Origin of the sequence: Oceanimonas sp. AH20CE76 (assembly GCF_039654065.1) — a bacterium.
GTDB lineage: Bacteria > Pseudomonadota > Gammaproteobacteria > Enterobacterales > Aeromonadaceae > Oceanimonas > Oceanimonas smirnovii.
The window spans coordinates 2,019,355-2,074,070 of the sequence record NZ_CP155481.1 but is presented as its reverse complement, the minus strand read 5'-3'; the positions used below and the strand labels follow the sequence as shown (position 1 = coordinate 2,074,070).

Genomic DNA, 54,716 nt, shown 5'->3' with positions numbered 1-54,716 from the left:
CACCGGGTACCAGTACTTGATGCTCGTCGCCGTCTATGACCAGGGTTTCCAGCACCAGTTCGCCGCCATCATGCAATTGCGCCTTCAGCTGCAGCAAATGATCAATGGGCGAGCGTCTGTGATAAAGCACACCCATGGAAAAGACGGTGTCAAAGGCCCGTAGCTCGGGTAATTCCTCTATGCCCAGCGGTAACAGCTGAATGCCTTTGTGATTATTGGCGAAATGCTTGATAGCCTCAAACTGACAAAGAAACAGCTGCGACGGATCTATTCCCACCGCCATTTCTGCGCCTTCGCCCAGCATGCGCCACAGGTGATAGCCACTGCCGCAGCCCACATCCAGCACATAACGGTATTTCAGCGGGCTGATATGAGGTTTTAACCGCTCCCATTTCCAGTCGGAGCGCCATTCGGTATCAATATGAATACCGTGCACGTCAAACGGTCCTTTGCGCCAGGGATGAAATTGCCCCAGCAGGCTTGCTATCTTCTTTTGTTCGCCAGTTGAGATTTCACCGGGCTGGCCGATGGCGACCTTGTTTTTCAGCTCTATGTGCTGAGTGTGAATAGCGGGCAGCTTTGCCAGCGCCCGGCTCCAGCGGGCCAGGTCGCCATGATGATGGGCTTTTTGCCAGTCGTGCAGCTGGGCGGGCAGGGTGTGCAGCCAGTGGCTGAGCCGGCTTTTGGCGATTTGCTGATAAAAGTCGCTGAAGTCGATCATTTCACTGCCACCATGGAGCCGAAGTTAAAGCACTGAAACCACATGTCCACATGAGCAAAGCCGATTTTTTTAAGACGTTTTTTATGCAGGCCGGGGGAGTCGGGGCGCAGCACATTTTCCAGCGCGGTGCGCTTTTGGCTGATTTCCAGCTCGCTGTAACCATTGGCCCGTTTAAAGTCGTGGTGCAAATCAATCAGCAGCTCGTTAATGGTGTCGTCTTCACTGATGAATTTTTCGCTTAAAATAAGCACGCCACCCGGATTGAGGCCGTCATATATTTTTTTCAGCAGGGCCTCGCGCTGATCCGGTGCAATAAATTGCAGGGTAAAGTTAAGCACCACCACGGAGGCGTTTTCAATATTGATAGCGCAGATATCCGCTTCCTGCAGTTCAACGGCCACCTCGGAACGGAAGGCGGCCAGATGGTTGCGGGCCCGCTCTATCATGGCTGCGGAGTTATCTACCGCCACTATGCGACAGCCGGGCTGATTCAGGTTGCGGCGCATTTCCTGAGTGGCGGCTCCCAGTGAACAACCCAGGTCATAAAGTTGCGTATCAGGCCGGGCAAAGCGGGCCGTCATCATGCCGATGGCCGAGATGATATTGGAATAGCCGGGCACGGAGCGCTTAATCATGTCGGGAAACACGTCGGCAACCTGATGGTCAAAACAGAAGTCGCCCAGTCGTTCTATGGGGGCGGCAAAGATACTATCTTTTTCTTTCATGGTATGTGAATGCTGTGCTTGCTGACGGCCGTATTGCCGCGCTGAATGGTGACCATTGTAAAATAAGCGCAATGGCTTGTCTTGATGAGTGCCATTCGATGCGACAAATTCTTTTTGTGGTTAAAACAAACTTCCTTGCGCCTCGGGCTTCTGGCCGGGAAAGGCGGGCAGAGGAGCATTCAGCGCCTCGGCAATAGTGGCGGCAAGTAAAGGTGCTTGCATATTGTCGGCGGTATGCACAAATAAATAGACAGACTTGCCCTCATTCAGCCAGCCCTGCAGGCGGGGCAGCCAGGGCTGCCAGAAAGGCGTGTTGGCGGCCAGACTCGGATTACCGATAAAACGCACCACAGGGGCCTTGCCGGTGCTGATAATATGCACCGGCACTTTTGGCTTCTTTTGCTGGGCATCGGCCAGTGCCGGTGTGGTGGCGGGTACTGCAAATACCGGCCGGGAGTCCATGATAATACGGTTGGCGCTTTGCTCCAGCAGCAGCCGGTTAAGCCGGCGTTCGGCCTCGCCCTTGGCAAAAAACGCCGGATGGCGTACTTCCACGCCAATTTCAAATTCGTTTGGCAGGGCGTCCAGCAATTGTGCCAGACCATCGAGCTGTTCCGGCCCGCAGGCGGAGGGCAGCTGCAGCATCAGCTGGCCCAGCTTGTGATGCAGGGGCGTGAGCTGTTCGATAAAGGCCAGTGCGGGGGCGATATTGTCCGCCAGCCGGCCCTGATGGCTGACCGCAGACGGAAACTTGAAGGTAAAGCGAAAGTCCGGGCCTGTCATGGCCTCCCAGCGTTGCAGGCTGTGGGTGTCGGGCACGCCATAAAAGCTGGTGTTGCCTTCTACGGTGTTGAACACCTTCGCATAATCGGCCAGATGCTCGGTGCTTTTCAGCCCCCGGCTCAGCAGGTTACCCGGCCAGCCCGCATGAGACCACTGGCTCAGACCCAGATATAACGGCATATTTCTCCTGAAAACAAAGCTTTAAGCGATAAGCTGTCAGCTGTAAGTCGACCGGGGTAGCTGGCAGGTATGGCGCTGTGCTTGCTAATCCGGTCATCCTGCAGGCCAGCCGGATTTCAGGCAGACCTCTATTATCACAACCTGCTTCGGGCTGCTGACAGCTTAAAGCTGATCGCTTACAGCTACCGCGCAGCGGTTCGGGTTAAGCGGTTGGATCCCTGTTCGGGTTTCCGATTATACTAGCGCGCTGTTTACAGACAAATTCAAGTCTGCGGCGCTGCCGCAGCCAAAGCACATCATAGGAAGACTCCATGCGCACTCATTATTGCGGGCAGGTAGACGCCTCCCTGGTTGGCCAGAGCGTAACCCTCAGTGGCTGGGTTCATCGTCGTCGTGATCTGGGCGGGCTTATTTTTATCGATATGCGCGATCGGGAAGGCATCGTTCAGGTATTCTTCGATCCCGACAAGGCCGAAGCCTATGACAAGGCGTCTGAATTGCGGGCCGAGTTCTGTGTGCAGCTGACCGGTGTGGTGCGCGCGCGGCCCGAGTCCCAGGTGAACAAGGACATGGCCACCGGCGAGGTAGAAATCTTTGCCCACGAGCTCACCATCATCAACAAGGCAGCACCGCTGCCGCTGGACTTCAACCAGAACAACTCCGAAGAGCAGCGCCTCAAGTACCGCTATCTGGACCTGCGCCGCCCCGAGCAGGCGCGTTTTCTCAAGACCCGCGCTCAGGTCACCAGCCGGGTGCGCCGCTTTATGGACGAACACGGTTTCCTCGATATTGAAACCCCCATGCTCACCAAGGCCACGCCGGAAGGTGCCCGTGACTATCTGGTGCCGAGCCGGGTGCACAAGGGCTATTTCTACGCACTGCCCCAGTCGCCCCAGCTGTTCAAGCAGCTGCTGATGATGAGCGGCTTTGATCGTTACTATCAGATTGTTAAGTGCTTCCGCGATGAAGATCTGCGCGCCGACCGCCAGCCTGAATTTACTCAGATTGATGTGGAAACCTCATTTATGAGCGCTGAGCAGGTGCGTGAGATAATGGAACAACTGGTGCGCGAGCTGTGGCAGGACGTGGCCGGCGTGGATCTGGGCAGCTTCCCGGTGATGAGCTTTGCCGACGCCATGCGCCGTTATGGCTCCGACAAGCCGGATCTGCGCATTGCCATGGAGCTGATCGATGTGGCCGATCTGGTCAAAGACGTGGACTTCAAGGTGTTCTCCGGCCCCGCCAACGACGCCAAAGGCCGAGTAGCCGCCCTGCGTGTGCCCGGCGGCGCTGCGCTTTCCCGCAAGCAGATAGATGAATACGGCAAGTTTGTGGGCATTTACGGTGCCAAGGGCCTGGCCTGGCTCAAGGTGAACGAAGCCGCCAAGGGGCTGGAAGGCGTGCAGTCACCCATTGCCAAGTTCCTGAATGAAGACATAGTGGCGGAGCTTGTCAGCCGCACCGGTGCCACTGACGGCGATGCCATCTTCTTTGGTGCCGATTCTGCCAAGGTGGTGTGTGACGCCATGGGTGCCCTGCGCCTGAAGCTGGGCAAGGATCTGGGTCTGATCGAGCACAGCTGGAAACCGCTGTGGGTGGTGGACTTCCCCATGTTTGAGGAAGAAGACGACCGCCTCTATGCCATGCACCATCCCTTTACCGCCGCCAAGGACATGTCCGCCGAGGAGCTGGAAGCCAACCCGCTGGCCGCTGCCGCCAATGCCTACGACATGGTGATCAACGGTTATGAAGTGGGCGGTGGCTCTGTGCGTATTCACGACAACGCCATGCAGCAGACCGTATTCCGCCTGCTGGGCATCAATGCCGAGGAGCAGCAGGAGAAATTCGGCTTCCTGCTCGACGCGCTCAAGTACGGCACCCCGCCTCATGCCGGCCTGGCCTTTGGTCTGGACCGTCTGGTGATGCTGCTGACCGGCACCGACAATATTCGGGATGTGATTGCCTTTCCGAAGACCACCACGGCGTCCTGCCTGCTCACCGATGCGCCCAGTCTGGCCAATCCGGATGCGCTGGCAGAGCTGGCCATTCGCACCGAGCAGCCCGGGGCGGAGTAAGCCATGCATAAGCACCCGGAGTCGGTACTCGTTCTGATCCACACTCACGACAGTGTGCTGCTGCTGCAGCGCAAGGACAATCCGGATTTCTGGCAGTCGGTGACCGGCAGTCTTGAAGCCGGCGAGAGCCGCCTGCAGGCGGCGGTGCGCGAGCTGGAAGAGGAAACCGGCCTGGTGGCGGGCAAGGGTCTGCCACTGGTAGAGACTGGGCACCGGGTGCGGTTTGAGATTTACCCCCACTGGCGGCATCGTTACCGCCCGGGGGTAACCCATAACTGGGAATATGAATTTCGTTTATGCCTGCCCGAGCCGCAGCCCGTGCGGCTTACCGAGCATCTGGATCAGTGCTGGCTGCCTTTTGAGCAGGCACTGGCCAAGGCCGGCTCCTGGACCAACCGGGAGGCCATTGGCAGGCTGATAAACAATAGATAACAGGAGATTGAGTTTATGGCAGGTCACAGTAAATGGGCCAACATCAAGCACCGCAAGGCGGCACAGGACGCCAAACGCGGCAAGATCTTCACCAAGCTGATCCGTGAGCTGACTACCGCCGCCCGCGAAGGCGGCTCCGATGCCGCGTCCAACCCGCGGCTGCGCGCCGCCGTGGACAAGGCGCTGTCCAACAACATGACCCGGGACACCATAGACAGAGCCGTAAAACGCGGTGCCGGTGAGCTGGACGGTCAGCAGCTGGAAACCGTGGTGTATGAAGGTTATGGCCCGGGTGGCACCGCTGTGATGGTGGAGTGCATGACCGATAACCGCAACCGCACCGTATCGGAAGTGCGCCATGCCTTTTCAAAGAGCGGCGGCAACCTGGGCACCGACGGCTCCGTGGCTTATCTGTTCGAGAAAAAGGGCGTGATCAGCTACGCCGAGGCCGACGAAGAAACCGTGATGGAAGCGGCGCTGGAAGCCGGTGCCGACGATGTGGTGGTCAACGATGACGACTCCGTTGATGTGTATACCCAGTGGGAAGAGTTCGGCTCGGTCAAGGATGCGCTGGACGCCAGCGGATTGGAAGCCGATAACGCCGAAGTGACCATGATACCGTCCACCAAGGCGGAGCTGGATGAAGACACGGCCCCCAAACTGCTGCGCCTGATCGACATGCTGGAAGATCTGGACGACGTGCAGGAGGTCTATCACAACGGTGATATCTCCGACGAACTGGCTGAACAGCTCTGACGCCCTTCGGGCAGCTATAAGCTTTAAGCTGTCAGCTTTAAGTGGTGGGGCCTGCAGGCCCCCGTTTCAACGGGGCAATGGTGCCTTATATAACACGGTTTGCCCCAATAAATCGGGGCCTTGGCCGTTCAGCAGGTTGGTGATGAGCGAAGCGAATCCCAACGTGGGAACTGCCGGCGACATCGCCTTTGAACCTTAATAAATCATGCTCAGCCGACTCGATCAGCTTACCGCTGATAGCTTATGGCTTACAGCTGTTGAGAGCTGGTTTTTGATGTCCATTATTCTCGGAATTGACCCCGGCTCGCGCATTACCGGCTACGGTGTGGTGCGCCAGACCGGCAGTAAAATGGAGTACCTGGGCTCGGGCTGCATTCGCATGACCGACGAAGCCCTGGCACCCAGACTCAAGAAAATCTACGACGGGGTAAGCGAGATTATTTTGCAGTTTCGCCCCGATTTGTTTGCCATTGAGCAGGTATTTATGGCGCGCAACCCCGATTCGGCGCTCAAGCTGGGGCAGGCCCGGGGCGCGGCCATAGTGGCGGCGGCCAATGCCGGACTGGAGGTGGCGGAATATTCCGCCCGCCAGATCAAGCAGGCGGTAGTGGGGCAGGGCGGTGCCGGCAAGGATCAGGTGCAGCATATGGTGGTGCGCCTGCTCAGTCTGCCGGGCACGCCCCAGGCTGATGCCGCTGATGCCCTGGCGGTGGCCCTGTGCCACGGCCACACCCGTCAGAGCCTGATCAGCATGGCCGGTCAGGTGCGCGGCACTGCTCGAAAACGGCTTCGCTAAGGCGAAACCGCTTTCTCAAGCTATAAGCTGTCAGTTTTAAGCTATAAGCCGATCGAGTGGCTGTAGGTACTTCATCGTATCTGTGGTTTCGACGTTGCTTGTCGAATGGCGCTCATGCCAGCGCGGGAGTGACTAACTTCCAGACAATATTGCCCCACCAACACGGCTCAATATCGGCAGGCAACACCACTTACAGCTGACAGCTTATCGCTTACAGCTGGTTTCATGGATATTTATCCAGTTATTTATTATTCTTGGCCCAGTTTTGTCCTGATTAGCGGAGCGCCCTGTGATTGGTCGGTTAAAAGGTATTATCGTTGAAAAGCAGCCCCCGGAGATATTGCTGGATGTGAATGGCGTGGGCTATGAGGTGACTCTGCCCATGAGCTGCTTTTACGAGTTGCCCAATGTAGGCGAGGCGGCCACCGTACTCACTCATTTTGTGGTGCGGGAAGATGCCCAGCTGCTGTTTGGTTTTAATACCAAAACCGAGCGGGCGCTGTTCCGCGAGCTTATCAAGACCAACGGCGTAGGACCCAAGCTGGCGCTGGCCATTCTTTCGGGCATGACGGCGGATCAGTTTATTCATAACGTTGAACAGGGCGAGATAGCGGCGCTGGTCAAGCTGCCTGGCGTGGGCAAGAAAACCGCCGAACGGCTGATTGTGGAAATGCGCGACCGGCTCAAGGGCTTTGGCGGTTACGATCTGTTCAATCCGGCACCGGCATCACCGGGCATGGCCGGTGGCGGTGCCAAGGACGAGGCCCTGGCTGCCCTGCAGGCGCTGGGCTACAAGGCCGGTCAGGCCGAGCAGCTGATGAAAAAAATTGCCAAACCCGGTATGGACGCGGAGCAGCTGATCCGCGAAGCGCTCAAGAGCATGGGATAAACCATGATAGAAGCAGATCGTTTTATCAATCCGGCTCCCAGGCAGGAAGAGGAAGCCATTGACCGCGCCATACGGCCCAAGGCGCTGGCGGACTATCGTGGTCAGGATCATGTGCGCGGCCAGATGGAAATCTTTATCGAAGCCGCACGCCGGCGGGAAGAAGCGCTGGATCACCTGTTGATCTTCGGTCCGCCCGGCCTGGGCAAGACCACGCTTGCCAATATAGTGGCCAACGAGATGGGCGTGAGCATCAAAACCACGTCGGGGCCCGTGCTGGAAAAAGCCGGCGATCTGGCGGCCATGCTCACCAACCTTGAGCCCGGTGATGTGCTCTTTATTGATGAAATTCATCGCCTCAGTCCGGTGGTGGAAGAAATTCTCTATCCGGCAATGGAAGACTATCAGCTTGATATCATGATTGGTGAAGGCCCGGCTGCCCGCTCCATCAAGCTGGAGTTGCCGCCCTTTACCCTGGTGGGGGCCACCACCCGGGCCGGCTCGCTCACTTCACCGCTCAGGGATCGCTTTGGCATAGTGCAGCGGCTGGAGTTTTATCAGGTGGCTGATCTGGCCCACATTATCAGCCGCAGCGCCGGCAAGCTGGGTTTGACCATAGATGACGATGGTGCGCTGGAAATGGCCCGCCGGGCACGGGGCACGCCGCGTATTGCCAACCGCCTGCTGCGCCGGGTGCGCGACTTTGCCGAGGTAAAGGGCAGCGGTGCCATCGACGCCGCCATTGCCGCCCAGGCACTGGACATGCTGGATGTTGACAAGCAGGGCTTTGACTATATGGATCGCAAGCTGCTGATGGCGGTGCTCGACAAGTTTATGGGCGGCCCGGTGGGCCTCGATAACCTGGCCGCGGCCATTGGTGAAGAAAAGGAAACCATTGAAGACGTGATAGAGCCCTATCTCATTCAACAGGGTTTTTTGCAGCGGACTCCCCGGGGGCGTATGGCCACCCCCCGCGCTTACCTGCACTTCGGCTTCGATCTTCCCGACGCCTGACGCCAGCTGAAAGCTGGAAGTGGTTTTGGCTGCGAGCCCTGAGCCGTGCTTGTAAAGGGCTGTGTCGTTTGTCGGATGGATTCCGGGGCAAGCCCGGAGTCCATTTCACAGAAAACTCCGCATCTGCAGTTACAACACTTCACGCCCGAGCAACTCCACTTACAGCTGAAAGCTTACGGCTTCTAGCTCCCCGAAGGGGTTCGGGTCAATCAATGTCGTTCCCTGCAGCTCACTTCTTCTTTCACGGCACAGACTTGGTTATAGTAACTGTATCTTTTTGGCCGTATTTCCGGGATTTGCATGTCTCAAACGCCATTTCACTGGCCGGTGCGTATCTATTATGAAGATACCGATGCCGGCGGCATTGTTTATAACGCCAACTATCTGAAATTTATGGAAAGGGCCCGCACCGAGTGGTTGCGCCATCTGGGCATTGAGCAGGATGGCCTGCTCAATGAGGGGATTGCCTTTGTAGTGCGCCGGGTAGAAATGGATCTGCGCCGGGCGGCTCGGTTCAATGATGCACTAATGGTCACCGTCACGGTGAAAATGCTGAAACGTGCCTCTATTGTGTTTGAGCAGGAAATTCTGGATCATGCGGGCCTTTGTCTGGTTAGGGGCGAGGTGGTTATTGCCTGTGTGGATATCACCAAAATGAAGCCTTTTGCCATTCCTGAGTCACTGACGGGAGTATTATCCGGTGCACGCTGAAATTTCATTTATAGGCCTTTTCTGGCAGGCCAGTCTGCTGGTAAAACTGGTGATGCTGGGGCTGGTGGGCATGTCTGTGCTGAGCTGGGCACTGATCATCAACCGCCGCCGGGTGCTGAATGCCGCCCGGGCCGATGCTGACAAGTTTGAAGACAAGTTCTGGTCCGGCGCTGATCTCAGCCGGCTCTATCATGAGTCCAATGCCCGGCGCGACAGCCTGGCGGGCATGGAGCAGATTTTTCACTCCGGCTTTCGTGAATTTGTTCGCCTGCAAAAGCAGGGCCGGCCACAGGACACCATTATCGAAGGCACTTACCGTACCATGCGGGTAGCACTGTCCCGGGAAGTGGACCGGCTGGAAGCCAATTTGTCTGTGCTGGCTACTATTGGCTCCATCAGTCCCTATATCGGTCTTTTTGGCACCGTTTGGGGCATCATGAATGCCTTTATTGCTCTGTCGGAAATAAAGCAGGCCACTCTGGCCATGGTGGCACCGGGTATTGCCGAGGCGCTGATCGCCACCGCCATGGGGTTGTTTGCTGCCATACCGGCGGTGATTGCCTTTAACCGCTTCAGCTATCAGGTAGAGCGGCAGGAAAACCACCTGGCCAACTTTATGGATGAGTTTTCCACTATTCTCAACCGGCAAGTGACCACAGGACAGCAGTAATGCAGAGTTATCAGCGCAAGCGACGCAAACGCGTGGCCGAGATTAACGTGGTGCCCTATATCGACGTGATGCTGGTGCTGCTGATCATCTTTATGGCCACGGCCCCGGTGATCACCCAGGGTGTGAAAGTGGACCTGCCCCAGGCCGAAGCGGAAATGCTGCCGGAAGACAGTGAGACCCCCCTGGTGGCGTCGGTGGATGCCGAAGGCCGTTATTTTCTTGATGTGGGTGAAAGCCGTGATGAAGCGGTGGATCTGCTGGCGCTGGCGGAAATGGTACAGCAAAAACTGGAGACCAATCCCAAGGCACCTGTGGTGGTGCAGGGCGATGCCAATGTGCGCTATGACGCCGTAATCCAGCTGATGGCTACCCTGAAAGCGGCCGGTGTACCCAGTGTTGGCCTCATGACCCAACCGGAGCAGTAAGGCGTGTTCAGAAACGAAGACGGCAGCATTCGCAAGGCGCTGGTGATTTCACTGGGCTTACACCTGCTGGTGGGGGTGATGATTCTGGTGGGGGTGAACATTAATACACCCAAGCGGCCGGCGCAGGCGGCGTCCATTATTGAAGCCACCATGATTGATGATGGCATGGTGGCGGCGCAGGCCGAACGTCTTGCTGAGATGCAGGCAGCCCGCGAGGCGGAGCAGGCTGCTGCCAACGCTCAGGAGCTGGCAGAGCAAAAAGCGGCAGCAGAAGCCGAACGCAAGGCCGCAGAGCAGGCTGCAGCAGCGCAGGCAGCCCGCGAGGCAGAGCAGCAAAAAGCCATTGCCGAGCAGCAGGCCAAAGCGGAAGCCGAACGCCAGCGTGTGGTAGAGCAGCAGCGCAAGGCGGCAGAGGCGAAGAAACAGGCGGAAGCCGAGGCGGCGCGCAAGGCGGCAGAAGCGAAGAAACAGGCCGAAGCCGAGGCGGCGCGAAAGGCGGCAGAAGCGAAGAAACAGGCGGAAGCCGAGGCGGCGCGCAAGGCGGCGGAGGCGAAGAAACAGGCGGAAGCCGAGGCGGCGCGCAAGGCGGCAGAAGCGAAGAAACAGGCGGAAGCTGAAGCGGCGCGCAAGGCGGCGGAAGCGAAGAAACAGGCGGAAGCTGAAACCGCCCGCAAGGCGGCGGAAGCCAAGAAAAAGGCTGAAGCAGAAGCTGCTCGTAAAGCGGCAGAAGCCAAAAAGCAGCAGGAAGCCGAACAGGCGCTGAAAGATCTGGAAGCGCTGATGGGCGGTGGCTCTGCCGGCGGTGCTTCTTCTGCTGCGTCGGCGGCAGAGGTGGATCGTTACACCGGCATGATTATCGCGGCCATTCAGCGCAACTGGCTGGTAGCACCTACCATGGTAGGCAAGCAATGCCGCATTAATGTTCGGGTAGCGTCTGACGGCCTTATTCTGAATATAGGGCAGGGGCAGGGCGATGCGGTTGTCTGCCGCTCGGCGGAGTTGGCTATTCGCAAAACAGGAACGCTGCCCATGCCCAAGGATCCGGCTGTCAATAAACAGCTGCAAAATCTGAATTTAACCCTGATACCGAGGCTCTGATAATGACAAAACGATGGTTGTGGTTATGGCTGCCGCTGTTGCTGCTGGCAGGCCGCGCCCAAGCGGCGCTGGATATCGTAATTACCGGCGGCATAGACAGTGCACGTCCGGTGGCGGTAGTCCCCTTTGCGTGGACCGGCGGCGGGGCTGCTCCTCAGGAGCTGTCCGATGTGATCAGCAATGATCTGCGCAACAGCGGCATGTTCCGCCCACTGGATCGCAATGCCTTGCCCCAGCGGGTGTCCAGCGCTGATCAGCTGGACCCGGTTCAGTGGCGTTCGCGCCAGGCAGAAGCCGTGGTGGTGGGCAGCATAGCGCCGGCGGGTAATAACCAGTACCGCATCAGTTTTGAGCTGGCTGATGTGCTCGGCGACCAGGGGGCCAAACTGCTGGAAAGCCGCACTGCTACCGTGCCGGCAGCTCAGCTGCGGCAGTACGCTCATCGTATCTCTGACATCGTGTTCGAGAAGCTCACCGGCATCAAGGGTGCGTTTCTTACCCGCATTGCCTACGTTAATGTGCAGCACGGCGCACAATATCCGTATCAGCTGATGATTGCCGATTATGACGGCGTTAATGAGCAGGTGCTGCTGCGCTCCCGGGAGCCGCTGATGTCGCCGGCTTGGTCGCCAGATGGCCGCAAACTGGCTTATGTGTCTTTTGAGAACAAGAAAGCCGAAATTGTGGTGCAGGATATTTACAGCCAGCAGCGTCAGGTTGTGAGCTCTCAGCCCGGCATTAATGGTGCACCGTCCTGGTCTCCCGATGGCAGCCGGCTGGCGTTGGTGCTGTCCAGAGATGGGCAGCCCGAAGTGTACGTACTCGATCTGGCCAGCCGCCAGTTGACCCGTGTCACCAATAACCGCACAATCGATACCGAGCCGACCTGGTCTGCGGACGGTAAAAGTATTTATTTTGTCTCTGAGCGAGGAGGCCGGCCGCAGGTTTACCGCACCGAGCCCGGCAGCGGCAATGCCCGGCGGGTGACCTTTGACGGAGACATGAATCTGGGCCCCAGGATCACGGCAGACGGCCAGAACATGGTGCTGGTCAGCCGTTCTCAGGGACAGTACCGAATTGCTCGTCAGGAGCTGGACAGCGGTCATCTGCAGGTGTTAACCGAAACACGGCTGGATGAGTCGCCAAGCCCGGCCCCTAACGGCACCATGATCATCTACAGCACCACGTATCAGGGCCGACAGGTTCTGTCTTTGGTGTCGATGGATGGTCGTTTCAAGGCCAGGCTGCCGGCCCGCAGCGGCGATGTCCGCTCACCGGCGTGGTCACCGTTTCTAAACTAGAAATTGCTTTTTCTAAGGAAAAACCATGCAAATGAAAAAACTGCTTCAGAGTCTGGCGATAGCACTTCCCATGTTGACCCTGGCTGCATGTAGCTCGACCAGCGATTCCGATGCCATGACCGGAACCGATGGCAGCTACCAGGACGGTGGCGTACAGACTGGTGGCATTCAGACCGGCGGTGCGCTGTCTGCTGATGAACAAATGCGTCAGCAGTATGAAGCCCTGCGCCGTGAAAACGTCATTTACTTCGAATTTGACCGGGACGAAGTAACCGGTCACTATGCACAGGTGCTGGAAGCCCATGCCAGCTTCCTGCGCTCCAACCCCAATGTGAGTATTCTGGTGGAAGGTCATGCCGATGAGCGTGGTACTCCTGAATATAACATTGCTCTGGGTGAGCGCCGTGCCAAGGCAGTAACCAGCTATCTGCAGAGCCTGGGTGTCAGCGGCTCTCAGCTGGCCATTGTCAGCTACGGCGAAGAAAAGCCGATTGATACTTCCCGCAGCGAAGCCGGTTTTGCCAAAAACCGCCGCGCGGTTCTGGTTTATTAAGGACTGATTCCGGTTAGATTATGATTAAATTCGCGGCCATTTCGATGGCCGCTGTTTTATCCACCGCCAGCTGGGCTCAGGCCCCGGTGGTCAGCGTGGGTGGCAGCGGCTCGGTAAACGAACGTCTGGCTGAGCTGGAGCGGGGCTTCAGCGCACGCAGTCAGGCGCAGATTGAACAACAACATCAGCTTAATGCCATGCAGCAGGAGCTGAGTGAATTGCGTGGTTTGCTGGAAGAGCAAAGCTACCGTCTTGAGCAGGTCATAGAGCGCCAGCGCAATATTCTGGCAGCACAGCAGGAAGCTGCCGCTGCGCCGGCACCCACACCGGCACCGGTGGCAGCCAGCCAGGCCGGTAATACTCAGAATGCCAGCGATACCAATGAGGCAGCAGCAGGAGATGAGCAGGCCAGCTACGATAAAGCCGTGAATCTGGTCCTGCAGGACAAAGACTATAATGCGGCTATTCCGGCCTTTGCCCGTTTTATTACCCAATATCCTGAGTCGAGTTACGTGCCCAATGCGCATTACTGGCTGGGGCAGCTGCTGTATGCGCAAAAACGTTATGATCAGTCCAAGGCTCAGTTTGCCCGGGTAGCCGAGGCTTATCCCAAGTCCAACAAACGTGCCGATTCACTGCTTAAGCTGGGCCTGATTGCCCGGGAGCAGAAAGACGATGCCGGAGCCCGGCAGTATTTTCAGCAGGTACTGAGTGAATATGGCAGCAGCAGCGCAGCCCGCCTGGCTCAGGAAAATCTGAATGTGATGAAATAAGTGCCTGACTGGTGAATTTGTGTGAGAGTCGCTTGTTCCTTGAGCAAACGAAATAAAATGATAATTTAGCTGTTGCGTCACACAATTAAATCCGTATTATAGGCCGCCGTTGGCAGGGGACAAGTTGTTACCCACCAAGCCGGGTCGTTAGCTCAGTTGGTAGAGCAGTTGACTTTTAATCAATTGGTCGCAGGTTCGAATCCTGCACGACCCACCAGATTCCGGACGCTTAGCTCAGCCGGGAGAGCACCTCCCTTACAAGGAGGGGGTCACTGGTTCGATCCCAGTAGCGTCCACCAGTTTTCTCACTTTTCAGAAAAGTGAACCCAGGGTGATTAGCTCAGCTGGGAGAGCACCTCCCTTACAAGGAGGGGGTCACTGGTTCGAGCCCAGTATCACCCACCACTTTCGCAAGAAAGTCACAATTCGGGTCGTTAGCTCAGTTGGTAGAGCAGTTGACTTTTAATCAATTGGTCGCAGGTTCGAATCCTGCACGACCCACCAGATTCCGGACGCTTAGCTCAGCCGGGAGAGCACCTCCCTTACAAGGAGGGGGTCACTGGTTCGATCCCAGTAGCGTCCACCAGTTTTCTCACTTTTCAGAAAAGTGAACCCAGGGTGATTAGCTCAGCTGGGAGAGCACCTCCCTTACAAGGAGGGGGTCACTGGTTCGAGCCCAGTATCACCCACCACTTTCGCAAGAAAGTCACAATTCGGGTCGTTAGCTCAGTTGGTAGAGCAGTTGACTTTTAATCAATTGGTCGCAGGTTCGAATCCTGCACGACCCACCAGATTCCGGACGCTTAGCTCAGCCGGGAGAGCACCTCCCTTACAAGGAGGGGGTCACTGGTTCGATCCCAGTAGCGTCCACCAGTTTTCTCACTTTTCAGAAAAGTGAACCCAGGGTGATTAGCTCAGCTGGGAGAGCACCTCCCTTACAAGGAGGGGGTCACTGGTTCGAGCCCAGTATCACCCACCACTTTCGCAAGAAAGTCACAATTCGGGTCGTTAGCTCAGTTGGTAGAGCAGTTGACTTTTAATCAATTGGTCGCAGGTTCGAATCCTGCACGACCCACCAGATTCCGGACGCTTAGCTCAGCCGGGAGAGCACCTCCCTTACAAGGAGGGGGTCACTGGTTCGATCCCAGTAGCGTCCACCACTCTTGTCCGTTTAGATACGGGTCGTTAGCTCAGTTGGTAGAGCAGTTGACTTTTAATCAATTGGTCGCAGGTTCGAATCCTGCACGACCCACCATCTCTTCTTCTACTTATCTCCTCACCGCTGAATATTTTTTCATATTGTTAACACAGATTTGGGTTGCTTCAGCTTCGACGGTATAATGCCCGAAGTTTGTCATTGAATGGAGCACCGGCATACCGCCATGACCGAAGCCGTTGATATTGTCGAATTTGATTATCCTTTTCCCGCCAAACCGGCCCCGCTCAGTGCGGAGCAGCAGCGAGCGCTGAAGGATGAAATCAGGTCCCTGCTAAAAGCCCGTAACGCCGTGCTGGTAGCACATTACTATACCGATCCCGAGATCCAGGCGCTGGCCGAGGAAACCGGTGGTTGTGTGGCCGACTCACTGGAAATGGCCCGTTTTGGCAAAGAGCATGAGGCCCAGACCCTGATTGTGGCCGGTGTGCGCTTTATGGGGGAGACCTCCAAGATCCTGAGTCCGGAAAAAACCGTGCTGATGCCGACGCTGGAGGCCGAGTGTTCGCTGGATTTGGGCTGCCCTGCTGATGAATTTACCGCTTTCTGTGATGCTCATCCGGATCATACCGTGGTGGTATATGCCAATACGTCAGCCGCGGTAAAAGCCCGTGCCGACTGGGTGGTAACATCCAGCATAGCGCTGGAAATTGTTGAACATCTCGACAGTGAAGGGCACAAGATTATCTGGGCACCGGATCGTCACCTGGGCAGTTATATCGAAAAGCAGACCGGCTGCGAAATGCTGCGCTGGCAGGGGGCCTGTATTGTGCACGATGAGTTTCGTGCCAAGGCGCTGAAAGAGCTGAAGGCGCAGAACCCGGACGCAGCGGTACTGGTGCATCCCGAGTCGCCCCAGTCGGTGGTGGAGCTGGCGGACGCGGTGGGCTCCACCAGCCAGCTGATCCAGGCCGCCAGGGATTTGCCCCACAAGCGGCTGATCGTGGCCACCGACAAGGGCATTTTCTACAAGATGCAGCAGGCCTGCCCCGACAAGGAGATGGTAGAAGCGCCCACCGGCGGTAACGGTGCAACCTGTCGCAGCTGTGCTCATTGTCCCTGGATGGCAATGAACGGCCTGGTGGCCATTCGCGATGCGCTGAAGAAGGGCGGTACTACCCACGAAATTCAGGTAGATGAAGCCACCCGCATCAGGGCCATGATCCCGCTGGAACGTATGCTGAATTTCGCCCGTGAACTGAAGATGAAAGTTAAAGGAAATGCCTGATTGAGCAGGTTATAAAAAAAAGCCGAAGGCCATGCCTTCGGCTTTTTTGATCTTGCTACCGTTTGATTAGGGTGCCAGCTCTACCCGGTGAACATCCAGCTCGGTTTCATTCCAGTCTTTATCGATTTCTCCCCACAGGGTAACGGGAGTATCAGGTGTTGCCTTCACCTCTCCCCAGTCTTCATTATCGATTTCGACTATCATGCTGCCGGAGTCATCCTGAAAACGGTATTTCTCATCACCCAGAGACTCGGTGATAACACCGCTCAGACGCACCTGACTGTCATCTTTCATTTCCAGGGCCTGGGAAACGCTGACCTGCTCGGTGCTGTCGGGGCCGGTAAAACCACCGGTTGCGGCCATGGTGGTGCCAGCCAGCAAAGAGAAAGTGCCTGCAAACAGGGTTACGACAAGAGATTTTTTCATCATCATGCTCCGTTGTGGTTGGTACAGGCGTAATGATAGGAAGCAAACCTTAACGTAACCTGAAAATAAGAAATAACAGGCGATAATAAACATCGCCTGTTATCGTGACCGGCAGGAAAATTATCTGGAGATATGAGCGATCAGATCCAGTACCTTGTGAGAATAACCGGCTTCGTTGTCATACCAGGCCACCAGCTTGACGAAGTGTTCATTCAGGGCAATGCCGGCGCTGGCATCAAACACGGCGGCGTTGGGCTCGCCGACAAAGTCTGTGGAAACCACGGCATCGTCGGTGTAACCGAGAATACCCTTAAGCTCATTTTCTGAAGCGGCCTTTACCGCAGCACAGATTTCTGCATAAGTCGCTGCTTTTTCAAGCCTTACGGTCAGATCTACTACCGACACATCCGGCGTGGGCACACGAAACGCCATACCGGTCAGCTTGCCCTTAAGTGCCGGAATGACTTTTGCCACGGCTTTGGCGGCACCGGTGGAAGAAGGGATGATGTTCTGACCGGCACCGCGGCCGCCGCGCCAGTCCTTGGAAGAAGGACCATCAACGGTATTCTGGGTCGCCGTGGTGGCATGCACAGTGGTCATCAGCCCTTCGGCAATACCGAAGTTATCGTGAATGACCTTGGCCAGGGGAGCCAGGCAATTGGTGGTGCATGATGCATTGGAGATAATATCCTGGCCAGCATATTCATGGTGGTTAACGCCCATCACAAACATAGGCGTGTCATCTTTGGACGGGCCTGTCATCACCACTTTTCTGGCACCGGCTGCTATGTGCTTGCGGGCTTTTTCATCGGTCAGAAACACGCCTGTGCCTTCAGCGACCACATCAACATTCAGCTCACCCCAGTTAAGGTTGGCCGGATCGCGCTCGGCTGTGACCCGCACCGGTTTGCCATTTACAATAAGGTGATTACCCTGCACGCTGACCTTGCCCTGAAAGCGGCCATGGGTCGAGTCGTATTTGAGCATATAGGCCATGTAATCAATATCCAGCAGATCATTGATGGCGACTACTTCCATGTCGTCCCGCTCGCAGGCGAGGCGAAACATAATGCGTCCGATACGGCCGAACCCGTTAATACCTATATTGATTGTCATATGCTCACCTGAATGTTGTTAAGAAAACGAAGATAACGTTATCAGTTTGCCTGATATTGCCCTTTGCGTAGTTGCTCAGCCAGCATCATTGCCTGTTGAACCATGGTTTCACGCTCCTGCGCAGTAAAACGAGCGTAGGGCTCCATTTGTTTCCAGTTTACCATGTCGTCATCATAAAGTTCGCTCAGTACCTGACTCCATAACCAGGCTTGCTGGTATTGACGCTGGCGGATGTAAAGCCCGATCAGGCTGGCCAGCAGATCTGCATCGGGCTTGCTGTTTGCGGGGGTCAGCATTAACGCGCGTTGCATTGCCCGTTCTGCACCCGCCGGGTCCTGATGCAGCAAGAAACCGGCCAGGGCTTTCTGCAGGGGGGGCTGCTGCATGTCAGGTCTGTCAGCGCCGGCAATAAAATCACGTCTGGCGGCCCGGTCGCCGTGGCGCTCCCAGCGCCAGAGCTGCAAATAAGGGTAATCAGAGCCGGCTGTACTGGCTTCAAGCCGTGTCAGCTCGGCATCGATGTCAATAATGGTTTCTACCTTGGTATTTTTGCGCTCGTGGCGTTTTGTATACTGCATGTCGAGCAGGGGTTCAAGGCAACGCTGATAGCTGTCCAGCGCGTTCATGACCATATAGCGGCTGGCATCGCCGGGGCGCTCAGCGTTTTCATAACGGGCTTCAACCAGTTGATCGCGCTCCTTGCCACACCAGCTGTCGCTGTGAAGATCGGAACAAAACTGAGGAAAGCGGCTGCACAGACTCTTGTTGCGATCCCGCTCACATCCTGTCAACAAGATGATTCCTGCAAACAGAAAAAACAGGGTTTTGGTTCTCATTTCAGCCCTTTGATGCTTGGCTTCAGTCTGGTAATCATACCCCCTATCCACTAAAATGCCTCCGCCTGAACGCTTGTAAGCAGCAAGTTTTTTCATTTTGCTGCTAATACCAATAACGGTTACGTGAATTAAAAGGATCCGGTCGATGACCCATGAGAGTTACCTGTCCGCCTGGCAGCAGAGCCAGGAACTGGCAGAGTCCATGCAGCCCCTGATTGGCAAACTGTATCGCAACCAGGGCGTGGAAACCTGCGTCTATGCACGCCCCCTGCTGAACGCGTCTACCATTGACATTCTCAAGGCTCACCGTGTGGTGCGTCGTCACGAAGGCCAGCCGCTGCCGGTCAGCCAGAGCTACCCGGTACTGAAAGCACTGAGTGAAATGGATCTGGCTCCAGCCAGCATTGACCTTGGCAAGCTGGCAGTGGGTTACTGGAAAAACCATCAGGATGAGTCCGGCCTGACCGACTACCTGAACGCCGAACTGGCACCGGCGCTGAATGCCTCAACCGATGCCAAGCCCACCGACGTGGTGCTGTATGGTTTTGGCCGCATCGGTCGTCTGCTGGCGCGTCTGCTGATTGAACGCGCCGGCAGCAACAACGGTATGCGTCTGCGCGGCATCGTGGTTCGCGGCAGCGGCGACGATCTGGAAAAGCGCGCCAGCCTGCTGCGTCGCGACTCGGTTCACGGTCCTTTTAACGGCTCCATTGAAGTGGATGCCGAGAACAACGCCATTATTGCCAACGGCACCTACATTCAGGTGATCTACGCCAACAGCCCGGAAGAGATCGACTATACCCAGTACGGTATTCACGATGCCCTGGTGGTCGACAACACCGGTAAATGGCGTGATGAGGCTGGCCTGGGTCTGCACCTCAAGGCCAAAGGTGCTGCCAAGGTGCTGCTGACTGCGCCGGGCAAGGGCGACATCAAGAACATCGTATTCGGTGTGAACGATGACATGATCCAGCCTGAAGACCGCATCATGTCTGCTGCCTCCTGTACCACCAACGCCATCACACCGGTACTGAAAGCGATCAGCGATGCCTATGGTGTGAAGAACGGCCACGTTGAAACCGTACACTCCTACACCAACGATCAGAACCTGATTGATAACTACCACAAGGGTGACCGTCGTGGTCGCAGTGCTGCTCTGAACATGGTTCTGACCAGCACAGGTGCTGCTTCTGCTGTGGCCAAAGCGCTGCCTGAGCTGAAGGGCAAGCTCACCGGTAATGCCATTCGCGTTCCTACGCCGAACGTATCCATGGCAGTGCTGAACCTGAATCTGGAAAAAGCCACCACAGTGGAAGAGCTGAATGAGCATCTGCTGCAGGTGTCACTGGACTCACCGCTGCACAACCAGATCGACTACAGCACCAGCAGCGAGCTGGTATCCACCGACATGGTGGGCTCCCGCTTTGCCGGTATCGTTGACTCCCTGGCTACCATAGTAGAAGGTGACCGTGCCGTCTTGTATGTGTGGTACGACAACGAGTTTGGCTACAGCTGCCAGGTAGTGCGCGTGATGCAGAAAATGGCCGGCATTGAACTGATGGATCTGCCCGCGCGCGGCTGATCGCATTTTTGCAAACCGGTTATCAAAAGGGGTGGCGCAGGCCGCCCCTTTTTTTGTGGCTGGTGGTAAATTAACGGCATCAAAACAGGAGGAATTGTCATGTCATCATTTCAGCAAGCCATTGCCGCCATGCCCAAAGAAGTGTACGAGCGGCTGAAGACCGCCGTTGAGCTGGGCAAGTGGCCAGACGGCTCTGTGCTTACTCAGGAGCAGAAAGAAAATAGTATGCAGGCAGTGCTGGCCTGGCAGGCCATGTACAACGACAACCCCGAGCACATGACCATCGGCAAGGGCGGTGAGCTGGTGATGAAATCCAAGGCCGAGCTGCGCCGCCAGTTTCGCGATGAAGAAGAGATTATTCGCAGTAAATTGAATTAAAGCTTGTTGCCCGGGATAAACCCGGGCCTACATTTGCCCAATCCCCAATCCCCAATCCCCAATCCCCAATCCCCAATCCCCAATCCCAGCTTTGTATAAATTTTTCTTGTACAACCTTGATTAACTTGTACAACTAAAGCTACAGTAAACGTATAGTTGTACAAGAGGGTTAGCAATGTACAAGTTTGATCCCCAGGTTATCAAGCTCGGTATCAGTGGTTGTCTGGTCGGCCAGAAGGTTCGTTTTGACGGTGGCCACAAGCGTTCAGATTTTTGTACTGAGCAGCTGGCACAGTTTGTGGAATTTGTCCCCGTGTGCCCGGAAATGGCCATTGGCCTTGGCACACCGCGGCCCAGCATTCGGCTGATTGGCGCAGAAGGGGAGGTGATTGCCCAGACTGCCAAGGGGCAGGATGTTACTCAGGCGCTGCGGGATTATGGCCGTGACATGGCGGCTAAATTCGAGGGGCTGAGCGGCTATGTGTTGTGTGCCAAATCCCCCAGCTGTGGCATGGAGCGGGTGCGGGTTTATCATGAAAGTGGCAAGGGCAATGCCAAGGAAGGAGTGGGCATTTACGCCGCTGAAATCATGCAGGCGCTGCCGCTGCTGCCCTGTGAAGAAGATGGCCGGCTGAATGATCCTATTCTGCGGGAGAACTTTGTTACCCGTGTTTATACCCTGCATGACTGGCAGTGTCTGCTGCACAGAGGGCTGACGCCGTCCCGGCTGATAGCCTTTCACAGCCGCTACAAATACCTGCTGATGGCTCATCACAGAGACAGTTATCAGGAGCTGGGCAGGCTGATTTCGGACTTGTCGGAAAACCCGCAACAAAAGGCCGAGCAATACATTCAGGGACTGATGAGTGCGCTGCAAAAACGGGCCAGTCGCAAGGGCCATACCAATGTGCTGCAACATCTGCAGGGCTATTTCAAACGCCAGCTGACCTCACGCCAGCGCCAGGAGCTGGCTCATACCATTCATCAATACCGAGAGGGTATTCTGCCGCTGCTGGCACCCATTACGCTGCTGCGTCATTACCTGGAAGAGCATCCCAACGACTATCTGCGTCAGCAGGTATACCTGGACCCACACCCGGAGGCATTGCGACTGCGCTATGGCATCTGAGCCCAAATATCCGATTCGGGAAGTGTCCCGCTTAACCGGTATCAATCCGGTGACCCTGCGCGCCTGGCAGCGGCGTTATGGCCTGCTGAAACCGGCCCGCACCGAGAAAGGGCACCGGCTTTATTCTGATGCCGACATAGCGCTTATTCGGCAAATTCTGCATTGGGTGGAGCAGGGGGTCAGCATTGGTCAGGTAAAAGGATTGCTGAACAGCCCGCAGCCGGTGGAGGAAGGCAGCAACTGGGAGCAGGCCCGGCAGAGCCTGCTGGCAGCGGCCTGCGAGCTCAATACCGGGCGGCTTGAAGCCGAGCTGAACGAGCTGGCCAGTCTTTATCCGGCCGAGTTGCTGCTGCGCCATGTGATTGAACCCTGGCTAAGCAGTCTGTCTCAGTTGGTGCGCCCGGACGGGCAGCTGATAGAACAAAGCGCCATGGCCTTGTTGAGCAGGGTTTTGATGCAGCTGCTGACCATTAAAACTGGGCCGCGCATTGCGGTGGCCCGAGTAGGGCAAGGTAATGAGCAGGCCAGTGTGCTGACCTGCTTTGAACTGCAAGGTCTGGAGTGTCGCAGCCTGGAGCTTGGCTTGCTTGAACCGCTACAGCTGCCGCTGGCGACACAGCGGCTGCAAAGTGACGCCCTGGTGGTATTGCTGGGAGGCGGCCTGACCCAGAGCTGGTTTGCCGAACGGGCGGAATGCTGGCCTGAACGCTGCTTTTTTATCGGTGAGCTGGGCCGTATGTATGTTGAACAAGGTTGGCTTTCCCGGCCTTATGAAAACACCGTCAGCGAGATTGCGAGGAAGCACAATGCAACATTTGGTCTGGTTTAGAAACGACCTGAGAGTGGCTGATAACCCGGCCCTGCATGCCGCCATCAGTGAAGGCGGGTTGGTTAAAGCCGTGTATATCGATTGTCCCGGGCAGTGGCAGGAGCATGGAAATAGTCCGATACAGCGAGATTTTATCGAAAAAAACCTGCAGTCACTGAGCAGGCAGCTGGCCGGACTGGGTATCCTGCTTGAGGTGCTGGAGTGTGATCGTTTTGATGATGTACCGCGCTTGCTGGCCGAATGGACCGCCCGGCAGCAGATTGATGCGCTTTACGCCAACCGTGATATCGGTATTAACGAGCGTCGCCGGGATAAAGCGGTACAGCAGGCATTACCCATTCCATGCCGTGTGTACAATGGTGACTGTGTGATGAATCACGGCAGCATTACCACTCAAAACGGCGATATGTACAAGGTTTTTACTCCTTACTCCAAAGCCTGGTTAAGTGCACTTAAGACCAAAGGTTACCGTTTGTTACCCGTTCCTGATGCTGCCGGTAAACCCTGCGAGCCTGAATCCGTGACCCTGCACGGTGAAAAACAAGACAGCCGTGACTGGCCCGCCGGAGAGCAGGCAGCCCATCAGGCGCTTGCACGTTTCTGTGCTGAATCCCTGCTTGATTATGCAGAGCAGCGGGATTTTCCCGCCATGGAAGGTACCAGCCGGCTGTCTCCTTATCTGGCTCTCGGCGTACTATCCCCCAATCAATGTCTGGCTGCCATCGAATCCGAGCTTGGCGTTTTGCCGTTTGGTAAGGGAGAGCAAGGCTTTTCCTGGCTGAACGAAATTATCTGGCGGGAGTTTTACCGCCATCTTTTGGTGGCTTTTCCCGGTTTATCCATGAACCGGGCCTTCAAGCCGGAAACCGAGGCGCTGCAGTGGAGTCGTGACCAGAAGGCCTTTACTGCCTGGTGTGAAGGTCAGACCGGCTATCCCATTGTGGATGCGGCCATGCGTTGTCTGCGTGAGACCGGCTGGATGCACAACCGGCTGCGCATGATAGTGGCCAGTTTTCTTACCAAGGATCTGCATATTCACTGGCAGCAGGGTGAGGCTTGGTTTATGGCCAACCTGATAGACGGCGAGCTGGCCGCCAATAACGGTGGCTGGCAGTGGGCTGCGGGCACAGGGGCCGATGCTGCGCCCTATTTTCGCGTATTTAATCCGGTGACCCAAAGCGAGCGCTTTGATCCCGACGGCGACTTTATTCGTCAGTGGGTGCCCGAGCTCGCCGAGGTGCCGGGCAAGCATATTCATGCGCCTCACCACTGGCTGCGTCAGCGCCGGCGTGAGCAGAACTATGTTCCGCCCATGGTTGACCACGGCAAGGCCAGGCTGCATGCCATTGCCATGTTTGATGCCCTGAAGGACGAGGAGGAGTCATGAGCCCGGCCCTGGATGCCTTTTGCCGACTGTATCAACGTTTGTCTCCCGCTGAGTTACAAGGGCTGCGTCAGGTCTATTCCGACGATGTACTGTTTGCCGATCCGGCTCATGATATTCGCGGTATAGAGGCGCTTATCACTTACTTTGAAGGCCTGTTTGAGCGGGTGCAGCAGTGCCGTTTTGACATTATCCAGGTAATGGAGCAGGACGGCGAGGCCTATGTGCGCTGGGAGATGCACTTTATTCACCCCCGGCTCAACAGTGGCCGGCCCGTGATTGTGCCCGGCGTGAGCCATCTTTGTTTTGCCGACAGTGTCTACTACCACAGAGACTTTTTTGATCTGGGCACCATGCTCTATGAACGGCTGCCTTTGCTGGGCAATTGCATACGGGCACTGAAACGGAGGCTGAACGCATGAAACGGGTCCTGATCACCGGAGCCAGCTCCGGCATAGGTTTACAGCTGGCACAGGATTATTTGCATGATGGCTGGACAGTAGTGGCCTGCGGCCGCGATGCAGACAAGCTGGCCAATGTCCTGCCGGGCGAGCGGGTGGAATTCGGCGTATTTGACATTAATGAGCGTGATCAGGCTGTGGCTGCGTTAAGCAAGCTGGCACCGGTTGATCTGGCCATTCTCAATGCTGGCACCTGTGAATATGTCGATGATGCCCATGCCTTTGATGCAGCTTTGTTTGAGCGGGTAGTACAGGCCAACCTGATTGGCACCGGCAACTGTGTGGCGGCGGTGCTGCCACGCATCAAGACCGGAGGCCGGCTGGCGCTGGTCAGCTCCTCGGTCACCTTTGTGCCGCTTACCCGGGCCGAAGCCTATGGCGCGTCCAAGGCGGGTGTGGATTATCTGGCCCGCACTCTGGCGGTGGATCTCGACTCGCAACAAGTCGCCATCAGTCTGGTGCGGCCGGGTTTTGTGGATACCCCCCTTACTCAAAAAAATGACTTTCCCATGCCCGGCCGGGTCAGCCCCGAACAGGCCAGCCGGGCCATTCGCGCCGGCCTTGCCAAAGGTAAGCGGGAAGTGACCTTTCCTGCCGGCTTTATTGCCACTCTCAGATTTTTATCCTGGCTGCCACAAGGGCTCTGGCTCAATCTGGCTCGCCGCATGAAAAGGAGCGCTCATGAGTAATATTGCCGTGATTGGCAGCGGCATTGCCGGCCTGACCTCGGCCTGGCTGCTGAGTAAACAGCATAAGGTTACCCTGTTTGAGGCCAACGATTACCTTGGTGGCCATACCGCCACCGTGGACGTGCCTCTTAACGGGCGTACCTATGCGGTGGATACCGGCTTTATTGTGTTCAACGACCGCACTTATCCACGCTTTCAGCGCTTGCTGGAGAGCATTGGCATTCGGGCTCGTCCCACCGAGATGAGCTTTAGTGTGCAGCAGGCAACCACCGGACTGGAATATAACGGTCATACGCTGAGCACGCTGTTTGCTCAGCGTAAAAACCTGATTAATGGCCGCTTTTACGGCTTTTTGCTGGAAATTGTACGCTTTAATCTGCTGTGCAAGCGGGCGCTGCAAGAAGGCAGCCTGAGTGATCAAGACACCCTTGGGCGCTTTCTGGAGCGATATGGCTTTTCCGAGTTTTTTGCCGGTCATTATGTGTTGCCCATGGTGGCTGCCATCTGGTCTTCGTCTCTGGCTGACAGCCGGGACTTTCCGCTGGCGTTTTTTCTGCGCTTTTTCAATCATCACGGCTTGCTTAATCTGGTGGACAGGCCCCAGTGGTATGTGGTGGAAGGGGGCTCACGCAGCTATATTCCGGCGCTGATTAAAGGGGTTCAGCAAGTGTGTCTGAATACGCCGGTACAGTGGGTACGCCGGCTGGATAATGGCGTGGAGATAAGCTCGGCGGCAGGTACAGAGTTATTTGATGAAGTGATTTTTGCCTGTCATTCGGATCAGGCGCTCAGGCTGCTGAGTGATGCCACCGACACCGAAAAACAAGTGCTGGGCGGACTGGAATATCGCGACAATGAAGTAGTGCTGCACACCGACACCCGATTGCTGCCTACCGAGCGCCGGGCCTGGGCCAGCTGGAATTATTTTCTTGATGGCGGCGAGCAGGCCCTACCGGCGGTGACCTATAACATGAATATTCTGCAGGGCATTAACGCCGAGCAGACGTTTTGCGTCACCCTGAACCGGACCCAAGCCATCGCTCCCGAGCACATCTTACGCCGTTTTACTTACGCTCATCCGGTCTATAACCGGGCTGCCATGGTGGCCCAGAGCCGGCGTGACCAGATATGTGGCCGGAGCCATACCCACTTCTGCGGTGCCTACTGGTACAACGGCTTTCATGAAGATGGCGTGCGCAGTGCCCTGGATGTGTGCGCGCGCTTTGGAGTCGGCCTATGACGCTTAACAGTGCCATTTATACCGGCGTGGTGCGCCACCGCCGTTATCAGCCCAAAACACATGCCTTCAGCTACGGCCTTTATATGCTGGCGCTGGATCTGGACGAGCTGGCCGAGCTGGAACAGGGCAGTCGCTGGTTTGCCCGGGAGCGGTTTGCTCCGTTAAGTTTTCGCCGCCGGGATTATCTGGGGGATGAACAAACCCCACTCAAGCAGGCGGTGCTGGCGAAAGTGACAGAGCTGGGAGGTAATGCCCATGGTCTTGAGCGCGTGGTGATGCTGGGTCAGGTGCGCTGTTTTGGTCTCTATTTCAGCCCGGTGAATCTGTTTTTCTGTTACCGCAATCATCAGGCTCGCTATTTGCTGGCGGAGGTGCATAACACGCCCTGGAATGAGCGTCATTGTTACCTGGTGGATCTGGAACAGCCCGAGGCCACTGATAAGGCGTTTCATGTGTCGCCTTTTATGGGCATGAACATGCAGTATCACTGGCGTATCTCGCCACCGGCCAAACGGGCATTGGTGCATATTGAAAACCGTAATCCGGAGTTGTTGTTTGATGCCACTCTGGCTCTGCGCCGCCATACCTTTGATGAACTGGCCCTGAAAACGGTCCTGCGCCAGTGGCCGGTGATGACGTTAACCGTAGTGCGTGGCATTTACTGGCAGGCACTGAAGCTGTTTTTGAAACGAATTCCCTATCACTCACACCCTTAAGGACGCCAAGATGGAAACAACCCTGACACTGGCTGCTCCCCGCCGCCTGGACCGCTGGGCCCGCAGTCTGGCTTTTTCCTTGCTTACCGGTCTGAAAGACGCCGGCCTGACCGTGCTTGATGGTGATGATCGCTTCTTTTTTGGTGAGGCCAGTGCATCACTGCAGGCAGAAATCAGAATTCGGGATCCACGCTTTTATCGCCGGCTGATGACAGGCGGCAGCATAGGCGCTGCTGAGTCCTGGGTGGAGGCCGGCTGGCACAGTCCGGATTTGACCGGCCTTATTCGTTTATTTGCCCGTAATACCGACATTATGGATAAGCTGGAACGCCGGCTTGGCTGGATAACCTGGCCCTGGTACCGGCTTACTCACAGACGTAACCGTAACTCAAAGGCAGGCAGCCGGGCCAATATTGCCGCCCATTACGACCTTGGTAATGACATGTATGAGCGGTTTTTAGACCCCTACATGCAGTATTCCTCGGCGGTATTTCCCCGGGAAAACAGCAGTCTGGAGCTGGCTCAGGAGCATAAACTCAGACTGATTTGCTCGCGCCTTGAGCTTAAGCCGGAAGATCATCTGCTGGAAATTGGTACCGGCTGGGGCGGCCTTGCCTGTTACGCTGCCCGTCACTACGGCTGTCGGGTGACCACCACTACCTTGTCTCAGGCACAGTATGAACATGCCGAGGCGCGCATTCAGCGTGAAGGGTTGCAGAATAAAGTCACTTTGTTACTGAAGGACTACCGCGAGCTGACCGGTCAGTATGACAAGCTGGTATCGGTAGAAATGATCGAAGCGGTAGGCCATGAATATTTGCCCGAATACTTTCGCATGCTGAACCGCTTGCTGAAGCCTGACGGCCGGCTGCTTATTCAGGCCATTACCATTGCCGATCAGCGTTACCAGCAATATCGTAAAAGTGTGGACTTTATTCAGCGCTATATCTTTCCCGGTGGCTGCCTGCCTTCGGTCAGTGAAATGTCCCGCCACCTTCGGGAGCAGACCGATATGACGCTGGTGCGGCTGCATGATTACGGCTGGCACTATGCTGAAACGCTGCGTATTTGGGCTGAGCGGTTTCGTCAGGCCGGCCCGGAGCTGACAAGGCTGGGTTATAACGCTGACTTTCAGCGCTTGTGGGCCTTTTATTTTGCCTATTGTGAAGGCGGTTTTCTGGAAGGCACCATAGGTCTGGCTCACTTTGAAGCCGCCAAACCGGGAGCACGAGCATGTCGAAATGGCAATGGACTCAGCTATTAGCTTTTGAGGGTTTCTGGCTGCTGGCGGTGGCGGGGCAGAACCCCTGGGCCTGGCTGACTGCCATGCTGGTGCTGGTACATTTTGCATTTACTCCGAGCCGTGCTGCCGACATTCGAGTGCTGTTGCTGGCTGTGCTGGGAATGGCCGTGGATGGCCTGCTGACTCTTGCAGGTGTGTTTGAATTCAGTCACTGGCCGCTTTGGCTCGGGCTGTTATGGGTGGGCTTTGTGCTGACACTGGGACACAGCCTGGTATGGCTGCGCCGTTTTTCCTGGCCGTTGCTGGCGCTGACCGGTGCCGGAGCAGGAGCGACGTCCTATATTGCCGGCTGGCAGCTGCAGGCGGTGGCGCTGCCCCTTGGTTTCTGGCCTTCAGTGCTGATCTTGGCGCTGATCTGGTCAGGTTTGCTGCCCCTGCTGGTAAAGCTGGATCAGCGATTACGCGAGAGGTAAATCATGAAAAAGCTTTGTTTTTTACTGCTGTTACTGGCGGCCCCTGTGTTTGCCAGCCCGGTTTCCGATCTTACTCTGGTAGGACAGGGAAAAATGAGCTGGCTGTTCTGGGACCTGTATCAGGCCCGGTTTTACAGCGAAAACGGCCGTTATCAGCCCGATGGTTATCCGCAGGCGCTGTCACTTCGCTATCAGCGCAATATCGACAAGCAGGATCTGCTGACCGCTACCGTGGAAGAATGGCAGCGACTGGGAGTGAGCTGGAAACAGGAGTGGCCCCGTCAGCTGGAGCAACTCTGGCCCTCGGTACGCACCAATGACGAGTTGGTATTGCGGGTGGATGAAGATGGCGTAAGCCGGTTTTACTTCAACTGGCGTCTGCTGGGCAGCATAGATGATCCGGCGTTTGCTCCGGCGTTTCTGGCTATCTGGCTGTCTGCCGACAGCCGCGATCCGCAACTTACCCGACAGCTGAAAGGAGGCTGAGATGAAAATATTGCTGATATTACTGGCACTGCTGCCCTTATTGAGCTCTTGCAGCAGCAAGATTGAAGACTATACCGGCACCACGCCTGCCCTGGAGCTGGACCGGTTCTTCACCGGTGAACTGGTCGCTTACGGTATGGTTCAGGACAGATTCGGCCAGGTATTGCGGCGTTTCAAGGTGGACATGGTGGCCAGCTGGGAAGGTAACAAAGGCGTGCTTGAAGAAGACTTTTTCTATGACGACGGTGAGCAGCAACGTCGGGTCTGGTATCTGGAAAAACACCCCGACGGCCGCTATACCGGCACCGCCGGTGATGTGGTAACACCGGCGGAAGGACGAACTGAAGGTTATGCCCTGAACTGGCGTTATACCCTGGCGGTGCCCGTAGACGGTAAGGTGTGGAATATCAACTTCAACGACTGGATGTATCTGCTGGATGAAAACCGCCTGATTAACCGGGCTGAAATGACCAAATGGGGCTTCAGGGTCGGCGAAGTAACTCTATGGATTGAACGCAAAGCCGCTATATGAGGAGAAAAAACATCAACTCCTCACTCCTCACGTTTTTACTCAAAACCCCGGCGTGGAGATTTCATCCAGGGACAGGGAAAAGCTGGGTACGAATACGTCGAGAAAGTAGCGGATTTCGTCATTCATGCGGGCATCCAGCATGGCGGTGAGGCGCTCCCGTGCCTTGGCAAACTCCCGGTTTCCCGCCGACAGCTCTTCCTCGCATTTGAGATAGGCGCAGAGAATATCGGCAGATTTGACCAGCGGGCTGTAGTCGTCTGTTACGTGACCAGATACCAAGGACTCATAGGCAGTACGCAGCTCGGCAGGCAGCATGGTGAGCAGGGTTTGTTCGGCATTCTGCTCTATGGCCTTGTAGGCACTGGCAATGTCCTGGTTGAAATACTTTACCGGCGTGGGTAAATCGCCGGTCAGCACTTCGCTGGCATCGTGATAAAGCGCGCGCATGACGGCAGTGCCGGGATCGAGCTTGCCATTAAACAGAGTATTTTTAATTATCACCAGAGCATGAGCGACCATGGCCACCTGCAGACTGTGCTCAGCCACGTTCTCGGGAACCGTGTTGCGCATCAGCGGCCAGCGCTGGATCAGCTTCATTCGTGCCATTTGGGCGAAAAAGTGACTGCGTTTCATGGCGTTGCCTCATGAGGTTTGTCTTACTAGCCGTTATAATGACACTTCAACAGCAAATGGAGAAGACGATGGACAAGCAAACTCAGACCGAACTTGAAGCTGCTGCTTTTCGTGCCCTGATAACGCATCTGGACAAGCGTAAGGATGTGCAGAATATCGATCTGATGAACCTGGCCGGTTTTTGTCGCAACTGCCTGAGTAAATGGTATCTGGCCGCCGCCGAAGCGCGGGGAGTAGAGATGAACTACGATCAGGCCCGTGAGCAGATATACGGCATGCCCTACAGTGAGTGGAAGGATAAATACCAGCAGGAAGCGACCCCAGAGCAAAAGGCCGCCTTTGAGAAAAGCCACAAATAATATAGCTGTAAGCGGCCAGCTTTAAGCTGTCAGCCAGGCATTTACAAACACAGCTGTGAGCCATCAAGCACCGTCACTTATAGCTGACAGCTTACGGCTTACAGCTCCCCAAGGGGGATTACAGCTCCCCCGAAGGGGGTTATTTAAACACCACAGTACGGTTACCGTAGACGAATACTCTTTCTTCCAGCACCAGGTTGAGTGCCCGGCTCAATACTGATTTCTCCACATCCCGGCCGGCTCTTGCCATGTCTTCGGCAGAATATGCGTGACTGACGTGAGTCACGTCCTGCTCGATAATCGGGCCTTCGTCCAGATCGTCGGTGACGAAATGGGCGGTGGCGCCAATCATCTTTACACCCCGCTCATAGGCCTGACGATAAGGGCTAGCACCGATAAAGGCGGGAAGAAAAGAGTGGTGAATATTAATGATGCGCTTGTTGTAACGAGCCACGAACTCCGGGCTAAGGATGCGCATATACTTGGCCAGCACCACATAGTCGGGATCGTAGCTGTCTATCACCTCGGTCAGCAGACGCTCGTGCTCAGCGCGGTTAAGACCCTCGTGAGACACAGTGTGGTAAGGAATATCAAACTTTTCGGTCAGTGACTGCAGGGTGTCATAGTTGCCGGCCACCGCTACTATGTCGATATTCATGGCACCACTGAAGTGTTTCATCAGAATATCACCCAGACAATGGGCTTCCCTGGTTACCAGTATCACGACCCGTTTGCTGCCTGCAGGTACCAGACGATTTTGGCCGCCTTCCGGCAGGGCTTCGTTCAGATCTGCCAGCAGAGTAACATCATTAAAGCGGCCTTCCAGCTCGGTACGCATAAAGAAGTGGCCGTTATCGTGATCCACAAACTCAGCATTACGTACAATGTTAAGCTGATGCTTATAACAAATATTAGTAATTTTAGAGATAAGTCCCCGGGCGTCCGGGCAGTGACTCAGCAGAATTTTACGTTCCATCAGTGTCTTCTTGTTGTTGATTAAGCCTTAATAACGGCGGCTGCAGCAGTGCTTGTACTTTTTTCCGCTGCCACAGGGGCAGGGCAGGTTAGGGCCGGCTTTGGGCGGGTTATGCACGCCGGAGTGATATACCCAATTCTGGTTCAGTCGCACAAAAAGAGAGCGCTCATGCAGCAGTACTACACGTCCGTTTTCACGGTAACGTACTTTAAACTCCACCTCGCCCTCGTGGTCTTTATTTGTGCCTCTGGCAAAAACAATTGTGAGGCCGAGCCAGTCGGTATTCAGCCCTGAGTCGGCAAGGGCAGTGGCATCCAGTTTACCCAGTGTATCCGGGTGCCAGGTACTGACCAGATAGTCACCTTGTCCCAGCCGGTAGGCGCTGTAGCGTGAGCGCATCAGCGCCAGAGGCGTTGGAGCTGCCAGCCTGCCTGCCAGAAAAGGCTGGCAGCAGTCGGCAAAAGTAAGTTTGCTGTCACAGTAACATTGCATCAGGACTGCTCCAGGTGAAGATAAACAGCAAGTATGCCAGATTATGCCTGCCAGTGAGAAAACAAAAACGGCCCCTCAGGGCCGTTTTTTCACAGGTAGTAACAGGCTGTGTTATTCAACGATTTCAACCTGGATGCTGGCCTGGCCTTTGGCATCTACACGACGGTCGCGCTGACGCTCGGCATCAGTTACGCCCTGAGCCAGCTCTTCACCGTACCAGGCGGTCTGAATGTTTTGTGCAGCTACGCCCTGGTTTACCAGATATTCCTTGGCGGCCAGCGCACGGCGCTCAGACAGCTTGCGGTTGTATTCGGCGCTGCCCAGACGGTCAGCATAGCCGGCCAGTTCAATCTGATAGTCCGGATTCTGGGCAGCAAAGGCCGCAACTTCGTCCAGAGTGGCACGGGAGTCAGCAGACAGAGCTGAACTGTCAAAAGCAAAGTAAACAGAGCCGTCTGCAGTCACAGTACGGGTTTCGTAAGTCACTTCAGGCTGAGGCTGCGGAGCTACCGGAGCAGGTGCCGGGGCGGCTTTGCGACGGTTAGGGTGCAGAACAAACTCAACCATGAAGTTGTTCACGTCACTTTCGTAACCGTTGTCAGCGAGGTCACCAACATTTTCGATACGACGATAGCGAGCCTGTACATCAACCAGATCAGTCACCTGGTAAGTTACACCCAGACCAGCCATGGGAGAAATGCCATCGTGGTTGATAGCGCGAACGGAGCGCCAGCCCCAGGCACCAGCTTCACCAAATACGGAAAGCTTGGGACTCAGCGGATAACGGCCAATAGCAGAAATGTTGGCGTTGTGGGTACGGGTCGCACCACCGTTGAACAGGGTATAGCCTGCTTCAGCACCAAAGTACTGGTTAAAGTTATAACCTGCAAAAGCATTGATGGAGCCGGTTTCGTCTTTGACGGCAGGCAGGTTGTCCTGAATGTCTTCAAAGTTTGCCAAACCTGCACCACCACCGATGTACCAGTCGTTTGCCATTACATTGGTGGACAAACCAGCGGCAAGAGCCACTGCCAGAACTGTAGGAGCCACTGTCTTTTTCATTTTTTATTCCTCATTCAAATGAGTTTTAAATGGTTGCTGACATAATATTCTTTAATTCGCATATGTGATGCGTGTTATAGGTGTTATCAGCATACCCACGCGAAACCAGATTAGCGTGTTTAACAGGTTCTAACAAGGTATGCGTGCTCAATAATGCCCCAGTTTGGGGTAATAAGTCTGATATCAGCTGCGTTAAAAGTTGGTATCAGGGTAATGGTTTGTCTTAAACGCTGTTGTGCCAGTTTTTTTGTTGAATAAATTTCACTCAGTTCATAACGAGTCTGTTCAGCAGTGTTAAACTAAAGGGTGAACACAACCTTGTGTCGTAATCTGCATAATGAGGAGTAGCAAGATTATGAATCCTGATACCAGTCTGGTCGGACAAAAAATCCGTAAAATACGCGAAGCCATGGGGCTCAGCCGGCCCAAGTTTGCCGAGTTGCTGCAGGTTCCGCCCACGACCCTAAAGAATTATGAGCTGGGGTATCGGGAAGTCGGCGGTGCCTTTCTGGTGGCGCTGGCACAACATCCGGAGCTGCACAAATATACTCTTTGGCTGCTGGCTGGCACCACTGTGCCTGAAGCAGGTCAGATTGGCCCGGAGTGATGACACCTTCTGACGCAATGAAGCGGACGGCAGCGTTTTCGTCAAAATAATGCGTTCGAGTCTGTTTACCGCTTGTGTAAGCCGGCAGTTATGCTAAAAAATGAAATTTTGGCATAGTTGAGGGTAAAGCGGTGCGAGTAATGATTCTGGCTTTCGTACTGGGTGCATTAACAGCCTGCACTCAGTCTCCTACCGGCCGCAGCCAGGTGCTGCTATTTTCCGAAAACGACATGCAACAGCTGGGTGAGCAGTCGTTCACCCAGCTCAAGGAGCAGGAGCGTATCAGCACTGATCGCGGTCTTAATCGTTATGTGCAGTGCGTGACCAGCCAGCTGACCGCCACGCTACCCGGCGCTAATCAGTGGGAAGTGGTGTTATTTGATTCCGAACAAATTAATGCCTTTGCACTGCCGGGCGGGAATATCGGTGTCTATACCGGTCTGCTTAAGGTTGCCAATAGCCAGGATCAGCTTGCCGCTGTTATCGGGCACGAGATTGCTCACGTACTTGCCCGGCACAGCAACGAGCGCGTGTCACGCACTCAGCTTGCCAGCATCGGGTTGACTGCCGCCGATGCTGCCCTGGGTCAGTCTGGTGTAAGAGAGTCGGCCATGGCTGCGCTGGGTCTGGGAGTGCAGGTAGGTTACCTGTTACCTTATGGTCGAGAGCAGGAAGCTGAAGCAGACAAACTGGGCTTACAGTTAATGGCTCAGGCAGGGTTTGATCCGGAGCAGGCCATTGCCCTGTGGCGCAACATGGCTGCTGCTGAATCCGGTAATCAGCCGCCGGAATTACTTTCTACTCATCCTGCCCATGGCACCCGTATACAGGGGTTGTCGGGCCTGCTGCCGGAAGCCCGCACGCTTTATATGCAGGCCCGGGCACAGGGCAAGCAGCCGGCGTGTGACCGCTGATGATCTACGGTTTTGATATCGGTGGTACAAAAATTGCTTTCGCTGCCTATGATGACAAGCTTCACCCGCAGCTTGCCGAGGTGCATGCCACGCCAAAAGACGATTATGACGCCTTTTTGGCACTGATCACTGAGCAGATCCAGCGGGCTGACAGTCATTTTGGTGCCAAAATGCCGGTTGGGTTTGGGTTTCCCGGTATTCAAAATGAAAAGGGGGCTGTACTGGCACCCAACGTACCCGCTATTCATGGCCGTAATCTGCTTGGTGATCTGCGGCTGCGGCTGGAACGGCCCGTTTACGGCAACAATGATGCCAACTGCTTTTTGCTCTCGGAGTATCACGGTGGTGCCGTGGCTGGAAAAGAACTGGCGCTGGGTCTGACCCTTGGGACCGGAGTAGGTGGCGCGCTTATCCATAAAGGCTGCCTGATCAGCGGACGCCGTTTCGGCTGTGGTGAATTTGGCCACGGACCTGTGGGGGCCGATGTGCTGGCCCGTTATCCCGGACTGCCTCTTTATGCCTGTGGCTGCGGCCGTATTGCCTGTCTGGAAACCTATGTTTCCGGTACTGGTCTGGCCCGGCTGGCGCAATATACAGGCAGCGAGCAAACAGGCCAGCAGTTGATGGACTCCTGGCTTGAAGGGGATGCCAGAGCAACCACCTGCATGAACGTCTATCTGGATATACTGTCTTCCGGACTGGGAACCCTGATCACGCAGCTTGACCCCGATGCCATTGTGCTTGGCGGTGGCATCAGTGAAACCCCGGCTTTGTATCAGGCCCTGGCTTCGCGCCTGCCTGCCAGCCTGATGACCGGTATGCAAGCGCCACCGGTTTATGGACCCGTGTTCGGCGGGGCAGGTGGCGTCCGGGGTGCGGCATTATTGGCCAGGCAACCCGATTGGGCGTTCAGCTCACTGGTGTAATTTGTTAGCATGGCATCTTTGCACTCAAACACAGAGGGAATTCCATGTCGTCTTACGAGACAGTAGAACAGAAAGCCAGCTATGGCATCGGCCGTCAGATCGGTGATCAGCTGGCCCAGCAGCCGTTTGAAGGGCTGAACATTGCCGCCGTACAACAAGGTCTGGCCGACTCCCTCAACGGTGAAGAATTTGCCGTGTCCCGGGAAGACATCAATGCCGCCTTTGGTGTGATCACCGAGCGCATGAAAACCGAGCAGGCGGCTCAGTCTGCCAAGGCCAAGGAAGAAGAAACCGCTTTCCTGACCGCCAATGCCGCCCGTGACGAAGTGCAGCAGACCGAGTCCGGCCTGCAGTACGAAGTACTGACTGCCGGTAACGGTGCCAAGCCTGCCGAAACCGATACTGTGCGTGTGCACTATCACGGTACCTTTACGGATGGCTCTGTATTTGACAGTTCCGTACTGCGCGGTGAACCGGCTCAGTTCCCGGTAAATGGCGTGATCAAGGGCTGGGTAGAAGCACTGCAGCTGATGCCGGTTGGCTCCAAGTGGAAGCTGTTCGTTCCTCATCACCTGGCCTACGGCGAGCAGGGTGCCGGCTCTATCCCACCGTGCTCCACCCTGGTATTTGAAGTTGAGCTGCTTGAAATCGCCTGATTTCAGACAGTCTGAAAAAACCGGCAGCCGCCGGTTTTTTTATGGGCGCTTTTTGGCCCGGCGGAATTTGCAAGCGAGGCGCATTCTGGCAAACTGCATAACCATCACATTACTGTTAATGAATAAAGGGAATACAACATGAGCAATCCGGTTCGCATTGCCATTGCCGGCTGTAACGGACGTATGGGAAAGGTACTGGTTGAGTCCGTTACCAACACCGAGGGTGTGGTGCTGACCGCGGCCATTGAGCATGCCGGCTCCAGTGTGCTGGGCGCCGATGCCGGCGAGCTGGCCAATGTGGGCCGGCTTAATGTACCGGTGACCGCCAGCCTGGCCGATGTGATCGATAACGTGGATGTGATTATCGACTTTACCCGCCCTGAAGCGACCCTTGCCAATATTTCCTTGGCGCAGGCTCACGGCAAGCGTCTGGTCATCGGCACCACCGGCTTTACCGATGAGCAGAAAGCCGAGATTCAGGCCGCCGCCGCTGATACTGCCATGGTCATCGCGTCCAACTACAGTGTAGGCGTAAACCTGGTGTTCAAGCTGCTGGAGCAGGCAGCAAAGGTCATGGGTGACTATACCGATATTGAAATTATTGAAGCGCACCATCGTCATAAGGTGGATGCACCGTCCGGTACGGCGCTGAGCATGGGTGAAGTGATTGCCGATACACTGGGGCGGGATCTGAAAGAATGTGCTGTATACGGCCGGGAAGGCATTACCGGTGAGCGGGATCCAAACACCATTGGCTTTGCCACCATTCGTGCCGGTGATGTGGTCGGCGAGCATACCGCCCTGTTTGCCGACATTGGTGAGCGAGTCGAGATCACCCACAAGGCGTCCAACCGGCTGACCTTTGCCAATGGTGCCGTGCGTGCTGCGGCCTGGATTGCCGTCCAGCCAGCAGGCATCTTTGATATGCAGGATGTGTTAGGGATTAAATAAGCAGCAATATTGCCATGAAAAAGCATTCCGCCAGCGTTCTGCGCATGAAAGCGGGATGCTTATTTTATTTGTGTTTTTATAAGTTTTTGTTTTTATTGTGTTTTGTTTTTTCTTTTGAGTAAAACAAGACATTTTTCTGGTTGCCTGTACCAAGGTGTCATTTATTCTACTTTGGCGGTTTTCTCCTTTCTTTTTATGCTGCTATTCTGATTTTTTATGCTGGAACAGGCGGTTTTTTCGACTTTCAGTGTTTTGGTTCACAAAAAAGTTTGTCGAAAACCGCTGGTACAGATAAAATACACAGAATTTGCCCAGTATTAGCCGAGATGCAGTAAATTTTTTGTCTGTACCTCGGGACAGCCAGGTAAATTGTTGATTTATAAGAATTAACTTGGAGGTTGTCTTGAATCACTCAGCGCTGCTCGTATTGGAAGATGGCTCGGTCTTCCACGGTACAGCCATTGGCGCCGACGGATGTTCCGTTGGTGAGGTGGTATTTAACACGTCAATGACGGGATACCAGGAAGTCCTTACCGATCCGTCCTACGCACGCCAAATCGTAACGCTCACTTATCCCCATATAGGCAATACCGGCACTAACGCCGAAGATGAAGAATCCGACCGGATTCAGGCTCAGGGTCTGATTATTCGCGATCTTCCCATTATCGCTTCCAACTTTCGTAACCAGCACACCCTGTCCGACTATCTCAAGGCTCACAACATAGTGGGTATTGCCGATATCGATACGCGTAAGCTGACTCGTATTTTGCGTGAAAAAGGCTCCATGGCCGGCTGCATTGTAGCCGGCAGCAACCTGGATGAAAGCAAGGCGCTGGCTGAAGCCAAAGGCTTTCCGGGCCTCAAAGGCATGGATTTGGCTAAAGAAGTGACCACTGCCGCCGCCTATGAATGGCGTGAAGGCAGCTGGGAGCTGGGTCAGGGCCACAGCCAGCCCACCGACGCCGAGCTGCCTTACCATGTAGTGGCCTATGATTTTGGTGCCAAGCGCAACATTTTGCGCATGCTGGTAGACCGCGGCTGTCGTCTGACCGTGGTGCCTGCCAACACGCCGGCCTCCGAGGTGCTGGCCATGGATCCGGACGGCATCTTTCTGTCCAACGGTCCCGGCGACCCCGAGCCCTGCGACTATGCCATTGAGGCCATCAAAACCTTCCTCGAGACCGAGATTCCGGTATTCGGCATCTGCCTGGGTCACCAGCTGCTGGGTCTGGCCAGTGGTGCCAAAACCATGAAAATGGGACACGGCCATCACGGTGCCAACCACCCGGTGAAGGATCTGGATCGTGATGTGGTGATGATCACCTCACAGAACCACGGCTTTGCGGTAGACGGCGACACCCTGCCCGAGAACCTGCGCGCCACCCATGTGTCGCTGTTTGACGGCACCCTGCAGGGCATGCATCGCACCGACAAGCCGGCGTTCTCTTTTCAGGGACACCCGGAAGCCAGTCCGGGCCCGCACGAGGCCGCCAACCTGTTCGATCATTTTATCGAACTGATCAAGAAATACCGCGCATAAGGAGTAGGGTAGAGACATGCCAAAACGTACAGACATACAGAGCATTCTGATCCTGGGTGCCGGCCCCATCGTGATCGGCCAGGCCTGTGAATTCGACTACTCCGGTGCCCAGGCCTGCAAGGCCCTGCGCGAAGAAGGTTATCGCGTCATTCTGGTCAACTCCAACCCGGCCACCATCATGACCGATCCGGAGATGGCCGATGCCACTTATATCGAGCCCATCGACTGGCAGGTAGTGCGCAAAATCATCGAGAAGGAGCGGCCGGATGCGGTGCTGCCCACCATGGGTGGCCAGACCGCACTGAACTGTGCGCTGGAGCTGGAAAAGCACGGCGTGCTGAAAGAGTTCGGCGTGGAAATGATCGGTGCTACCGCCGACGCCATCGACAAGGCTGAAGACCGCTACCGCTTTGACAAGGCGATGAAGAGCATCGGCCTGGAATGCCCCCGTGCCGGCATTGCCCATAATATGGACGAAGCCTACGGCGTGCTGGATCAGGTGGGTTTCCCCTGTATCATTCGCCCCAGCTTCACCATGGGCGGCACCGGTGGCGGTATTGCCTACAACCGGGAAGAATTTGAAGAAATTTGTACTCGCGGTCTGGACCTGTCGCCCACCAACGAGCTGCTGATCGACGAATCCCTGATCGGCTGGAAAGAGTACGAGATGGAAGTGGTGCGGGATCGCAATGATAACTGCATCATCGTCTGTGCCATTGAAAACTTCGACGCCATGGGTGTGCACACCGGTGACTCCATCACAGTGGCGCCGGCCCAGACCCTGACCGACAAGGAATACCAGCTGATGCGCAACGCCTCCATGGCGGTGCTGCGTGAAATTGGTGTGGAAACCGGCGGTTCCAACGTGCAGTTTGGTGTGAACCCCAAAGACGGCCGCATGGTCATCATCGAGATGAACCCCCGTGTGTCCCGCTCTTCGGCGCTGGCCTCCAAGGCCACCGGTTTTCCCATCGCCAAAATTGCCGCCAAGCTGGCTGTCGGTTACACCCTGGACGAGCTGCAGAACGACATCACCGGCGGCCGCACTCCGGCATCCTTTGAGCCGGCCATCGATTATGTGGTGACCAAGGTTCCGCGCTTTAACTTTGAAAAGTTTGCCGGTACCAACGATCGCCTGACCACACAAATGAAGTCGGTGGGTGAAGTCATGGCCATCGGCCGCAACTTCCAGGAGTCAGTGCAGAAAGCCCTGCGCGGCCTGGAAACCGGCATGAACGGCTTTGATCCCATTGTTGACCTGAACGATCCGGAAAGCTTGGCGCGCATTCGCCACGAGCTGCAGGATCCGGGTGCCGAGCGTATCTGGTACATCGCCGATGCTTTCCGTGCCGGCATGAGCGTGGACGGCGTGTTCAAGCTGACCAACGTTGACCGCTGGTTCCTGGTGCAGATTGAAGAGCTGGTGAAGCTGGAAGAGCAGGTGAAGGATGCCGGTATGGCCGGTCTTACTCCCGAGCTGCTGCGGGCGCTGAAGCGCAAGGGCTTTGCCGACGCGCGTCTGGGCAAGCTGCTGGGCGTGGCGGAAGGCGAAGTGCGCAAGCTGCGTCACCGTCATGAAATCTTCCCGGTGTACAAGCGGGTGGATACCTGTGCCGCCGAGTTTGCCACCAACACCGCCTATATGTACTCCAGCTACGACGAAGAGTGCGAGGCCAATCCGTCCGATAAAGACAAAATTATCGTACTGGGTGGCGGCCCCAACCGTATTGGTCAGGGTATCGAGTTCGACTATTGCTGTGTGCACGCCTCGTTGGCACTGCGTGAAGACGGTTACGAGACCATTATGGTCAACTGTAACCCCGAGACCGTCTCCACCGACTACGACACCTCCGACCGTCTCTATTTTGAGCCGGTGACCTTGGAAGACGTGCTGGAAATCGTACGGGTCGAGCAGCCCAAGGGCGTGATCGTGCAGTACGGCGGTCAGACTCCGCTGAAACTGGCACGCGCTCTGGAAGCGGCCGGTGTGCCTATTATCGGCACCAGCCCAGACGCCATTGACCGCGCTGAAGACCGCGAGCGCTTCCAGCAGGCGGTGGATCGTCTGGGCCTCAAACAGCCCCAGAATGCCACCGTGACTGCACTGGATCAGGCCGTGAGTCTGGCTGTGGATATCGGTTATCCGCTGGTGGTGCGCCCGTCCTATGTGCTGGGTGGCCGTGCCATGGAAATCGTCTATGACGAGCAGGATCTGCGCCGTTACTTCAATGAAGCGGTCAGTGTATCCAACGAGTCTCCGGTACTGCTGGACCGCTTCCTGGACGACGCCACCGAAGTGGACGTGGATGCCATCTGTGACGGCAAAGACGTGGTGATTGGCGGTATTATGGAGCACATTGAGCAGGCCGGCGTTCACTCCGGTGACTCCGGTTGTTCTCTGCCGCCCTACACCCTGAGCCAGTCCATTCAGGATGAAATGCGCGAGCAGGTACGCAAACTGGCGCTGGAGCTGGGCGTAGTCGGTTTGATGAACGTGCAGTTTGCGGTCAAGGGTAATGATATTTATCTCATCGAGGTTAACCCCCGAGCTGCCCGTACCGTACCCTTTGTGTCCAAGGCCACCGGTGTGCCCCTGGCTAAAGTGGCGGCCCGTGCCATGGCCGGCAAGTCTTTGGCTGAGCAGGGTATTACCGAGGAAATTATTCCGCCTTACTACTCCGTGAAGGAAGTGGTACTGCCGTTCAACAAGTTTCCCGGCGTTGACCCGCTGCTGGGCCCGGAAATGCGCTCTACCGGTGAGGTGATGGGCGTGGGTGAAACCTTTGCTGAAGCCTTTGGCAAGGCGCACCTGGGTGCCGGCAAGGCCGTACCGAAGGAAGGCCGTGCGCTGCTGTCCGTGCGTCACAGCGACAAGCAGCGGGTGGTTGACCTGGCCGCCAGCCTGATTGCTGCCGGTTATCAGATTGATGCCACCCACGGCACCGCCGTGGTATTGGGTGAAGCCAATATCAATCCGCGTCTGGTGAACAAGGTGCATGAAGGTCGTCCGCATATTCTTGATCGCATCAAGAACAATGAGTACACCTACATTATTAACACCGCGGAAGGTCGTCAGGCTATTGAAGACTCCCGTCAGCTGCGCCGCGGCGCGCTGGCGCAGAAGCTGTCTTACACCACGACCCTGAATGGTGGTTTTGCCACCGTGATGGCCATGGAGCACGACGCTACCGAGTCAGTCATTTCCGTACAGGAAATGCATGCCCGGGTGGCCAGCGGCAAATAAGCCGGGGTCACTTGAAGTCAAAAGGCACCTTCGGGTGCCTTTTTTAGTGCTGTACAAAAAACATTCAACTTATTTGTCGATAGTGTTTGACGCCATGCCTCCACTACCGTAGAGTGCACCTCAGCAAGATTCTCAAGTCAGCGCAGCATCAGTACTTTGTTGGTCCTTACGGCTCCATAGTCACCACGCTTCCTTATTTGATTTATTGCGGTTCCGGGCATTTGCCCATTCATATGTTTTAAAAGGAAAGTATACATGGCTACTGGCACTGTAAAATGGTTCAACGAGTCCAAAGGTTTTGGTTTCATCACTCCCGCTGACGGCGGCAAAGATCTGTTTGCCCATTTCTCCGAAATCGTTGGCACCGGCTTTAAAACCCTGGCCGAAGGTCAGCAGGTATCCTACACCCCGGCTGAGGGTGCCAAGGGTCCTCAGGCTTCTCAGATTCAGGTTCTGTAATCATTTTTAAATGATTTAAAACCTAAAAAAACCCGCTTCGGCGGGTTTTTTACGTTTCAGGCCCGGGTCAGCCGGCGGGTGCCGTCAGCTCGCCCCTGAGGCTTTGCCCCATCAGCCGGCGCACTTCATCAGCCGGCAGATTTTTGCTCAGCAGATAATGCAGTTTGGTCAGAGCGGCTTCCGTGGTCATGTCATAGCCCGACAGCACACCGGCGTTAGCCAGTGCCTTACCGGGCGCATAGCCTTCCATGTTGACCGAGCCGCGGCGGCATTGCGTGAGGTTCACAATGATCACTCCCCGTGCCGACGCTTCACTCAGCAGCTCCAGCATGGCTGTGCTCTGGGGAGCATTACCCACGCCGTAAGACAGCAGCAGCAGGGCTTTTACCGGCTGGCGCAGCAGGTTGCCAATCACTTCCGGGCTGATCCCCGGATACAGGGTGACCACACCAATGGGCTGAGGCGTAATGGCACTGACAGTGAGCGGCTTGCCGCTGGGCTGGCTGAGCTTGCCGGCCTCAAGGCTGATATGAATGCCGGCATTGAGCAGGGGCGGGAAGTTGGGGGAGTCAAAGGCGTTAAAGCCGTCGGCGTGTACCTTGCTGGCCCGGTTGCCCCGGTACAGCCGGTTATTAAAGAACAGCCCCACCTCACGAATGGGAAACTCGGCGGCAATATAAAGTGCATTAAGCAGATTGTTGCGACCGTCGGAGCGCAGCTCCACCAGCGGAATTTGTGAGCCGGTGACGATCACCGGCTTGTCCAGATCTTCCAGCATGAACGACAGCGCCGAGGCGGTAAACGCCATGGTATCGGTGCCGTGCAGCACCACAAAGCCGTCGTAATCGTCGTAGTGGGCACGAATATCATCGGCAATGTGCTGCCAGTCGGCAGGGGTCATGTCAGACGAATCCATCAGCGGATCATATTCACTGATGTGATACGCCGGCATTTCCGGCCGGTGCAGCTCGGGCGTGGCTGCCAGCGTGTTGGTCATAAAACCTGCCAGGGGCACATAGCCTCTGGCGGATTTCTGCATGCCGATGGTGCCGCCGGTGTAGGCGATATAGATTTTTTTGCGGCTCATTAAAACTCCTGACACTCAACACACAGCACATACTGGCCACGGATATCGTTAAACTGGCTCAGGGTATTCAGCTCGTTATTCAGTTGCTCAGCCGCCGGTCGTAGTACCTCGGGCAGAGCGGTCTGAAGCAGCGCCTGTGCATCCAGTCTGGAGTCCAGCAGCTGAGCCATCAGCAGCTCTTTAGGAGAGCGGGGCAGTTGTACCGGTTTTATCCGGTATTCACCCAAGCCAGCCAGCTCGGCGGCGCCGGCCAGGGCATCATCAAGATACCCCAGCTCATCGACCAGCCCCAGGGCCTGAGCATCACTGCCGGTCCATACATGGCCCTGAGCGGCGGCTTCCACCTGCTTGGGCTCAAGTTCACGTCCTTTTGACACCAGGGTGACAAATTGATCGTAGGTGTGCTCTACACCCAGCTGGATCAGCTCCTGGGCATGCTCGGGCAGGCCGGTGGTCAGGCCGGCACCGACAAAGTCGGTAGTGCCCACACCATCGGTATTCAGGCCCAGCTTTTCCAGCGCGTCTTCAAAGGTAAGAAACAGACCAAATACGCCAATGGAGCCGGTGAGGGTGGTGGGGGCGGCATAGATTTTATCGGCGTCGGCGGCAATCCAGTAGCCTCCCGAGGCGGCTGTGCTGCCCATGGACACCACCAGCGGCTTGCCGCTTTCCTTGAAGCGCAGCAAGGCAGCGCGGATCTGCTCGGCGGCAAAGGCACTGCCGCCGGGGCTGTCGATGCGAAGTACCAGTGCATTCAGCTCATTGTCACGGCGGGCGCGGTCAATCAGGCGGGACAGCTGTTCATCATTGATGGTATTAGGTGCCGGCTCTCCGCCCATAATGGCACCACTGGCGGTAATCAGACCAATGGCGGGAGCCGTGCTTTGCTCGTTAGCAGCGTAGGTCAGATAGCGGCTTACACCCACGCTTTGATAGGTGCCGGCGGCATGATCCCAGCCGGCTATCTTACTCACTTCCACCAGCATGTCATGACGAGTAGCCAGTTTATCTACCAGTCCCTGTTCCAGTGCATACTGGGCCGGATCACCACCTACTGCCCGAAAGCGGCTTAGCAGCAACTCCTTGCCCGGGCTGATATGATCAGCAGGAATATTACGCAGTGTGCTCACATTATCCTGATAATGCTGCCACAGCTGGCCCAGCCAGCGCAGTGCGTCTTCCCGGCTCTCAGCGGACATGTCATCGCGCAGATAGGGCTCCACAAACGACTTGTAAGTGCCCACTCTGAACACATGGGGCGTAATATCAAAACGCTCAAAGGATGATTTGTAATGCAGCCGGTATACGCCCAGCCCCTGAATGGTGACGGCACCGGCGGGGTTCAGCCAGATCTCATCGGCATGAGCCGCCAGGTAATACTGGCCCTGAGTGTAATAATCGCCAATGGCGTAGACCGGCTTGCCTGACGTTTTAAAGCTTTCCAGAGCAGCGCCGATTTCATCCAGTTTGGTCAAACTTGACTCTGTCATGTTCTGTAGTCTGAGCACGACCGCCTTGATGCTGTCATCGTGGCGGGCTGCAGCAAGTGCCTGCTTGATTTGCTCCAGAGTCAGCGGCGGGGGAGCGCTGTCGCCGGCCAGCCATTTGTTGAACAGGCGGCGCGGACTGCTTTGAATATCCTGCTCCAGCACAGGGCCGTTTATTTCCAGTGTCAGCGCAGCACTGGAGGGCAGCACCGGTGCCTCTTTTTCGCCAAAAAATATTACGAAGAAACCCAACAGCCCCAATAAAAAAAACAGGTTGACGATCAGAGAGCGAAAGATGCTCAGCACTCGGCCCAGAGTGCGAAATATCCATTTAATGGCAGACCACATAAACAGCGCCTTAAACAAGAGGGTCGAATTAGTCCATTATGGCGGCAGCATGGTCACAATGCCACGGTCAGCGATGGTAAACGAAGACAACTTCACGAAAAAATGAGTTAAACACGTGTTTGAAATTTGTGCTGGCATCTTCTAATTTAATCAGGCCTTTCCTTTGATTACCGAGAGAGTTTATGCCTGCCTATCCTCATTTGTTGTCTGCTCTGGATCTGGGTTTTACTACTCTGAAAAACCGCGTGATCATGGGATCCATGCATACTGGTCTGGAAGAAGAACGCGGCGGCGTTGACAAGCTGGTGGCCTTTTACCGTGCGCGGGCCGAGGGCGGTGTGGGACTGATTATTACCGGCGGCATCGCCCCCAGCGTTCGCGGCCGGCTGGCACCCAATGCGGCCCAGCTGAGTTTTTGCTGGCAGCTGGCCCGTCATCGCAAGCTCACCACAGCCGTGCATGAGGCGGGCAGCAAAATTGCTCTGCAGATATTGCATGCGGGCCGCTATGCCTTTCATCCTTTTGCCGAGGCACCCTCGGCAGGTAAATCCCCGATCAGCCGGTTCTCTGCCAGTGCCATGAGTGAGCGCCGCATTCGCCGTTGCATTGCCGACTTTGCTGATACAGCAAGCCTGGCAAAGCAGGCAGGATACGACGGCGTGGAAATCATGGGCTCGGAAGGCTATCTCATTAATCAGTTTCTGTGTTCACGCACCAATAAAAGAACCGATGCCTGGGGCGGCAGTGCCGCCAACCGCCACAGACTGGCGCTGGACATAGTCCGTGCTGTCCGGGCCCGGGCGGGACAAAACTTTATTATTATCTTTCGGCTGTCCATGCTGGATCTGGTGGAGCAGGGCTCCAGCCTGGAAGAGGTAATTGCCCTTGGACAAGCGCTGGAGCAGGCCGGCGTTACCCTTATCAATACCGGCATCGGCTGGCATGAGGCACACATTCCCACCATTGCTACCTGTGTGCCCAGAGGGGCCTTCAGCTGGATTACCGAACGCATCAAACAGCAGCTGACCATACCGGTGGTGGCCACCAACCGCATTAATACGCCTGAGGTGGCGGAGCAGATTCTGGCCAGCGGCCAGGCCGATCTGATCTGTATGGCCCGGCCCTTTCTGGCTGATGCGCGTTTTGTGGCCAAAGCCGCCGCCGGCATGCCGGAGCGCATCAATACCTGCATTGCCTGTAATCAGGCCTGTCTGGATCGCGTATTTAATGGTAAGCGTGCCAGTTGTCTGGTCAATCCCTTTGCCTGTTATGAAACCGAGCTGACGGTCACTCCTGCCAAGCATGCCAAAAAGCTGGCGGTGGTGGGGGCCGGACCCGCCGGCCTGGCCTTTGCCTGCACCGCTGCCGAGCGGGGCCATATCGTCACGCTGTTCGAGCAAAGCGGCGTGATTGGCGGTCAGTTTAATTATGCCCGGCGCATTCCCGGCAAAAGCGAGTTTACCGAGACGCTGCGCTATTTTACCCATAGATTGCAGCAAACCGGTGTGACCCTTCGGCTGAATACTCGGGCTGAAGTGCCCATGCTGGCGGACTTTGACGAGGTGATTCTGGCCACCGGTGTCCGGCCCAGGTGGCCGAAACTTGAGGGCATTCAGCACCCGAGCGTGGTCAGCTACATCCAGATATTAAGCGGTGAGGTGATGCCCGGACGCAATGTGGCCATTATCGGTGCCGGCGGCATAGGCGTGGATCTGGCCCATTTTCTGGTGGCCGAGCCTGAGCCAAGCCTGAATGACTGGTTACAGGAGTGGGGCATTGATCGCCAATATCGTCAGCCCGGTGGCCTGATGCCGGCGCATACGCCCGAGCCCGGGCGGCAGGTGTGGCTGTTGCAGCGCAAGCCCCAGGAGCCGGGGCGAGGGCAGGGCAAAACTACCGGCTGGATCCACAAGGCCGGGTTGCGCCACCATGGTGTGCATCTTTGGGGCGGTGTCACTTACACCCGCATTGACGATCAGGGGCTGCATATAGAGCGCAATGGCACAGCAGAATGCCTGCCGGTGGATCAGGTGGTGATTTGTGCTGGCCAGGAGCCCGAGCAAAGCCTGAACGCCGCCCTTGAGCAGACCGGCAAGCCGGTACATGTCATTGGTGGAGCCCATGTGGCTGCCGAGCTGGATGCCGAGCGCGCCATTCGTCAGGGCACAGCGCTGGCACTGCGCATATAGCCTTTATGACCGGCCTTCGGGCTGTTATGGTAGCGCGGTCTGAATACAGGAGAACATCATGGACGCACAGGAACTGTTACTGAACCGCCATTCCAACCCTCGTCTGATTGCGCCGGCCCCCGCCGGTGAGCAGCTCAATACCCTGTTTCGTGCCGGCCTGCGGGCACCGGATCATGCCGGGCTGACCCCCTGGGAATTTATTGTGTTTGAAGGCGAGCAGCGCAACGCTCTGGGTGATGTGCTGGCCGCTGCTGCCAAAGCTCAGGGCGAAAGTGAAGATGCCATCGACAAGGCCCGCCATGCTCCCTTGCGTGCGCCCATGGTGATCACTGTGGTGGCCAAGGTGAAAGAGCACGGCAAGGTGCCGCGTCTTGAGCAGGAGCTGTCTGCCGGCTGTGCCCTGATGGCCATGCAGATGGCGGCCCAGAGCATGGGTTTTAACGGCATCTGGCGCACCGGCTGGTTTGCCTTTGATCGCGGTGTTCACCGTGATCTGGGTCTTGAAGAGCAGGATCAGATAGTGGGCTTTCTCTATCTGGGCACGCCGGAAGTGGAAGTACGCCGGCTGCCCGAGCGCGATCCGGCCCAGTTTGTGCGCTACTTCGGCCGTTAAAAACGCCAACTTGCCGCTCAGATGCCGGCCGCTGCCGGCATTTTTTATGGGGCTTTGCTGGCTTCCAGCGCCTGCAGTGCGTCGGGAGTATTGAGGTTATAAAAGGCTTCGGGCATGTCACTAAAGTCCACCGGTACCAGCCGGTGCTGCTCAAACCAGAGCTGTAGCTTACGATCGCCGCCATCCAGATAGTTGCACAGGGAAGGCAGCAGCGACTGATGAATGAGCGCAGTAGCCGCATGCAGCTGAGTGCCGTCATCCACTACGGCAATATCATCATGGCGGTGCACGGCGGCACACAGGCGGGTGGCCAGGCAATCCGGGATCAGCGGGCTGTCGCAGGGTACAAACAGTACCCACTCGCTGGGAGCGTGAGCCAGTCCGGCCTGAAAGCCGGCAAGCGGACCGGCATAAGACAGTTCACTGTCGGGAATAACGGTTGCCAGCTCGCGATATTGCGCCAGGTTGCGATTGGCGTTGATCATTACCTGTCCGGTTTGTGGCTTCAGCCGCGCCAGTAAATGGCAGACCAGCGGTTGCCCCCACAATGTCAGCAGCCCCTTATCGGCTCCCTGCATGCGCAGGCCCCGGCCACCGGCCAGAATAACAGCGGTAATGTCTTTGGGATCCAGCATCATTTAATCCAGTCAGGTGCTTTTCAATGAATGGTAACTGGTTGCCGTATAAAAACGGAGTGCTGTGGTCACATAAGCCAGTAATTTTAATGGCTTGAGCCCAGGCCTTATCACTTTTACCATGGGTCGTTAATCATCAATAAGGTATAACAATAATGAGTGCTCCTTCCGTGTCGGACGACCCTTTTTACGGGCGTCCTTTTGTTGCTGCCCTGGCGGTAATTGCTCTGCTGCTGGCTGCCGCCAATCTGCGTGGCGGCCTGGTGGTGGTGGGACCGCTGGTAGAGCAGATTCGTGAAGGGCTCAACATCAGCGCCAGCGCCTTCAGTTTGCTGACCACGCTGCCACTGATCTGCTTTGGTATTATTTCCCTGTGTGTGCCGGCCTTGTCACGGCGCTGGGCTCCCCAGACCCTGGCCATCGGCGGCCTGCTGATTATCAGTCTGGGCGTTTTGCTGAGACTGGTAAATAACTACCCAGTAGTGCTGCTGGGCACTCTGTTACTGGGAGCGGCGATTGCCCTGCTGAATGTGCTGATCCCCGGTCTGGTAAAAGCCTTTTTCCCCCGCAAGGTGGGGCTGATGACGGGGCTTTATTCGGTCACCCTGAGCGCCGGGGCCGGACTGGGAGTGTATCTGGCAGTGCCGCTGCTGGAGCGTTTTGGCCACTGGCACTATCCGGTGGCACTGTGGGCGCTGCTGCCGGTGCTGTGCATCTTGTTCTGGCTGCCCATGGTGAAGGTAAAAGGCGTTGGCAAGCCTGCCAATCCGCTAAAAGTCAGCCTGTGGCGCAGCAAAATTGCCTGGGCCATTACCTTTTATATGGGGCTGCAGTCGTTTTATTTTTATTCCATGGCCACCTGGCTGCCGAAAATTCTGCTGGAAAGCGGCCTGACTGCCCATGATGCGGGCACAGCCACCGCCCTGATTAATCTGGTGAGCATTCCATTCAATTTTCTGGTGCCGATAATGGCGGCGCGCATGGCTAATCAGCGTACTCTGGTGCTGGGTATTTTTCTGGCTTCCTTTACCGGCATTGCCGGCCTTTGGTGGCAGCCTGCTACCGCCCCTCTGCTGTGGGCCTCGCTGATCGGCATCGGCTGTGGCGGTGCCCTGAGTCTGGCGCTGTCGTTTTTTGTGCTGCGTGCCACCAATACCGCTCAGGCCACGGCGCTGTCGGCCATGGCTCAGAGCATTGGTTATTTGCTGGCGGCTACCGGCCCGGCAGCGCTGGGGCTTATGCGGGACTGGGAAGGCGGCTGGCAAACGGCACTGGTACTCATGATGGTGCTGCAGTGTGTACAGCTTGTCTGTGGCTTGCTGGCCTCACGACCCGTAAATGTGGTGCCCGATCAGGATAAATAATCTGCTTTGTTGCCCAGCGGCTAGACTTTGCCGCACACATTGTGAGTGGGCTATTAAGGAGATTGTGATGAAACCCGAATCGCTGTTCCTGTCTTTGTTGTGGCTGACGCCGGCCTTGTCGGCACTGGCGGACGCACCGCCGCTGCAGCTGGCATCTGAGTATGCGCCGCACTATAACCCGGCGGATTTTCTGGTCAGCGAAAAACTGGATGGGGTGCGGGCATACTGGAATGGCCGTGAGTTAATGTCCCGGGCCGGCAACGTTTTTGCGGTGCCCGGGTGGTTTATTGAAGGTTTTCCCGATACGCCGCTGGACGGCGAGCTCTGGCTGGGGCGGGGCCGGTTTGCCGAGTTGTCGGCGGCGGTACGCCGGTTTGAACCGCAAGATGAGGAATGGCGTCGGATCCGTTTTATGGTATTTGACACCCCTGACAGCAAGAGACCGTTTGAGCAGCGCTCAGAACAACTTAAGCAGCAGATTGCTTCCCTGAATGTGCCCTGGCTGCAGTGGGTCACCCAACAGCGGGTGAGCGATGCCGCTGCGTTGGCCGCTTTGCTGGATGAGATTAACGCCCAGGGCGGAGAAGGCCTGATGCTGCATCATCGTCAGGCGCTTTATACCGCCGGCCGTAATCAGAACCTGCTGAAATTAAAGCAGTTTCAGGATGCCGAGGCCACAGTGCTGGCCTATCTGCCCGGACAGGGAAAATATACCGGCATGATGGGTGCTTTATTGGTGGAAACCGACGATGGCCGTCGCTTCAAGCTGGGCACCGGGTTCAGTGATGAGCAAAGACGCAATCCGCCGGCTTTGGGCAGCACGGTGACTTATCGTTACCGGGGCGAAACCGCCACCGGCTTGCCCCGCTTTGCCAGCTTCTGGCGAGTGCGTGAAGACGCACCCTGACACTGGCATGGTGACGGGCCCGTGAACATCAAGAAGGAACGCCGTTTTGTGTTTGATCGCCTTTAACTGGCAACCGGCCGAGGGCCGTTTGTTACTGCTGGCCAACCGGGATGAGTTTTATGCCCGCCCCACCGAGCCGGCCCGCTGGTGGCCGGACCAGCCTTACCTTTGGGCCGGGCGGGATCTGCAGGCTGGTGGTACCTGGCTTGGCATCACCCGTGCCGGCCGCTTTGCCGCCCTTACCAATGTCCGTGAAGGTGCGCCTCGGGCCGGAAAACGCAGCCGGGGTGAGCTGGTGACCGGTTTTCTTACCGGTCAGCAGGGGCCGGCCGAGTATATGCAGCAAATGCTGCAACACGGGCATGATTATGCCGGCTTTAACCTGCTGGCAGGGGATGTATTGAAGGGCGAACTCTATTATGGCGGCAACCGGACCGGCGCACCGGCTTATGCTCTTGACCCGGGAATATACGGCTTGTCCAATGGCCTGCTCAATACTCCCTGGCCCAAGACGCTGCGGCTGAAGCGCGGGCTGGCAGCCCTTGATCACAAGGACGAAAAAGCACCACTGGCGCTGCTGAGCGACGCTACTCAGGCACCCGATGGCCGCCTGCCCGACACCGGCATTCCCTTTGAGCTTGAGCGGCGGCTGTCGTCGATATTTATCACCGGTGACGACTACGGTACCCGGGCCCAGACGGTGCTGCAGGTTGAACGTAGCCGGGTAACCATCACCGAGCAGGGACGGGGGCCACAGGGCAGCATGCTGGAAACAAGCAGAGCCGGATGGCGGCTCGACGCGCTTACTTGAACGCCGCATTCATGGTTTATTTCCCGGCTTATTAATATGCCCAAGCAGGGCGGCCAGATCCTTGTCTATGTAGCTTTCCTTGACACAGGCGGCCAGGTGGTCGTTGATAAAACGCACAAAATTGGCGGCGGCGTAGGGCAGGCGGCGGTTGCCATGGCACACCAGATACCAGTGGCTGGAGAGCGGAAATTCCGGCAGGGCGGGGCGGCCCAGCCGGTGCTCACCTTCCAGCGTATGCTCCGACAGCACCGCCAGCCCCAGGCCCTGCTCCACACTCATGCGAATGACTTCGTTGCTTTCTACCTGCATCACCCGCTTCAGCTGCAAATTACGCTTGCGCAGCCATTCTTCAAACACCAGCCGGGTGGCACTGCCCGGCTCACGCAATAAAAAACGTTCATGAAGCAGTTCGGCGAAGTTTGCCGGCGGTTGTTTGACCGCCCAGTGATCCGGCGGTGTGATCAGCACCAGCGGGTTGTGAATAAAGCGACTGCTGAGGGTGTGCTCACCACTGGGCGGGTGGCTGAACAGATAAAGATCGTCCTGCTGATAGCGGTGACGCTCCAGAATATAACCCCGGTTGCCCACGCTGATGGACACTTCCACTCCCGGAAACTGGCGGTTAAAGGGCCCCAGCAGCCGGGGCAATATGTATTTGGCGGTGGTCACCACGCCAATGCTGAAGCTGCCACGGGTACCCTGGCGGGCGTCCTGCAGAAAACCGCCAAAATCTTCAAAGCGCGACAGTGACTCCAGTGCCGCATGATACAGCTCGGTGCCGATAAAAGTGGGTTTCATTCTGGTATCCAGCAGGGGCTCACCCACGGCTTCGGCCAGCCGTTTAAGCTGCTGGGACACGGTGGGCTGGGTCAGATGCAGCTCGGCGGCAGCCCGGGATACCGAACCCAGCCGCACCACTGTCACATACACCTGCAGCAGGCGAAAGGTCAGATGACGAACATTCATGGAGTATTATCTATATGAGTGTTATGTAACATTTATTGGCAACTATAACGAAGCCAGCGCAAAATGGCCCTACTTTTCAAAGCCGGCTTCGGCCGGAACACATATTCACAAGCCGTTTTCCATACCAGCAGGTCTTTGACCCTGTTGCAGGCTTGGTTGTGCCTAACAAACATAGAGAGGAATCATATGCCAGACATAGTGGTGGCGTTTTTTGCGCTGGGCGTGGTGGCGGGGCTGGCCCGCTCCGACTTACAGGTGCCCAAGGCGGCTTACGATACGCTGGGGATACTGCTGATGCTGACCATCGGCTTCAAGGGCGGCTTGTCACTGCATGGCAATCTGCACTGGCAGCTGGTTCCCGAGCTGCTGGCGGTGGCGTCACTGGGCGTATTAATTCCGCTGGCGTGTTACCCGCTGGCGCGCCGGTTGCTGCGTCTGGACAGGGCCAATAGCGCCAGCCTCGCCGCCCACTACGGCTCTGTCAGTGCCGGTACCTTTGCGGTGGCCCTGGCTTATGCTCAGACCCTGCAGCTGGAGATTGCGCCGGAAACCACGCTTTATCTGGTGTTGCTGGAGCTGCCCGCCATTATTGTGGCCATCTCATTGTACAAGCGCCTCTCGGGGCAGGAAGGCGGTGTAAGCAGCGGCAGCGTCTGGCATGAAGCGTTGACCAGCCGCGGGGTAGTGCTGCTCACCGGTGGTGTGCTGATTGGTTACTTTTATGGCCCCGAGCGGGCGGCACCGGTGAGTGAACTGTTTATTCATGCCTTCAAGGCGCTGCTGGCGCTGTTTTTGCTGGAAATGGGCCTGTGTGCCGCCAAAGCGCTCACTCCTGTGCCCTGGAAGCGCTGGCCGGTGATGCTGTTTGCGCTGCTGGCCCCACTGGCGCTGGCTAGCCTGGGCGCACTGGTAGCCTCAGCCCTTAATCTGCCCGCGGGCAGTGCCCTTATTCTGGTAGCGCTGGTGGCCAGTGCCTCTTATATCGCAGCACCAGCCGCCATCGGGGCTTCCATTGAAAAGGCCGATATTGGTCTGGCCATGCTGGCCTCACTGGCGGTGACCTTTCCCTTTAACGTACTTATCGGCGTCCCCCTCTACGCCCGCTGGCTGGCGGCTTAATACACACAGCATGCGAAGCATCAGCGCGGTTGCACTCCGCCGACACGCTCCAAGCCCATCCGTGGGACGCTCGGCAAATTCCATCCCTGGAATTTGACGGTCGGCTACGGCAATCCCCGCTGCTGCTTCGTGAAGCTAATGAATCGTTTGCCTTCGTTTGATTACAAAAAAAACGGACCTCAAGGGTCCGCTTTTTACGCTGTCCGCGCTGACTTACACCAGCTCGCGGTTTTCTTTTTTGGCCGCGACTATGTCTTTCCATACGCCGCGGCAGATCATGATCAATACCAAAAGGGTGAGGGCGGGCCAGATCAGAATGTAGGCTCCCATTATCAGTTCGCTCATCTTAAGACTCCTTGGCAAGTTTGGCGGTCTTCATGGCCGCTGTAGTGGCAGGTGCATCAAAACGATCGTCGTAGTTGCCCACCCGCTTTTTAATCAGCTCAAAATCAAACTTCTGATTATCCAGCAGGCTTACCACCACACACACCAGGGTGCTGACACCGTA

The 54,716-nt window shown here is 56.3% G+C and carries 58 protein-coding genes and 12 tRNA genes (2 of these 70 only partly in view); 54 read left to right on the top strand and 16 right to left on the bottom strand.

The genetic code is table 11. From position 1 onward, the window contains the following. The 3 genes from cmoB to N2M06_RS10105 all read right to left on the bottom strand — a co-directional run. A protein-coding gene (gene cmoB, locus N2M06_RS10115) for a tRNA 5-methoxyuridine(34)/uridine 5-oxyacetic acid(34) synthase CmoB (protein ID WP_019936138.1) crosses the window boundary here: on the bottom strand, positions 1–721 show its 5' portion. It extends 287 nt beyond the left edge of the window; 721 of the gene's 1,008 nt are visible here — the first part of the coding sequence; the start codon lies at positions 719–721; its stop codon lies beyond the left edge, outside the window. Beyond that, a complete protein-coding gene (gene cmoA / locus N2M06_RS10110; protein WP_019936137.1) occupies positions 718–1,446 on the bottom strand; it encodes a carboxy-S-adenosyl-L-methionine synthase CmoA in 729 nt (242 codons plus the stop codon). Before cmoA ends, cmoB begins: the two co-directional genes overlap by 4 nt. Before the next feature lie 120 nt (positions 1,447–1,566). Beyond that, positions 1,567–2,409 carry a DUF72 domain-containing protein gene (locus N2M06_RS10105; RefSeq protein WP_346350692.1) on the bottom strand — a complete coding sequence of 281 codons (843 nt, stop codon included), beginning with the start codon at positions 2,407–2,409 and terminating at the stop codon, positions 1,567–1,569. A gap of 311 nt (positions 2,410–2,720) precedes the next feature. Between N2M06_RS10105 and aspS the strand changes: the two genes are divergently transcribed. The 26 genes from aspS (at position 2,721) to nadA (ending at position 16,343) form a co-directional block, all read left to right on the top strand. Then, positions 2,721–4,484, top strand: a complete 1,764-nt coding sequence (aspS, locus tag N2M06_RS10100) for an aspartate--tRNA ligase (protein WP_346350691.1) — start codon at positions 2,721–2,723, stop codon at positions 4,482–4,484. 3 nt (positions 4,485–4,487) lie between these two features. Beyond that, positions 4,488–4,916, top strand: a complete 429-nt coding sequence (gene nudB / locus N2M06_RS10095) for a dihydroneopterin triphosphate diphosphatase (protein WP_019936134.1) — start codon at positions 4,488–4,490, stop codon at positions 4,914–4,916. Between the two features lie 15 nt (positions 4,917–4,931). Next, positions 4,932–5,672 carry a YebC/PmpR family DNA-binding transcriptional regulator gene (locus N2M06_RS10090; protein ID WP_317075355.1) on the top strand — a complete coding sequence of 247 codons (741 nt, stop codon included), beginning with the start codon at positions 4,932–4,934 and terminating at the stop codon, positions 5,670–5,672. Between the two features lie 274 nt (positions 5,673–5,946). Beyond that, positions 5,947–6,468 carry a crossover junction endodeoxyribonuclease RuvC gene (gene ruvC, locus N2M06_RS10085; protein WP_317075356.1) on the top strand — a complete coding sequence of 174 codons (522 nt, stop codon included), beginning with the start codon at positions 5,947–5,949 and terminating at the stop codon, positions 6,466–6,468. Between the two features lie 289 nt (positions 6,469–6,757). After that, positions 6,758–7,357 carry a Holliday junction branch migration protein RuvA gene (gene ruvA / locus N2M06_RS10080; protein ID WP_019936131.1) on the top strand — a complete coding sequence of 200 codons (600 nt, stop codon included), beginning with the start codon at positions 6,758–6,760 and terminating at the stop codon, positions 7,355–7,357. Between the two features lie 3 nt (positions 7,358–7,360). After that, positions 7,361–8,368 carry a Holliday junction branch migration DNA helicase RuvB gene (gene ruvB, locus N2M06_RS10075; RefSeq protein WP_019936130.1) on the top strand — a complete coding sequence of 336 codons (1,008 nt, stop codon included), beginning with the start codon at positions 7,361–7,363 and terminating at the stop codon, positions 8,366–8,368. A gap of 300 nt (positions 8,369–8,668) precedes the next feature. Continuing rightward, positions 8,669–9,079, top strand: a complete 411-nt coding sequence (ybgC, locus tag N2M06_RS10070; RefSeq protein ID WP_317075358.1) for a tol-pal system-associated acyl-CoA thioesterase — start codon at positions 8,669–8,671, stop codon at positions 9,077–9,079. Continuing rightward, a complete protein-coding gene (gene tolQ / locus N2M06_RS10065) occupies positions 9,069–9,749 on the top strand; it encodes a protein TolQ (RefSeq protein WP_346350690.1) in 681 nt (226 codons plus the stop codon). The genes ybgC and tolQ overlap by 11 nt, the downstream gene beginning before the upstream one ends. Next, the gene (tolR, locus tag N2M06_RS10060) at positions 9,749–10,174 is read left to right on the top strand and encodes a protein TolR (RefSeq protein ID WP_317075359.1); all 426 of its coding nucleotides are present in this window, start codon (positions 9,749–9,751) and stop codon (positions 10,172–10,174) included. The genes tolQ and tolR overlap by 1 nt, the downstream gene beginning before the upstream one ends. A gap of 3 nt (positions 10,175–10,177) precedes the next feature. After that, positions 10,178–11,272 (top strand): cell envelope integrity protein TolA, encoded by a 1,095-nt coding sequence (tolA, locus tag N2M06_RS10055; RefSeq protein ID WP_346350689.1) that lies wholly within the window; start codon positions 10,178–10,180, stop codon positions 11,270–11,272. Between the two features lie 2 nt (positions 11,273–11,274). Beyond that, positions 11,275–12,573 (top strand): Tol-Pal system beta propeller repeat protein TolB, encoded by a 1,299-nt coding sequence (tolB, locus tag N2M06_RS10050; RefSeq protein WP_346350688.1) that lies wholly within the window; start codon positions 11,275–11,277, stop codon positions 12,571–12,573. Positions 12,574–12,598: 25 nt separating this feature from the next. After that, positions 12,599–13,126 carry a peptidoglycan-associated lipoprotein Pal gene (gene pal, locus N2M06_RS10045; RefSeq protein ID WP_019936124.1) on the top strand — a complete coding sequence of 176 codons (528 nt, stop codon included), beginning with the start codon at positions 12,599–12,601 and terminating at the stop codon, positions 13,124–13,126. 20 nt (positions 13,127–13,146) lie between these two features. After that, positions 13,147–13,899, top strand: a complete 753-nt coding sequence (ybgF, locus tag N2M06_RS10040; protein ID WP_346350687.1) for a tol-pal system protein YbgF — start codon at positions 13,147–13,149, stop codon at positions 13,897–13,899. Positions 13,900–14,040: 141 nt separating this feature from the next. Then, positions 14,041–14,116: transfer RNA gene (locus N2M06_RS10035), tRNA-Lys, on the top strand. A 6-nt stretch (positions 14,117–14,122) separates the two neighbouring features. Further along, a tRNA-Val gene (locus N2M06_RS10030) sits at positions 14,123–14,198 on the top strand. Positions 14,199–14,228: 30 nt separating this feature from the next. After that, positions 14,229–14,304 (top strand) — tRNA-Val (locus N2M06_RS10025). A gap of 23 nt (positions 14,305–14,327) precedes the next feature. Continuing rightward, positions 14,328–14,403, top strand: a tRNA-Lys gene (locus N2M06_RS10020). A 6-nt stretch (positions 14,404–14,409) separates the two neighbouring features. After that, positions 14,410–14,485 (top strand) — tRNA-Val (locus N2M06_RS10015). Between the two features lie 30 nt (positions 14,486–14,515). After that, positions 14,516–14,591: transfer RNA gene (locus tag N2M06_RS10010), tRNA-Val, on the top strand. A 23-nt stretch (positions 14,592–14,614) separates the two neighbouring features. Next, positions 14,615–14,690, top strand: a tRNA-Lys gene (locus tag N2M06_RS10005). A gap of 6 nt (positions 14,691–14,696) precedes the next feature. After that, positions 14,697–14,772, top strand: a tRNA-Val gene (locus N2M06_RS10000). A 30-nt stretch (positions 14,773–14,802) separates the two neighbouring features. Then, positions 14,803–14,878, top strand: a tRNA-Val gene (locus N2M06_RS09995). Positions 14,879–14,901: 23 nt separating this feature from the next. Continuing rightward, positions 14,902–14,977, top strand: a tRNA-Lys gene (locus N2M06_RS09990). 6 nt (positions 14,978–14,983) lie between these two features. Continuing rightward, positions 14,984–15,059, top strand: a tRNA-Val gene (locus N2M06_RS09985). A gap of 19 nt (positions 15,060–15,078) precedes the next feature. Beyond that, positions 15,079–15,154: transfer RNA gene (locus N2M06_RS09980), tRNA-Lys, on the top strand. Positions 15,155–15,281: 127 nt separating this feature from the next. Beyond that, entirely contained in the window at positions 15,282–16,343 is a 1,062-nt protein-coding gene (nadA, locus tag N2M06_RS09975; protein ID WP_026344822.1) for a quinolinate synthase NadA, read from the top strand. Positions 16,344–16,409: 66 nt separating this feature from the next. On the opposite strand, the gene N2M06_RS09970 is transcribed toward nadA, so the two are convergent. From N2M06_RS09970 to N2M06_RS09960, 3 genes are all read right to left on the bottom strand, one after another. Further along, positions 16,410–16,775, bottom strand: coding sequence for a NirD/YgiW/YdeI family stress tolerance protein (locus N2M06_RS09970; RefSeq protein WP_346350686.1), 366 nt, complete (start codon positions 16,773–16,775; stop codon positions 16,410–16,412). Between the two features lie 114 nt (positions 16,776–16,889). After that, entirely contained in the window at positions 16,890–17,885 is a 996-nt protein-coding gene (gap, locus tag N2M06_RS09965; RefSeq protein ID WP_346350685.1) for a type I glyceraldehyde-3-phosphate dehydrogenase, read from the bottom strand. Between the two features lie 41 nt (positions 17,886–17,926). Then, a complete protein-coding gene (locus N2M06_RS09960; protein ID WP_245541407.1) occupies positions 17,927–18,679 on the bottom strand; it encodes a DUF2989 domain-containing protein in 753 nt (250 codons plus the stop codon). 187 nt (positions 18,680–18,866) lie between these two features. On the opposite strand from N2M06_RS09960, the gene N2M06_RS09955 reads away from it, so the two are divergent. The 13 genes from N2M06_RS09955 (at position 18,867) to N2M06_RS09895 (ending at position 29,863) form a co-directional block, all read left to right on the top strand. After that, complete coding sequence (locus tag N2M06_RS09955; protein WP_019934943.1) at positions 18,867–20,303, top strand: glyceraldehyde-3-phosphate dehydrogenase; 1,437 nt, start codon at positions 18,867–18,869, stop codon at positions 20,301–20,303. Between the two features lie 99 nt (positions 20,304–20,402). Beyond that, positions 20,403–20,681, top strand: a complete 279-nt coding sequence (locus N2M06_RS09950) for a DUF1315 family protein (protein ID WP_346350684.1) — start codon at positions 20,403–20,405, stop codon at positions 20,679–20,681. A gap of 175 nt (positions 20,682–20,856) precedes the next feature. Beyond that, complete coding sequence (locus tag N2M06_RS09945; RefSeq protein ID WP_346350683.1) at positions 20,857–21,810, top strand: DUF523 and DUF1722 domain-containing protein; 954 nt, start codon at positions 20,857–20,859, stop codon at positions 21,808–21,810. Further along, positions 21,800–22,639: a MerR family transcriptional regulator gene (locus N2M06_RS09940; RefSeq protein ID WP_346350682.1), complete on the top strand. Its 840-nt coding sequence runs from the start codon at positions 21,800–21,802 to the stop codon at positions 22,637–22,639. The genes N2M06_RS09945 and N2M06_RS09940 overlap by 11 nt, the downstream gene beginning before the upstream one ends. Then, positions 22,617–24,026 (top strand): deoxyribodipyrimidine photo-lyase, encoded by a 1,410-nt coding sequence (gene phrB, locus N2M06_RS09935; protein ID WP_346350681.1) that lies wholly within the window; start codon positions 22,617–22,619, stop codon positions 24,024–24,026. The genes N2M06_RS09940 and phrB overlap by 23 nt, the downstream gene beginning before the upstream one ends. After that, the gene (locus N2M06_RS09930) at positions 24,023–24,445 is read left to right on the top strand and encodes a nuclear transport factor 2 family protein (RefSeq protein ID WP_346350680.1); all 423 of its coding nucleotides are present in this window, start codon (positions 24,023–24,025) and stop codon (positions 24,443–24,445) included. The genes phrB and N2M06_RS09930 overlap by 4 nt, the downstream gene beginning before the upstream one ends. Continuing rightward, positions 24,442–25,173, top strand: a complete 732-nt coding sequence (locus tag N2M06_RS09925; protein WP_346350679.1) for an SDR family NAD(P)-dependent oxidoreductase — start codon at positions 24,442–24,444, stop codon at positions 25,171–25,173. The genes N2M06_RS09930 and N2M06_RS09925 overlap by 4 nt, the downstream gene beginning before the upstream one ends. Next, positions 25,166–26,413: an FAD-dependent oxidoreductase gene (locus tag N2M06_RS09920; protein WP_317074817.1), complete on the top strand. Its 1,248-nt coding sequence runs from the start codon at positions 25,166–25,168 to the stop codon at positions 26,411–26,413. Before N2M06_RS09925 ends, N2M06_RS09920 begins: the two co-directional genes overlap by 8 nt. After that, positions 26,410–27,129, top strand: a complete 720-nt coding sequence (locus tag N2M06_RS09915) for a DUF1365 domain-containing protein (RefSeq protein WP_346350678.1) — start codon at positions 26,410–26,412, stop codon at positions 27,127–27,129. The genes N2M06_RS09920 and N2M06_RS09915 overlap by 4 nt, the downstream gene beginning before the upstream one ends. 10 nt (positions 27,130–27,139) lie before the next feature. Beyond that, positions 27,140–28,393, top strand: coding sequence for a cyclopropane-fatty-acyl-phospholipid synthase family protein (locus tag N2M06_RS09910; protein WP_346350677.1), 1,254 nt, complete (start codon positions 27,140–27,142; stop codon positions 28,391–28,393). Further along, on the top strand, positions 28,363–28,845 hold the full coding sequence (locus N2M06_RS09905) for a DUF2878 domain-containing protein (protein ID WP_019934933.1): 483 nt from the start codon (positions 28,363–28,365) through the stop codon (positions 28,843–28,845). Before N2M06_RS09910 ends, N2M06_RS09905 begins: the two co-directional genes overlap by 31 nt. A gap of 3 nt (positions 28,846–28,848) precedes the next feature. Continuing rightward, a complete protein-coding gene (locus N2M06_RS09900; protein WP_019934932.1) occupies positions 28,849–29,331 on the top strand; it encodes a chalcone isomerase family protein in 483 nt (160 codons plus the stop codon). 1 nt (position 29,332) lies between these two features. Next, a complete protein-coding gene (locus N2M06_RS09895) occupies positions 29,333–29,863 on the top strand; it encodes a DUF3833 domain-containing protein (protein ID WP_346350676.1) in 531 nt (176 codons plus the stop codon). Positions 29,864–29,902: 39 nt separating this feature from the next. On the opposite strand, the gene yfbR is transcribed toward N2M06_RS09895, so the two are convergent. Then, positions 29,903–30,496, bottom strand: coding sequence for a 5'-deoxynucleotidase (gene yfbR, locus N2M06_RS09890; RefSeq protein WP_346350675.1), 594 nt, complete (start codon positions 30,494–30,496; stop codon positions 29,903–29,905). Positions 30,497–30,564: 68 nt separating this feature from the next. Here yfbR and N2M06_RS09885 point away from each other — a divergent pair, with 68 nt between their 5' ends. Then, a complete protein-coding gene (locus N2M06_RS09885; protein ID WP_346350674.1) occupies positions 30,565–30,855 on the top strand; it encodes a DUF1244 domain-containing protein in 291 nt (96 codons plus the stop codon). A gap of 139 nt (positions 30,856–30,994) precedes the next feature. Here the strand turns inward: N2M06_RS09885 and purU are convergent, their stop codons facing one another. The 3 genes from purU to N2M06_RS09870 form a co-directional block, all read right to left on the bottom strand. Beyond that, positions 30,995–31,831, bottom strand: a complete 837-nt coding sequence (gene purU, locus N2M06_RS09880) for a formyltetrahydrofolate deformylase (RefSeq protein WP_019934928.1) — start codon at positions 31,829–31,831, stop codon at positions 30,995–30,997. A 27-nt stretch (positions 31,832–31,858) separates the two neighbouring features. Next, positions 31,859–32,323, bottom strand: coding sequence for a YchJ family protein (locus N2M06_RS09875; RefSeq protein ID WP_317074823.1), 465 nt, complete (start codon positions 32,321–32,323; stop codon positions 31,859–31,861). A 111-nt stretch (positions 32,324–32,434) separates the two neighbouring features. Further along, positions 32,435–33,385, bottom strand: a complete 951-nt coding sequence (locus N2M06_RS09870; protein WP_019934926.1) for an OmpA family protein — start codon at positions 33,383–33,385, stop codon at positions 32,435–32,437. A 355-nt stretch (positions 33,386–33,740) separates the two neighbouring features. On the opposite strand from N2M06_RS09870, the gene N2M06_RS09865 reads away from it, so the two are divergent. The 8 genes from N2M06_RS09865 (at position 33,741) to N2M06_RS09830 (ending at position 42,682) form a co-directional block, all read left to right on the top strand. After that, complete coding sequence (locus N2M06_RS09865; protein ID WP_019934925.1) at positions 33,741–33,992, top strand: helix-turn-helix transcriptional regulator; 252 nt, start codon at positions 33,741–33,743, stop codon at positions 33,990–33,992. Positions 33,993–34,132: 140 nt separating this feature from the next. Continuing rightward, positions 34,133–34,906, top strand: a complete 774-nt coding sequence (locus tag N2M06_RS09860; RefSeq protein WP_346350673.1) for a M48 family metallopeptidase — start codon at positions 34,133–34,135, stop codon at positions 34,904–34,906. Continuing rightward, positions 34,906–35,832 (top strand): ROK family protein, encoded by a 927-nt coding sequence (locus N2M06_RS09855; protein WP_346350672.1) that lies wholly within the window; start codon positions 34,906–34,908, stop codon positions 35,830–35,832. Before N2M06_RS09860 ends, N2M06_RS09855 begins: the two co-directional genes overlap by 1 nt. Positions 35,833–35,876: 44 nt before the next feature. Beyond that, positions 35,877–36,488: an FKBP-type peptidyl-prolyl cis-trans isomerase gene (locus tag N2M06_RS09850; protein WP_346350671.1), complete on the top strand. Its 612-nt coding sequence runs from the start codon at positions 35,877–35,879 to the stop codon at positions 36,486–36,488. Positions 36,489–36,626: 138 nt separating this feature from the next. Further along, complete coding sequence (gene dapB, locus N2M06_RS09845; protein ID WP_346350670.1) at positions 36,627–37,439, top strand: 4-hydroxy-tetrahydrodipicolinate reductase; 813 nt, start codon at positions 36,627–36,629, stop codon at positions 37,437–37,439. A gap of 403 nt (positions 37,440–37,842) precedes the next feature. After that, positions 37,843–38,979, top strand: a complete 1,137-nt coding sequence (carA, locus tag N2M06_RS09840) for a glutamine-hydrolyzing carbamoyl-phosphate synthase small subunit (protein WP_346350669.1) — start codon at positions 37,843–37,845, stop codon at positions 38,977–38,979. A gap of 16 nt (positions 38,980–38,995) precedes the next feature. After that, positions 38,996–42,223 carry a carbamoyl-phosphate synthase large subunit gene (gene carB / locus N2M06_RS09835; protein WP_346350668.1) on the top strand — a complete coding sequence of 1,076 codons (3,228 nt, stop codon included), beginning with the start codon at positions 38,996–38,998 and terminating at the stop codon, positions 42,221–42,223. A 255-nt stretch (positions 42,224–42,478) separates the two neighbouring features. Continuing rightward, entirely contained in the window at positions 42,479–42,682 is a 204-nt protein-coding gene (locus N2M06_RS09830; RefSeq protein WP_317074830.1) for a cold-shock protein, read from the top strand. A 67-nt stretch (positions 42,683–42,749) separates the two neighbouring features. Here the strand turns inward: N2M06_RS09830 and ansA are convergent, their stop codons facing one another. Next, a complete protein-coding gene (gene ansA, locus N2M06_RS09825) occupies positions 42,750–43,769 on the bottom strand; it encodes an asparaginase (RefSeq protein ID WP_346350667.1) in 1,020 nt (339 codons plus the stop codon). Then, positions 43,769–45,604, bottom strand: a complete 1,836-nt coding sequence (sppA, locus tag N2M06_RS09820; protein ID WP_346350666.1) for a signal peptide peptidase SppA — start codon at positions 45,602–45,604, stop codon at positions 43,769–43,771. The genes ansA and sppA overlap by 1 nt, the downstream gene beginning before the upstream one ends. Before the next feature lie 182 nt (positions 45,605–45,786). On the opposite strand from sppA, the gene N2M06_RS09815 reads away from it, so the two are divergent. Together N2M06_RS09815 and N2M06_RS09810 are read left to right on the top strand one after the other, a co-directional pair. Then, positions 45,787–47,793, top strand: coding sequence for an NADPH-dependent 2,4-dienoyl-CoA reductase (locus tag N2M06_RS09815; RefSeq protein WP_346350665.1), 2,007 nt, complete (start codon positions 45,787–45,789; stop codon positions 47,791–47,793). A 58-nt stretch (positions 47,794–47,851) separates the two neighbouring features. Further along, entirely contained in the window at positions 47,852–48,406 is a 555-nt protein-coding gene (locus N2M06_RS09810; RefSeq protein ID WP_019934914.1) for an NAD(P)H nitroreductase, read from the top strand. A gap of 44 nt (positions 48,407–48,450) precedes the next feature. Here N2M06_RS09810 and mobA read toward each other — a convergent pair whose 3' ends face one another. Continuing rightward, on the bottom strand, positions 48,451–49,041 hold the full coding sequence (gene mobA / locus N2M06_RS09805; protein ID WP_346352174.1) for a molybdenum cofactor guanylyltransferase MobA: 591 nt from the start codon (positions 49,039–49,041) through the stop codon (positions 48,451–48,453). 155 nt (positions 49,042–49,196) lie between these two features. Between mobA and N2M06_RS09800 the strand changes: the two genes are divergently transcribed. The 3 genes from N2M06_RS09800 (at position 49,197) to N2M06_RS09790 (ending at position 52,123) form a co-directional block, all read left to right on the top strand. Continuing rightward, positions 49,197–50,405, top strand: a complete 1,209-nt coding sequence (locus N2M06_RS09800) for an MFS transporter (RefSeq protein ID WP_019934912.1) — start codon at positions 49,197–49,199, stop codon at positions 50,403–50,405. Between the two features lie 67 nt (positions 50,406–50,472). Further along, positions 50,473–51,312 carry a DNA ligase gene (locus tag N2M06_RS09795; RefSeq protein ID WP_346350664.1) on the top strand — a complete coding sequence of 280 codons (840 nt, stop codon included), beginning with the start codon at positions 50,473–50,475 and terminating at the stop codon, positions 51,310–51,312. A gap of 46 nt (positions 51,313–51,358) precedes the next feature. Next, positions 51,359–52,123, top strand: a complete 765-nt coding sequence (locus tag N2M06_RS09790) for an NRDE family protein (protein WP_317074835.1) — start codon at positions 51,359–51,361, stop codon at positions 52,121–52,123. 9 nt (positions 52,124–52,132) lie between these two features. Here the strand turns inward: N2M06_RS09790 and N2M06_RS09785 are convergent, their stop codons facing one another. Beyond that, entirely contained in the window at positions 52,133–53,089 is a 957-nt protein-coding gene (locus N2M06_RS09785; RefSeq protein ID WP_019934909.1) for a LysR family transcriptional regulator, read from the bottom strand. A 186-nt stretch (positions 53,090–53,275) separates the two neighbouring features. On the opposite strand from N2M06_RS09785, the gene N2M06_RS09780 reads away from it, so the two are divergent. Then, positions 53,276–54,208 (top strand): sodium-dependent bicarbonate transport family permease, encoded by a 933-nt coding sequence (locus N2M06_RS09780; RefSeq protein WP_346350663.1) that lies wholly within the window; start codon positions 53,276–53,278, stop codon positions 54,206–54,208. A 213-nt stretch (positions 54,209–54,421) separates the two neighbouring features. Here N2M06_RS09780 and N2M06_RS09775 read toward each other — a convergent pair whose 3' ends face one another. Together N2M06_RS09775 and N2M06_RS09770 are read right to left on the bottom strand one after the other, a co-directional pair. Next, entirely contained in the window at positions 54,422–54,553 is a 132-nt protein-coding gene (locus N2M06_RS09775) for a putative transporter small subunit (protein ID WP_019934907.1), read from the bottom strand. A 1-nt stretch (position 54,554) separates the two neighbouring features. After that, positions 54,555–54,716, bottom strand: partial view of a sodium:solute symporter family protein gene (locus tag N2M06_RS09770; RefSeq protein ID WP_317074840.1) — the 3' end only. 1,527 nt of this gene lie beyond the right edge of the window; only the last 162 of its 1,689 coding nucleotides appear in the window; its start codon lies beyond the right edge, outside the window; its stop codon occupies positions 54,555–54,557.

Excerpts from the sequence above, each read along its gene's own strand:
- cmoA (WP_019936137.1), bottom strand. The coding sequence starts at position 1,446 with ATGAAAGAAAAAGATAGTATCTTTGCCGCCCCCATAGAACGACTGGGC.
- N2M06_RS10105 (WP_346350692.1), bottom strand. The coding sequence starts at position 2,409 with ATGCCGTTATATCTGGGTCTGAGCCAGTGGTCTCATGCGGGCTGGCCG.
- aspS (WP_346350691.1), top strand. The coding sequence starts at position 2,721 with ATGCGCACTCATTATTGCGGGCAGGTAGACGCCTCCCTGGTTGGCCAG.
- nudB (WP_019936134.1), top strand. The coding sequence starts at position 4,488 with ATGCATAAGCACCCGGAGTCGGTACTCGTTCTGATCCACACTCACGAC.
- N2M06_RS10090 (WP_317075355.1), top strand. The coding sequence starts at position 4,932 with ATGGCAGGTCACAGTAAATGGGCCAACATCAAGCACCGCAAGGCGGCA.
- ruvC (WP_317075356.1), top strand. The coding sequence starts at position 5,947 with ATGTCCATTATTCTCGGAATTGACCCCGGCTCGCGCATTACCGGCTAC.
- ruvB (WP_019936130.1), top strand. The coding sequence starts at position 7,361 with ATGATAGAAGCAGATCGTTTTATCAATCCGGCTCCCAGGCAGGAAGAG.
- ybgC (WP_317075358.1), top strand. The coding sequence starts at position 8,669 with ATGTCTCAAACGCCATTTCACTGGCCGGTGCGTATCTATTATGAAGAT.
- tolR (WP_317075359.1), top strand. The coding sequence starts at position 9,749 with ATGCAGAGTTATCAGCGCAAGCGACGCAAACGCGTGGCCGAGATTAAC.
- tolB (WP_346350688.1), top strand. The coding sequence starts at position 11,275 with ATGACAAAACGATGGTTGTGGTTATGGCTGCCGCTGTTGCTGCTGGCA.
- pal (WP_019936124.1), top strand. The coding sequence starts at position 12,599 with ATGCAAATGAAAAAACTGCTTCAGAGTCTGGCGATAGCACTTCCCATG.
- ybgF (WP_346350687.1), top strand. The coding sequence starts at position 13,147 with ATGATTAAATTCGCGGCCATTTCGATGGCCGCTGTTTTATCCACCGCC.
- nadA (WP_026344822.1), top strand. The coding sequence starts at position 15,282 with ATGACCGAAGCCGTTGATATTGTCGAATTTGATTATCCTTTTCCCGCC.
- N2M06_RS09970 (WP_346350686.1), bottom strand. The coding sequence starts at position 16,775 with ATGATGATGAAAAAATCTCTTGTCGTAACCCTGTTTGCAGGCACTTTC.
- gap (WP_346350685.1), bottom strand. The coding sequence starts at position 17,885 with ATGACAATCAATATAGGTATTAACGGGTTCGGCCGTATCGGACGCATT.
- N2M06_RS09955 (WP_019934943.1), top strand. The coding sequence starts at position 18,867 with ATGACCCATGAGAGTTACCTGTCCGCCTGGCAGCAGAGCCAGGAACTG.
- N2M06_RS09950 (WP_346350684.1), top strand. The coding sequence starts at position 20,403 with ATGTCATCATTTCAGCAAGCCATTGCCGCCATGCCCAAAGAAGTGTAC.
- N2M06_RS09945 (WP_346350683.1), top strand. The coding sequence starts at position 20,857 with ATGTACAAGTTTGATCCCCAGGTTATCAAGCTCGGTATCAGTGGTTGT.
- N2M06_RS09940 (WP_346350682.1), top strand. The coding sequence starts at position 21,800 with ATGGCATCTGAGCCCAAATATCCGATTCGGGAAGTGTCCCGCTTAACC.
- phrB (WP_346350681.1), top strand. The coding sequence starts at position 22,617 with ATGCAACATTTGGTCTGGTTTAGAAACGACCTGAGAGTGGCTGATAAC.
- N2M06_RS09930 (WP_346350680.1), top strand. The coding sequence starts at position 24,023 with ATGAGCCCGGCCCTGGATGCCTTTTGCCGACTGTATCAACGTTTGTCT.
- N2M06_RS09925 (WP_346350679.1), top strand. The coding sequence starts at position 24,442 with ATGAAACGGGTCCTGATCACCGGAGCCAGCTCCGGCATAGGTTTACAG.
- N2M06_RS09920 (WP_317074817.1), top strand. The coding sequence starts at position 25,166 with ATGAGTAATATTGCCGTGATTGGCAGCGGCATTGCCGGCCTGACCTCG.
- N2M06_RS09915 (WP_346350678.1), top strand. The coding sequence starts at position 26,410 with ATGACGCTTAACAGTGCCATTTATACCGGCGTGGTGCGCCACCGCCGT.
- N2M06_RS09910 (WP_346350677.1), top strand. The coding sequence starts at position 27,140 with ATGGAAACAACCCTGACACTGGCTGCTCCCCGCCGCCTGGACCGCTGG.
- N2M06_RS09905 (WP_019934933.1), top strand. The coding sequence starts at position 28,363 with ATGTCGAAATGGCAATGGACTCAGCTATTAGCTTTTGAGGGTTTCTGG.
- N2M06_RS09900 (WP_019934932.1), top strand. The coding sequence starts at position 28,849 with ATGAAAAAGCTTTGTTTTTTACTGCTGTTACTGGCGGCCCCTGTGTTT.
- N2M06_RS09895 (WP_346350676.1), top strand. The coding sequence starts at position 29,333 with ATGAAAATATTGCTGATATTACTGGCACTGCTGCCCTTATTGAGCTCT.
- yfbR (WP_346350675.1), bottom strand. The coding sequence starts at position 30,496 with ATGAAACGCAGTCACTTTTTCGCCCAAATGGCACGAATGAAGCTGATC.
- N2M06_RS09885 (WP_346350674.1), top strand. The coding sequence starts at position 30,565 with ATGGACAAGCAAACTCAGACCGAACTTGAAGCTGCTGCTTTTCGTGCC.
- purU (WP_019934928.1), bottom strand. The coding sequence starts at position 31,831 with ATGGAACGTAAAATTCTGCTGAGTCACTGCCCGGACGCCCGGGGACTT.
- N2M06_RS09875 (WP_317074823.1), bottom strand. The coding sequence starts at position 32,323 with ATGCAATGTTACTGTGACAGCAAACTTACTTTTGCCGACTGCTGCCAG.
- N2M06_RS09870 (WP_019934926.1), bottom strand. The coding sequence starts at position 33,385 with ATGAAAAAGACAGTGGCTCCTACAGTTCTGGCAGTGGCTCTTGCCGCT.
- N2M06_RS09865 (WP_019934925.1), top strand. The coding sequence starts at position 33,741 with ATGAATCCTGATACCAGTCTGGTCGGACAAAAAATCCGTAAAATACGC.
- N2M06_RS09860 (WP_346350673.1), top strand. The coding sequence starts at position 34,133 with ATGATTCTGGCTTTCGTACTGGGTGCATTAACAGCCTGCACTCAGTCT.
- N2M06_RS09855 (WP_346350672.1), top strand. The coding sequence starts at position 34,906 with ATGATCTACGGTTTTGATATCGGTGGTACAAAAATTGCTTTCGCTGCC.
- N2M06_RS09850 (WP_346350671.1), top strand. The coding sequence starts at position 35,877 with ATGTCGTCTTACGAGACAGTAGAACAGAAAGCCAGCTATGGCATCGGC.
- dapB (WP_346350670.1), top strand. The coding sequence starts at position 36,627 with ATGAGCAATCCGGTTCGCATTGCCATTGCCGGCTGTAACGGACGTATG.
- carB (WP_346350668.1), top strand. The coding sequence starts at position 38,996 with ATGCCAAAACGTACAGACATACAGAGCATTCTGATCCTGGGTGCCGGC.
- N2M06_RS09830 (WP_317074830.1), top strand. The coding sequence starts at position 42,479 with ATGGCTACTGGCACTGTAAAATGGTTCAACGAGTCCAAAGGTTTTGGT.
- ansA (WP_346350667.1), bottom strand. The coding sequence starts at position 43,769 with ATGAGCCGCAAAAAAATCTATATCGCCTACACCGGCGGCACCATCGGC.
- sppA (WP_346350666.1), bottom strand. The coding sequence starts at position 45,604 with ATGTGGTCTGCCATTAAATGGATATTTCGCACTCTGGGCCGAGTGCTG.
- N2M06_RS09815 (WP_346350665.1), top strand. The coding sequence starts at position 45,787 with ATGCCTGCCTATCCTCATTTGTTGTCTGCTCTGGATCTGGGTTTTACT.
- N2M06_RS09810 (WP_019934914.1), top strand. The coding sequence starts at position 47,852 with ATGGACGCACAGGAACTGTTACTGAACCGCCATTCCAACCCTCGTCTG.
- mobA (WP_346352174.1), bottom strand. The coding sequence starts at position 49,041 with ATGCTGGATCCCAAAGACATTACCGCTGTTATTCTGGCCGGTGGCCGG.
- N2M06_RS09800 (WP_019934912.1), top strand. The coding sequence starts at position 49,197 with ATGAGTGCTCCTTCCGTGTCGGACGACCCTTTTTACGGGCGTCCTTTT.
- N2M06_RS09795 (WP_346350664.1), top strand. The coding sequence starts at position 50,473 with ATGAAACCCGAATCGCTGTTCCTGTCTTTGTTGTGGCTGACGCCGGCC.
- N2M06_RS09785 (WP_019934909.1), bottom strand. The coding sequence starts at position 53,089 with ATGAATGTTCGTCATCTGACCTTTCGCCTGCTGCAGGTGTATGTGACA.
- N2M06_RS09780 (WP_346350663.1), top strand. The coding sequence starts at position 53,276 with ATGCCAGACATAGTGGTGGCGTTTTTTGCGCTGGGCGTGGTGGCGGGG.
- N2M06_RS09775 (WP_019934907.1), bottom strand. The coding sequence starts at position 54,553 with ATGAGCGAACTGATAATGGGAGCCTACATTCTGATCTGGCCCGCCCTC.